The 57373-nt window shown below is 38.0% G+C and carries 62 protein-coding genes, 3 tRNA genes and 2 pseudogenes (2 of these 67 only partly in view); 46 read left to right on the top strand and 21 right to left on the bottom strand.

All coding sequences use genetic code 11. The annotated features are described in order from the left end of the window. From rplV to OQH61_RS06160, 36 genes and pseudogenes are all read left to right on the top strand, one after another. Positions 1-34 (top strand): annotated as a pseudogene (gene rplV, locus OQH61_RS09545) (50S ribosomal protein L22) (its annotated part extends 335 nt beyond the left edge of the window); the annotation flags it as partial. A 224-nt stretch (positions 35-258) separates the two neighbouring features. Then, the gene (rpsC, locus tag OQH61_RS06330) at positions 259-969 is read left to right on the top strand and encodes a 30S ribosomal protein S3 (protein WP_011116224.1); all 711 of its coding nucleotides are present in this window, start codon (positions 259-261) and stop codon (positions 967-969) included. Positions 970-971: 2 nt separating this feature from the next. Further along, complete coding sequence (gene rplP, locus OQH61_RS06325) at positions 972-1397, top strand: 50S ribosomal protein L16 (RefSeq protein ID WP_266026527.1); 426 nt, start codon at positions 972-974, stop codon at positions 1395-1397. Then, a complete protein-coding gene (gene rpmC / locus OQH61_RS06320; protein WP_011116226.1) occupies positions 1384-1572 on the top strand; it encodes a 50S ribosomal protein L29 in 189 nt (62 codons plus the stop codon). The genes rplP and rpmC overlap by 14 nt, the downstream gene beginning before the upstream one ends. A gap of 3 nt (positions 1573-1575) precedes the next feature. After that, positions 1576-1842, top strand: coding sequence for a 30S ribosomal protein S17 (gene rpsQ / locus OQH61_RS06315; protein WP_034367570.1), 267 nt, complete (start codon positions 1576-1578; stop codon positions 1840-1842). Then, complete coding sequence (rplN, locus tag OQH61_RS06310) at positions 1839-2207, top strand: 50S ribosomal protein L14 (protein WP_011116228.1); 369 nt, start codon at positions 1839-1841, stop codon at positions 2205-2207. Before rpsQ ends, rplN begins: the two co-directional genes overlap by 4 nt. Then, positions 2207-2443, top strand: a complete 237-nt coding sequence (gene rplX / locus OQH61_RS06305) for a 50S ribosomal protein L24 (protein ID WP_266026525.1) — start codon at positions 2207-2209, stop codon at positions 2441-2443. Before rplN ends, rplX begins: the two co-directional genes overlap by 1 nt. Beyond that, the gene (gene rplE / locus OQH61_RS06300; protein WP_266026523.1) at positions 2443-2988 is read left to right on the top strand and encodes a 50S ribosomal protein L5; all 546 of its coding nucleotides are present in this window, start codon (positions 2443-2445) and stop codon (positions 2986-2988) included. The genes rplX and rplE overlap by 1 nt, the downstream gene beginning before the upstream one ends. 1 nt (position 2989) lies before the next feature. Continuing rightward, positions 2990-3175 (top strand): type Z 30S ribosomal protein S14, encoded by a 186-nt coding sequence (locus tag OQH61_RS06295; protein WP_002956257.1) that lies wholly within the window; start codon positions 2990-2992, stop codon positions 3173-3175. A gap of 9 nt (positions 3176-3184) precedes the next feature. Further along, positions 3185-3580, top strand: coding sequence for a 30S ribosomal protein S8 (gene rpsH / locus OQH61_RS06290; RefSeq protein ID WP_266026522.1), 396 nt, complete (start codon positions 3185-3187; stop codon positions 3578-3580). Between the two features lie 9 nt (positions 3581-3589). Beyond that, on the top strand, positions 3590-4126 hold the full coding sequence (rplF, locus tag OQH61_RS06285; RefSeq protein ID WP_266026520.1) for a 50S ribosomal protein L6: 537 nt from the start codon (positions 3590-3592) through the stop codon (positions 4124-4126). A gap of 15 nt (positions 4127-4141) precedes the next feature. After that, positions 4142-4498 carry a 50S ribosomal protein L18 gene (rplR, locus tag OQH61_RS06280; protein ID WP_266026517.1) on the top strand — a complete coding sequence of 119 codons (357 nt, stop codon included), beginning with the start codon at positions 4142-4144 and terminating at the stop codon, positions 4496-4498. A gap of 9 nt (positions 4499-4507) precedes the next feature. Beyond that, positions 4508-4948 carry a 30S ribosomal protein S5 gene (gene rpsE / locus OQH61_RS06275; RefSeq protein ID WP_002956261.1) on the top strand — a complete coding sequence of 147 codons (441 nt, stop codon included), beginning with the start codon at positions 4508-4510 and terminating at the stop codon, positions 4946-4948. Positions 4949-4958: 10 nt separating this feature from the next. Next, positions 4959-5360, top strand: coding sequence for a 50S ribosomal protein L15 (rplO, locus tag OQH61_RS06270; protein WP_266026512.1), 402 nt, complete (start codon positions 4959-4961; stop codon positions 5358-5360). Continuing rightward, a complete protein-coding gene (gene secY / locus OQH61_RS06265) occupies positions 5357-6607 on the top strand; it encodes a preprotein translocase subunit SecY (protein ID WP_266026510.1) in 1251 nt (416 codons plus the stop codon). The genes rplO and secY overlap by 4 nt, the downstream gene beginning before the upstream one ends. Position 6608: 1 nt before the next feature. Continuing rightward, complete coding sequence (gene map / locus OQH61_RS06260) at positions 6609-7367, top strand: type I methionyl aminopeptidase (protein WP_266026508.1); 759 nt, start codon at positions 6609-6611, stop codon at positions 7365-7367. Positions 7368-7369: 2 nt separating this feature from the next. Next, the gene (gene infA, locus OQH61_RS06255; RefSeq protein ID WP_011116239.1) at positions 7370-7588 is read left to right on the top strand and encodes a translation initiation factor IF-1; all 219 of its coding nucleotides are present in this window, start codon (positions 7370-7372) and stop codon (positions 7586-7588) included. An 85-nt stretch (positions 7589-7673) separates the two neighbouring features. Next, positions 7674-7787, top strand: coding sequence for a 50S ribosomal protein L36 (rpmJ, locus tag OQH61_RS06250; protein WP_034367579.1), 114 nt, complete (start codon positions 7674-7676; stop codon positions 7785-7787). A 3-nt stretch (positions 7788-7790) separates the two neighbouring features. Beyond that, positions 7791-8153: a 30S ribosomal protein S13 gene (rpsM, locus tag OQH61_RS06245; protein WP_011116240.1), complete on the top strand. Its 363-nt coding sequence runs from the start codon at positions 7791-7793 to the stop codon at positions 8151-8153. Positions 8154-8164: 11 nt separating this feature from the next. Next, positions 8165-8557 (top strand): 30S ribosomal protein S11, encoded by a 393-nt coding sequence (gene rpsK / locus OQH61_RS06240; protein WP_011116241.1) that lies wholly within the window; start codon positions 8165-8167, stop codon positions 8555-8557. Between the two features lie 10 nt (positions 8558-8567). Next, positions 8568-9194, top strand: a complete 627-nt coding sequence (gene rpsD, locus OQH61_RS06235; RefSeq protein WP_266026504.1) for a 30S ribosomal protein S4 — start codon at positions 8568-8570, stop codon at positions 9192-9194. A 27-nt stretch (positions 9195-9221) separates the two neighbouring features. Continuing rightward, complete coding sequence (locus OQH61_RS06230) at positions 9222-10226, top strand: DNA-directed RNA polymerase subunit alpha (protein WP_266026502.1); 1005 nt, start codon at positions 9222-9224, stop codon at positions 10224-10226. Positions 10227-10240: 14 nt separating this feature from the next. Further along, a complete protein-coding gene (gene rplQ, locus OQH61_RS06225; RefSeq protein WP_266026500.1) occupies positions 10241-10591 on the top strand; it encodes a 50S ribosomal protein L17 in 351 nt (116 codons plus the stop codon). Between the two features lie 101 nt (positions 10592-10692). Further along, positions 10693-12543 carry a bifunctional chorismate-binding protein/class IV aminotransferase gene (locus tag OQH61_RS06220; protein WP_266026499.1) on the top strand — a complete coding sequence of 617 codons (1851 nt, stop codon included), beginning with the start codon at positions 10693-10695 and terminating at the stop codon, positions 12541-12543. Positions 12544-12550: 7 nt separating this feature from the next. Further along, positions 12551-13141, top strand: a complete 591-nt coding sequence (locus OQH61_RS06215; protein ID WP_266026497.1) for an anthranilate synthase component II — start codon at positions 12551-12553, stop codon at positions 13139-13141. Positions 13142-13306: 165 nt separating this feature from the next. Further along, positions 13307-14839 (top strand): 4Fe-4S dicluster domain-containing protein, encoded by a 1533-nt coding sequence (locus tag OQH61_RS06210; protein ID WP_266026496.1) that lies wholly within the window; start codon positions 13307-13309, stop codon positions 14837-14839. Continuing rightward, positions 14839-15498 carry a molecular chaperone TorD family protein gene (locus tag OQH61_RS06205; protein WP_266026495.1) on the top strand — a complete coding sequence of 220 codons (660 nt, stop codon included), beginning with the start codon at positions 14839-14841 and terminating at the stop codon, positions 15496-15498. Before OQH61_RS06210 ends, OQH61_RS06205 begins: the two co-directional genes overlap by 1 nt. Positions 15499-15589: 91 nt before the next feature. Beyond that, positions 15590-15805, top strand: coding sequence for a twin-arginine translocation signal domain-containing protein (locus OQH61_RS06200; protein WP_266026494.1), 216 nt, complete (start codon positions 15590-15592; stop codon positions 15803-15805). 20 nt (positions 15806-15825) lie between these two features. Further along, positions 15826-18648 carry a molybdopterin-dependent oxidoreductase gene (locus OQH61_RS06195; RefSeq protein WP_266026492.1) on the top strand — a complete coding sequence of 941 codons (2823 nt, stop codon included), beginning with the start codon at positions 15826-15828 and terminating at the stop codon, positions 18646-18648. A 14-nt stretch (positions 18649-18662) separates the two neighbouring features. Beyond that, positions 18663-19292 carry a formate dehydrogenase FDH3 subunit beta gene (gene fdh3B / locus OQH61_RS06190; RefSeq protein ID WP_034367629.1) on the top strand — a complete coding sequence of 210 codons (630 nt, stop codon included), beginning with the start codon at positions 18663-18665 and terminating at the stop codon, positions 19290-19292. A gap of 10 nt (positions 19293-19302) precedes the next feature. Then, the gene (locus OQH61_RS06185; RefSeq protein ID WP_266026490.1) at positions 19303-20277 is read left to right on the top strand and encodes a formate dehydrogenase subunit gamma; all 975 of its coding nucleotides are present in this window, start codon (positions 19303-19305) and stop codon (positions 20275-20277) included. An 8-nt stretch (positions 20278-20285) separates the two neighbouring features. Then, on the top strand, positions 20286-21065 hold the full coding sequence (gene fdhD / locus OQH61_RS06180; protein ID WP_266026489.1) for a formate dehydrogenase accessory sulfurtransferase FdhD: 780 nt from the start codon (positions 20286-20288) through the stop codon (positions 21063-21065). A 95-nt stretch (positions 21066-21160) separates the two neighbouring features. Then, positions 21161-22528: a TolC family protein gene (locus OQH61_RS06175; protein WP_266026488.1), complete on the top strand. Its 1368-nt coding sequence runs from the start codon at positions 21161-21163 to the stop codon at positions 22526-22528. Between the two features lie 19 nt (positions 22529-22547). Then, entirely contained in the window at positions 22548-23249 is a 702-nt protein-coding gene (locus OQH61_RS06170) for an efflux RND transporter periplasmic adaptor subunit (protein WP_266026486.1), read from the top strand. Beyond that, positions 23249-26323, top strand: coding sequence for an efflux RND transporter permease subunit (locus tag OQH61_RS06165; protein WP_266026484.1), 3075 nt, complete (start codon positions 23249-23251; stop codon positions 26321-26323). Before OQH61_RS06170 ends, OQH61_RS06165 begins: the two co-directional genes overlap by 1 nt. A gap of 47 nt (positions 26324-26370) precedes the next feature. Then, entirely contained in the window at positions 26371-27141 is a 771-nt protein-coding gene (locus tag OQH61_RS06160) for a M15 family metallopeptidase (RefSeq protein WP_266026483.1), read from the top strand. A gap of 8 nt (positions 27142-27149) precedes the next feature. Here OQH61_RS06160 and OQH61_RS09540 read toward each other — a convergent pair whose 3' ends face one another. The 5 genes and pseudogenes from OQH61_RS09540 to nrfH all read right to left on the bottom strand — a co-directional run bounded on the left by OQH61_RS09540 (position 27150) and on the right by nrfH (position 31264). After that, entirely contained in the window at positions 27150-27500 is a 351-nt protein-coding gene (locus OQH61_RS09540; protein WP_266026579.1) for a diacylglycerol kinase, read from the bottom strand. 120 nt (positions 27501-27620) lie between these two features. Beyond that, positions 27621-27764: pseudogene (locus OQH61_RS09535) on the bottom strand (translation initiation factor IF-2 N-terminal domain-containing protein); the annotation flags it as partial. A gap of 12 nt (positions 27765-27776) precedes the next feature. After that, a complete protein-coding gene (locus tag OQH61_RS06145) occupies positions 27777-28784 on the bottom strand; it encodes a hypothetical protein (protein ID WP_266026482.1) in 1008 nt (335 codons plus the stop codon). Between the two features lie 102 nt (positions 28785-28886). After that, the gene (locus OQH61_RS06140) at positions 28887-30737 is read right to left on the bottom strand and encodes an ammonia-forming cytochrome c nitrite reductase subunit c552 (RefSeq protein ID WP_266026481.1); all 1851 of its coding nucleotides are present in this window, start codon (positions 30735-30737) and stop codon (positions 28887-28889) included. 20 nt (positions 30738-30757) lie between these two features. Continuing rightward, complete coding sequence (nrfH, locus tag OQH61_RS06135) at positions 30758-31264, bottom strand: cytochrome c nitrite reductase small subunit (RefSeq protein ID WP_266026480.1); 507 nt, start codon at positions 31262-31264, stop codon at positions 30758-30760. A 116-nt stretch (positions 31265-31380) separates the two neighbouring features. Here nrfH and OQH61_RS06130 point away from each other — a divergent pair, with 116 nt between their 5' ends. After that, a complete protein-coding gene (locus OQH61_RS06130; protein ID WP_266026479.1) occupies positions 31381-32211 on the top strand; it encodes a polyphenol oxidase family protein in 831 nt (276 codons plus the stop codon). Positions 32212-32257: 46 nt separating this feature from the next. On the opposite strand, the gene OQH61_RS06125 is transcribed toward OQH61_RS06130, so the two are convergent. From OQH61_RS06125 to OQH61_RS06115, 3 genes are all read right to left on the bottom strand, one after another. Continuing rightward, positions 32258-32334: transfer RNA gene (locus OQH61_RS06125), tRNA-Arg, on the bottom strand. Between the two features lie 85 nt (positions 32335-32419). Continuing rightward, a tRNA-Met gene (locus tag OQH61_RS06120) sits at positions 32420-32496 on the bottom strand. Positions 32497-32560: 64 nt separating this feature from the next. Further along, positions 32561-32635, bottom strand: a tRNA-Gln gene (locus OQH61_RS06115). A 227-nt stretch (positions 32636-32862) separates the two neighbouring features. Here OQH61_RS06115 and OQH61_RS06110 point away from each other — a divergent pair. The 9 genes from OQH61_RS06110 (at position 32863) to glf (ending at position 41352) form a co-directional block, all read left to right on the top strand. Then, positions 32863-33300: a Dps family protein gene (locus OQH61_RS06110; protein ID WP_266026478.1), complete on the top strand. Its 438-nt coding sequence runs from the start codon at positions 32863-32865 to the stop codon at positions 33298-33300. Between the two features lie 161 nt (positions 33301-33461). Beyond that, positions 33462-34532, top strand: coding sequence for a bifunctional 3,4-dihydroxy-2-butanone 4-phosphate synthase/GTP cyclohydrolase II (locus OQH61_RS06105; RefSeq protein WP_266026477.1), 1071 nt, complete (start codon positions 33462-33464; stop codon positions 34530-34532). 64 nt (positions 34533-34596) lie between these two features. After that, on the top strand, positions 34597-34806 hold the full coding sequence (locus OQH61_RS06100) for a hypothetical protein (RefSeq protein ID WP_266026475.1): 210 nt from the start codon (positions 34597-34599) through the stop codon (positions 34804-34806). A gap of 8 nt (positions 34807-34814) precedes the next feature. Next, a complete protein-coding gene (locus tag OQH61_RS06095) occupies positions 34815-35639 on the top strand; it encodes a DUF4422 domain-containing protein (protein WP_266026578.1) in 825 nt (274 codons plus the stop codon). After that, positions 35608-36522 (top strand): DUF4422 domain-containing protein, encoded by a 915-nt coding sequence (locus OQH61_RS06090; protein WP_266026474.1) that lies wholly within the window; start codon positions 35608-35610, stop codon positions 36520-36522. Before OQH61_RS06095 ends, OQH61_RS06090 begins: the two co-directional genes overlap by 32 nt. Then, positions 36519-37976: an O-antigen ligase family protein gene (locus OQH61_RS06085; protein WP_266026473.1), complete on the top strand. Its 1458-nt coding sequence runs from the start codon at positions 36519-36521 to the stop codon at positions 37974-37976. The genes OQH61_RS06090 and OQH61_RS06085 overlap by 4 nt, the downstream gene beginning before the upstream one ends. Beyond that, a complete protein-coding gene (locus tag OQH61_RS06080) occupies positions 37976-39226 on the top strand; it encodes a glycosyltransferase family 2 protein (protein WP_266026472.1) in 1251 nt (416 codons plus the stop codon). The genes OQH61_RS06085 and OQH61_RS06080 overlap by 1 nt, the downstream gene beginning before the upstream one ends. Beyond that, positions 39216-40238 carry a glycosyltransferase family 2 protein gene (locus tag OQH61_RS06075; protein WP_266026471.1) on the top strand — a complete coding sequence of 341 codons (1023 nt, stop codon included), beginning with the start codon at positions 39216-39218 and terminating at the stop codon, positions 40236-40238. Before OQH61_RS06080 ends, OQH61_RS06075 begins: the two co-directional genes overlap by 11 nt. Before the next feature lie 13 nt (positions 40239-40251). Further along, on the top strand, positions 40252-41352 hold the full coding sequence (glf, locus tag OQH61_RS06070; RefSeq protein ID WP_266026469.1) for a UDP-galactopyranose mutase: 1101 nt from the start codon (positions 40252-40254) through the stop codon (positions 41350-41352). Between the two features lie 2 nt (positions 41353-41354). Here the strand turns inward: glf and OQH61_RS06065 are convergent, their stop codons facing one another. The 13 genes from OQH61_RS06065 to OQH61_RS06005 all read right to left on the bottom strand — a co-directional run. Beyond that, positions 41355-42320: an SLAC1 anion channel family protein gene (locus OQH61_RS06065; protein WP_266026468.1), complete on the bottom strand. Its 966-nt coding sequence runs from the start codon at positions 42318-42320 to the stop codon at positions 41355-41357. Between the two features lie 63 nt (positions 42321-42383). After that, positions 42384-43853, bottom strand: a complete 1470-nt coding sequence (locus OQH61_RS06060; RefSeq protein WP_266026467.1) for an LTA synthase family protein — start codon at positions 43851-43853, stop codon at positions 42384-42386. A 261-nt stretch (positions 43854-44114) separates the two neighbouring features. Beyond that, positions 44115-44381: a hypothetical protein gene (locus OQH61_RS06055; protein WP_266026465.1), complete on the bottom strand. Its 267-nt coding sequence runs from the start codon at positions 44379-44381 to the stop codon at positions 44115-44117. A 62-nt stretch (positions 44382-44443) separates the two neighbouring features. Further along, entirely contained in the window at positions 44444-45250 is an 807-nt protein-coding gene (locus OQH61_RS06050; protein WP_266026463.1) for a HesA/MoeB/ThiF family protein, read from the bottom strand. Next, complete coding sequence (locus OQH61_RS06045; protein WP_266026462.1) at positions 45251-47620, bottom strand: tetratricopeptide repeat protein; 2370 nt, start codon at positions 47618-47620, stop codon at positions 45251-45253. Between the two features lie 39 nt (positions 47621-47659). Further along, the gene (nuoN, locus tag OQH61_RS06040) at positions 47660-49135 is read right to left on the bottom strand and encodes an NADH-quinone oxidoreductase subunit NuoN (RefSeq protein ID WP_266026461.1); all 1476 of its coding nucleotides are present in this window, start codon (positions 49133-49135) and stop codon (positions 47660-47662) included. Between the two features lies 1 nt (position 49136). Beyond that, the gene (locus tag OQH61_RS06035) at positions 49137-50714 is read right to left on the bottom strand and encodes an NADH-quinone oxidoreductase subunit M (RefSeq protein WP_266026460.1); all 1578 of its coding nucleotides are present in this window, start codon (positions 50712-50714) and stop codon (positions 49137-49139) included. Beyond that, positions 50711-52588, bottom strand: coding sequence for an NADH-quinone oxidoreductase subunit L (nuoL, locus tag OQH61_RS06030; protein WP_266026458.1), 1878 nt, complete (start codon positions 52586-52588; stop codon positions 50711-50713). The genes OQH61_RS06035 and nuoL overlap by 4 nt, the downstream gene beginning before the upstream one ends. Before the next feature lie 2 nt (positions 52589-52590). Continuing rightward, positions 52591-52893, bottom strand: a complete 303-nt coding sequence (nuoK, locus tag OQH61_RS06025; protein WP_266026456.1) for an NADH-quinone oxidoreductase subunit NuoK — start codon at positions 52891-52893, stop codon at positions 52591-52593. Next, positions 52890-53411, bottom strand: coding sequence for an NADH-quinone oxidoreductase subunit J (locus tag OQH61_RS06020; protein ID WP_266026455.1), 522 nt, complete (start codon positions 53409-53411; stop codon positions 52890-52892). Before OQH61_RS06020 ends, nuoK begins: the two co-directional genes overlap by 4 nt. Then, complete coding sequence (gene nuoI / locus OQH61_RS06015; protein ID WP_266026453.1) at positions 53404-54036, bottom strand: NADH-quinone oxidoreductase subunit NuoI; 633 nt, start codon at positions 54034-54036, stop codon at positions 53404-53406. Before nuoI ends, OQH61_RS06020 begins: the two co-directional genes overlap by 8 nt. An 8-nt stretch (positions 54037-54044) precedes the next feature. After that, positions 54045-55043, bottom strand: coding sequence for an NADH-quinone oxidoreductase subunit NuoH (gene nuoH, locus OQH61_RS06010; RefSeq protein ID WP_266026452.1), 999 nt, complete (start codon positions 55041-55043; stop codon positions 54045-54047). Continuing rightward, positions 55040-57373: the 3' portion of an NADH-quinone oxidoreductase subunit G gene (locus OQH61_RS06005; RefSeq protein ID WP_266026451.1), read on the bottom strand. It continues 135 nt past the right edge of the window; 2334 of the gene's 2469 nt are visible here — the last part of the coding sequence; the start codon falls outside the window, past its right edge — the gene reads right to left on this strand; its stop codon occupies positions 55040-55042. Before OQH61_RS06005 ends, nuoH begins: the two co-directional genes overlap by 4 nt.

The following is a 57373-nucleotide window of genomic DNA, read 5'->3' as shown; positions in this document are numbered from 1 at the left end:
ACAATCCATAAAAGCTAAAACAAAAGAGAGAAAAGATATTAAGGAAGATAAAAAAGCGGCTTCTAAAGATTCTGTAAAAAATACACAATCTAAACCTAAAACAGATTCAAAAGCAGAGGTTGCTCAAAAACCAACAAAGGCAGCAGCAACGCAAGAAAAAGCTGAAACTAAAACAGCTAAGTCAAAAGTGGCAACTACAAAATCAACAACAAGAAAAACAACAACAAAGAAAAAAACTGAAGGTGAGGAAAAATAACAATGGGTCAAAAAGTTAATCCGATAGGTTTAAGGTTAGGTATTAATCGTAATTGGTCTTCTCGGTGGTTTTCTGTATCACAAACAACACCTTCAAATATATTAGAGGATCACAAGATTCGTAAGTTTTTGAAGCGCGAAATGTATTATGCAGGTGTGAGTGAATTTATTATTGAACGCGCGGCAAATAAGATTCGTGTAACCGTTGTGGCTTCGCGCCCGGGGTTAATTATTGGTAAAAAGGGTGTAGATATTGATAAGCATAAGGAAGCTTTGAAAAAAATTCTTCATAAGGAAGTGTTTATTAATATTAAAGAAGCAAAGCGTCCTCAAGCCAATGCTCAGCTTGCAGCAGAAAATATTGCAACTCAACTTGAAAAACGTGTAGCTTTCAGACGCGCTATGAAAAAGGTTATGCAGGCTGCAATGAAAGCAGGAGCAAAAGGGATTAAAGTAAAGGTATCAGGACGTTTGGCTGGAGCTGAAATGGCAAGAACAGAATGGTATATGGAAGGTCGCGTTCCTCTCCATACTTTGCGTGCAAAAATTGATTATGGTTTTGCAGAGGCAATGACAACTTATGGAATCATTGGTGTAAAGGTATGGATTTTTAAAGGTGAGGTGCTTCACAAGGGTATTTTACCAGAGAAAAAAGAAGAGAGTAAGAGCGGTGATAAAGAAGTGCGCTCTAAATCACGAAGAGGGAGGCAATAAATATGTTAATGCCAAAAAGAACAAAATATAGAAAGCAGATGAAAGGGCGCAATCGCGGCAAATCATTCCGCGGTGCAAATCTAGCTTTTGGTGATATTGGGATTAAAGCAATAGAGCACGGGCGCATTGATTCTCGCCAAATAGAATCTGCTCGTATTGCAATGACTCGTCATATCAAAAGAGCGGGTAAGGTTTGGATTCGTGTATTCCCTGATAAGCCATTAACTGCAAAACCTCTTGAAACAAGAATGGGTAAGGGTAAAGGTGGCGTAGAAAAGTGGGTAATGAACATTAAGCCCGGTCGTTTGATTTATGAGATGGCAGGGATTGATGAATCTTTGGCAAGAGAGGCTTTAGCTTTAGCTCAAAGCAAACTTCCTTTTAAGACGAAAATCATAACTAGCGAGAGTGAAAATGAAATTTATTGATTTAAAAGACAAGGACATTGCAGAATTGCAAAAGATGTTGAAAGAAAAAAAATCGTTGCTTTTTGAAAAAAGATTGCAACTCAAGACAATGCAGCTTACTAATCCAAGCGAAATCAAGGTTATTCGCAAGGATATTGCTAGAATCAATACAGCCTTAAGTGCAAAGAAGGATTAGAATATGAGTGAAAAACAAGCACATAAGAGAGTAATTCAAGGTAAAGTCATCAGCAAAGCAGGGAATAAAAGTATAGTGATTTTGGTAGAGCGGAAAGTTGTTCATAGCAAATATCGTAAGATTGTAAAACGTTTTAAAAAATATACTATACACGATGAGAATCAGAGTGCAAAAATTGGTGATGTGGTGAGTGCTATTGAGTGTAAGCCTATCTCTAAAACGAAAGCTTTTAGATTTAAAGAAATTATTACTGCAGGAGTAGAGCTATGATACAAAGTTTTACAAGATTGAGTGTTGCAGATAATAGCGGTGCAAAAGAGATTATGTGCATTAAGATTCTAGGCGGAAGTCATAGAAGATATGCGCGTGTAGGCGATGTCATCGTGGCATCTGTGAAAAAAGCCATTCCAAATGGTAAGGTAAAAAAAGGGCAGGTTGTTAAAGCGGTAGTTGTGCGAACAAAAAAAGAGATTCATCGTGAAAATGGCTCTTTAGTGCGCTTTGATGATAATGCAGCGGTGATTCTTGATGCCAAAAAAGAACCTATTGGCACGAGAATCTTTGGACCAGTAAGCAGAGAAGTGCGATATGCAAATTTTATGAAAATAGTATCGTTAGCTCCGGAGGTGTTATAGTGGCAAAGTTTAAGATTAAAAAAGGCGATATGGTGCAAATCATCGCAGGAGATGATAAGGGTAAGAAAGCAAAAGTATTGCAAGTATTGCCAAAGCGAGCGCAGGTTGTTGTAGAGGGTTGCAAAATTGTTAAAAAAGCAATCAAAGCAAGTGAAAAGAATCCTAAAGGTGGTTTTGTATCTAAGGAAATGCCAATGAGTATTTCAAATGTAAAAAAAGCGGAAGGAGATAATTAATGTTTGCTCTAAGAGAAAAATATAAAAATGAGATTGTCTCCCAGCTTAAAAGTGAGCTTAATATGAGCAATCCTATGTTATTGCCAAAGCTTGAAAAGATTGTCATTAGTGTAGGTGCAGGTGATTATGCAAAAGATTCAAAAATTATGCAAAATATTGCTGATACTATCTCGCTTATTGCGGGACAAAAGGCTGTTATTACTTTAGCAAAAAAATCAGTAGCAGGTTTTAAAATGCGTGAAGGTATGCCTATGGGTGTAAAAGTAACCCTTCGTGGCAAAATGATGTATAATTTTCTTGAAAAACTCATTGTCATTGCTTTGCCACGTGTAAAGGACTTTAGAGGTTTAAAACGTAATGGATTTGATGGGCGTGGGAATTATAGCTTTGGTTTAAATGAGCAGCTTATGTTTCCTGAAGTAGTATATGATGATATTATGGTAACTCATGGTATGAATATTACGATTGTAACTTCTACTCATAGTGATAAAGAGGCGTTTAAGTTGCTTGAGCTTCTTGGTATGCCTTTTGCGAAAGGACGATAAAATGGCAAAAAAATCAATTATTGCAAAGGCAAAGAGAAAAGCAAAATTTAGTGCGAGGGCATATACAAGATGTCAAGTATGTGGTCGTCCGCATTCTGTTTATCGCGATTTTGGGCTGTGTAGGGTATGTTTGCGAAAAATGGGTAATGAAGGATTGATACCCGGTCTTCGTAAGGCAAGTTGGTAAGGAGAGAGTATGGTAAATGATATTATTGCAGATTCTTTAACGAGGATTCGTAATGCTTCTATGAGGCGATTGGAAGTTACAACCTTATATTATGCAAAAATTGTTGTTTCAATCGTGGAAGTATTTAAAGTAAAGGGCTTTATCAAGGACTACAAAGTCAATGATAAAGATGGAAAACGTTCTATTATGGTGCAGCTTGCTTATGATGAGCAAGGTAGGAGTGCTATCAATGAGATTAAGCGCATTAGTAAGCCCGGGCGCCGTGTTTATAAAGCTAGAAGTGAATTAAAACGTTTTAAAAATGGCTATGGCACAATAGTAGTAAGCACAAGTAAAGGTGTGGTTGCCAATGACGAAGCTTATAAGGCAAATGTCGGTGGTGAAGCACTTTGCAGTATATGGTAGGAGAAAGATATGTCAAGAGTTGGAAAAAAACCTATTAGCATTCCAAAGGGTGTTGAAGTGTCTGTGCAAGGAAGTAAAATTCTTTTTAAAGGTGCTAAAGAACAAAAAGAGCTTGAAACTTATGGACGTGTCCAAATTCATTTGCAAGATGGAGCATTAAGTTTTGCTTGTGTGGATTCTCAAGCTCAATCTCGTGCATATTGGGGAACTTATCGCGCATTAGCAAACAATATTGTTGTGGGATTAAGTCAAGGTTTTACAAAGGTGTTAGAAATCAATGGTGTAGGCTATAAGGCTAGTATTAGTGGAAAGAATCTTGAAATGGCTTTAGGGTTTTCTCACCCTGTGATTTATCCTATCCCCGCAGGTGTAGAAATGAGTGTGGATAAAAACACAATTACCATTAAAGGTGCTGATAAACAACAAATAGGGCAAATTGCAGCCGAGATTCGGAAGTTTAGACCACCAGAGCCTTATAAGGGTAAGGGTATTAAATACAGCGATGAAATGATTGTTCGCAAAGCTGGTAAAACTTCTAAAAAATAGGGTGAGGATTATGCGATGACAGATAAAGTATTAAAACGAAAACAGCTTCTTAAGGTAAAAAGAAAACTCCGAACAAGAGGAAAGATTTTTGGTAGAGCTACTAAGCCTCGTGTGAGTGTATTTAAATCCAATAAATATTTTTATGCACAAGCTATTAATGATGAATTGGGTGTAACACTTGCGAATGTTGATGGGAAAAAGCTTGGTTTAGGAAATAACAAAGAACACGCAAAGCAAATTGCTAATGAATTTGCAGCTACACTGAAAAAGGCTAAGATTACAGAGGTGGTGTTTGATAGAAATGGATACCTTTATCACGGAGTTGTAGCGGCATTTGCTGATACTTTGCGTGAAAATGGCATAAAGTTATAAAGGAAGCTTATGGAAATCAATAGAGAAGAATTTAGCGAAGTGGTTGTGAATATCGGTAGAGTTACAAAGGTTGTCAAAGGCGGGCGTAGATTCCGTTTTAATGCACTTGTAGTTGTGGGGAATAAAAATGGACTTGTTGGTTTTGGACTTGGCAAAGCTAAAGAAGTGCCCGATGCGATTAAAAAAGCTATTGATGATGCATTTAAAAACATTATCAAGGTAAATATTAAAGGCACAACGATTGCCCACGATATTGAGCATAAGTATAATGCAAGTAAGATTCTACTAAAACCAGCAAGTGAGGGAACAGGCGTTATTGCAGGTGGTTCTACGCGTCCTGTTATTGAACTTGCGGGCATTAAAGATATTTTGACAAAATCGCTTGGTTCAAATAACCCTTATAATGTAGTGCGCGCAACGATTGATGCGCTTGCGAGAATCAAAGCTTAAGGAGAGACTTATGCTAGAAAAAATTAAACCAGCAAATGGAAGTATAAGAAAAATTAAACGTATAGGACGAGGACAAGGTAGTGGTATGGGCAAAACTTCTACTAGAGGTGGCAAGGGACAAACTGCACGAAGTGGATATAAGGCAAAAAGAGGATTTGAAGGGGGGCAACAGCCGCTTCAAAGGCGTTTGCCTAAGGTTGGCTTTACTTCGCGTGTGCAAAAACCTATTGTGATTAATGTGGATAAAATACCCATTTTTGATTCTCTAAGCGAAATCAATATGGAAGTGTTACGCACACACTTTAGTATTCCTAAGAGCGCAGTGAGTGTAAAGCTTATTGGGGCAAAAGCAAAAGCTTTGATGTCTAAAATTAAAGATGAGTGCATTAAAACGAGTGGAAACAAAGAATGACAAGGAGCATTGTAAATAAGATTCTTATCACACTTGCTTTTTTACTTGCATATAGAATCTTGGCATATGTGCCTGTACCCGGTGTAGATGTGAGTATTATTAAATCATTTATTGATGATAATGCCAACAATGCTTTGGGGCTGTTTAATATGTTTAGCGGCAATGCTGTGGAACGTTTTAGCATTATTTCTTTAGGCATTATGCCCTATATTACCGCTTCTATCATTATGGAGCTTCTTGCAGCAACTTTTCCTAATCTTGCAAAAATGAAAAAAGAACGTGATGGTATGCAAAAATATATGCAAATCGTGCGTTATGTAACTATTGGTATTACGATTGTTCAAGCTGTGAGTGTGAGTATAGGGCTCAATAGTATGAGCGTTGGTGCAATCAAGATTGATTTGAATCTTTTTATCGCTATATCTGTTTTTTCAATGCTCACAGGCACAATGCTTCTTATGTGGATTGGAGAGCAAATCACACAACGAGGCGTGGGCAATGGAATCAGTCTCATTATTTTTGGTGGTATCGTCTCTTCAATTCCTTCAAATATAGGAAAAACATTTAATCTTGTCAATACAGGGCAGATTAATGTTTTTATGTTGCTTATTCTCCTTGCGGTGATTCTTATAACCGTTGGGGTGATTATCTATATAGAACTTGCAGAGAGGCGCATACCAGTCTCTTATGCGCGTAAAGTTGTGATGCAAAATCAAAACAAACGTATTATGAATTATATTCCTGTAAAAATGAATTTAAGTGGCGTTATTCCGCCTATTTTTGCTTCTGCATTACTTGTATTTCCATCAACAATCTTGCAAGCATCATCAAACACTATGATTCAAGCTGTCGCTGATATTTTAAAGCCTGATGGCTATATTTACAATTTGCTTATGTTTTTATTTGTAATATTTTTTGCCTTTTTTTATGCTTCTATTGTATTTAATGCAAAAGACATTGCAGACAATCTAAAAAGACAAGGTGGTTTTATACCCGGTTTGCGCCCGGGAGAAGGCACAGCAAATTTTCTTAATAATGTTGCGAGTAATCTTACTTTTTGGGGTGCATTATATTTAGCCCTTGTTTCAACGCTTCCTTGGGTGCTTGTAAAACTTACAGGAGTTCCTTTTTATTTTGGCGGGACAGCAGTATTAATTGTCGTGCAAGTTGCTATTGATACGATGAGACGTATAGAGGCTCAAATCTATATGAGTAAATATCAGACCCTAAGTGCCGTAGGGCTATAATATGGCAATAGGCATTAAAAGTAAAAAAGATATAGAATCTTTGCGCATACCCAATAAGATTGTTGCTCAAACGCTTGAGTTGCTGCGTCTTGAAGCAAAAGAGGGTGTAAGTCTTCTTGAGCTTGATACAAAAGCAAAGGATTTTATCATCTCACAAGGGGGACGCCCCTCATTTTATCAGCTTTATGGTTTTCCACAATCAATTTGTATTTCTGTGAATCAAGTGATTATTCACGGAATCCCTACAGATTATGTGCTTAAAAATGGGGATATTGTAGGGATTGATATAGGTGTGGAATATAATGGTTGGTATGGCGATGCTGCGATTACTATTGGTATTGGTGATATTGAGCAGACAGATAGAATCTTAATTGAGTGTGCTAAGGATACTTTATATGAGGCTATTTCTAAGGTCAAAATAGGTATGCGTTTTAAGGAACTAAGTTTTATTTTAGAACAAGCGATTAATGAGCGTGGATTTGTCCCTCTGCGTGGCTTTTGTGGGCACGGAATTGGGCGAAGTCCGCACGAAGAGCCAGAGATTCCAAATTATTTGGAATCTCCTCATACAAATCAAGGACCAAAAATTAAAGAAGGTATGGTGTTTTGCTTAGAGCCGATGGTTGCTCAATATAATGGAGAGCCTGTTATTTTAAATGATAATTGGTCAGTAGTAGCTAAAGATGGTTTAAATGGTAGTCATTATGAACATACGATTGCTATCGTTGATGGCAAAGCAGAGATTTTAACGGAGGTATAGCAATGGCAAAAGATGATGTGATTGAAGTTGATGGTAAGGTTATTGAAGCCTTGCCAAATGCGACTTTTCGCGTGCAGCTTGAAAATGGGCATATAGTGTTGTGTCATATTGCAGGCAAAATGCGTATGCATTATATTAAGATTTTACCCGGCGATATGGTTAAAATTGAATTAACTCCATATAGTTTGGATAAGGGCAGAATCACTTATAGGCATAAATAGTGCTTTTGTAAGTAGTTTTTAATTATTTTTTTTATAGAATCGGCGGTTTTAACTCAAAAAAGTTAAAAAATACAAAGGAGTAAGTATGAAAGTTAGACCTTCAGTCAAAAAAATGTGCGACAAGTGTAAGGTTATTAAGCGTAAGGGTATAGTTCGGGTAATTTGTTCTACCCCAAAACATAAACAAAGACAAGGATAAAAAATGGCTAGAATTGCTGGTGTAGATTTGCCAAAAAAGAAAAGAGTGGAGTATGCTCTCACTTATATTTATGGCATTGGACTTAAGAGTTCTCAAGATATTCTTAAGGCTGTGAATATTTCTTTTGATAAGCGAGTTTCTGATCTCAGCGAAGATGAAGTCTCATCTATTGCAAAAAAGATTCAAGAAAGTTATATGGTAGAGGGCGACCTTAGAAAGAAAGTAACAATGGATATTAAATCCTTAATGGATTTAGGGAGTTACAGGGGCTTGAGACATAGAAAGGGTTTGCCTGTTCGGGGACAAACTACCAAAAATAATGCTCGCACGCGCAAGGGCAAAAAGAAAACAGTTGGTAGTAAGTAAGGAGTGTAGGTATGGCAAAAAAAAGTGTAACAAAGAAAAAAAATGTCAAAAAAAATATTGCACGAGGTATAGTGTGCATTTCTGCATCATTTAACAATACAAATGTAACAATCACTGATGAAATGGGCAATGTATTGTGTTGGGCTACTGCTGGTGGATTGGGATTCAAAGGAAGCAAGAAATCCACACCTTATGCTGCACAGCAAGCAGTAGAATCTGCAATGGAAAAGGCAAAAGAGCACGGCATCAAGGAAGTGGGCATTAAGGTTCAAGGACCCGGCAGCGGACGCGAAACAGCTGTAAAAAGTGTAGGAGCTGTTGAAGGTATCAAGGTGCTATGGCTTAAAGATATTACGCCATTGCCACATAATGGGTGCAGACCACCAAAAAGACGAAGAGTGTAAGGGAGTATAAATGGCACGATATAGAGGACCAGTTGAAAAATTAGAGAGACGATTTGGCATATCTCTTGCGCTCAAGGGTGAAAGGAGATTGGCAGGTAAATGCGCGCTTGATAAGCGTCCTTATGGACCCGGGCAGCACGGGCAAAAGCGAGGCAAGATTTCTGAATATGGTTTGCAGCTTCGCGAAAAACAAAAAGCCAAAATTATGTATGGCGTAAGCGAAAAGCAATTCCGCGCACTTTTTAAAGAAGCTAATCGCCAAGAAGGCAATACAGGTGAGAATCTTGTGCGTATTATTGAGCAACGACTTGATAATGTTGTGTATCGTATGGGTTTTGCGACAACACGTCGCTTTGCGCGTCAGCTTGTTACACACGGGCATATTCTTATCAATGGTAAACGTGTAGATATTCCCTCGTATATGGTAAAGCCCGGACAAAAGATTGAGGTAAAAGAAAAAAGTAAAAATAATCCTCAAGTGATTCGGGCGATTGATTTGACTTCTCAAACAGGTATTGTTCCTTGGGTGGATGTGGATAAGGAAAAGAAATTTGGCATATTCACGCGTTTTCCGCAAAGGGAAGAGGTTGTAATACCTATTGAGGAAAGACTAATCGTTGAGCTTTACTCTAAATAAGAAATAAAACATAAGGATGGTTGTAGAATGAATATGATTAAAATTGAGCCTTATATCCCTACTGATATAAGCATTGAGGAAGTTTCAACCAATAGAATCAAAATTAGCGTTTATCCTTTTGAATCAGGTTACGCTATCACTCTTGCTCACCCTATTCGCCGCTTGCTTCTTTCAAGCTCTGTGGGGTATGCTCCTATTGCATTAAGGATTCAGGGTGTAACACACGAATTTGATTCAATTAGGGGTATTGTAGAAGATGTATCGCATTTTATCACGAATCTTAAGAACATTCGTTTTCTTATCAAGGATAAAGAGAGTGATAATGTGCAGCTTCACTATGAGTTTAAGGGTCCAATGGTTTTAAGTGCAAACGAACTTGTTAATGATATGGTAGGGATTGTTAATCCGGAAGCATATTTAGCAACAATCAATGAGAATGCTTCTTTGAGCTTTTCTCTTATTGTGCAAAAGGGTATCGGATATGTGCCAAGTGAAAGCATACGTGGCAAAATTTCAGAGGATTATATCCCACTTGATGCGTATTTTACGCCTGTAAAAAAAGCAGTGTATGAAATTGAAAATGTGCTTGTTGAAGATAATCCAAATTATGAAAAGATTGTGTTTGACATTGAGACAGATGGACAGATTGAACCTATCACAGCCTTTAAGGAAGCCATAGCCATAATGCACAAGCAAATGAGCATTTTTGGTGTGGATTTAAGCGCTGCTTCTAATAGCGCAAGGAATATTTCTGAAGATTCTGGAGAGCTTAAAACTTTGATGATTAAAATAGACACGCTCAGCTTGAGTGCGCGTTGTTTTAATTGCCTTGATAGGTCTGGTTTAAAATATGTAGGTGAGCTTGTGATTATGAGTGAGAACGAGCTTAAAAATATCAAAAATATGGGTAAGAAATCTTATGATGAAATTGCTGAAAAGCTTTATGAGCTTGGATACCCTGTTGGTGGGGAGATTGCTGATGATATTTTGCTAATGCTTAATCGTAAGTTAGCAAAGATTAAGAATAATTAGTTGGGAGCAAAACAATGAGACATAGACACGGATATAGGAAATTAGGGCGGACTTCAGCCCATCGCAAGGCATTGCTTAAGAATCTTGCTATCGCACTTATTGAATATGGCAAGATTGAAACAAGCGTTTTTAAGGCAAAGGAATTGCAAAGTTATATTGAAAAGCTTATTACAACAGCGCGCAGTGGAGATTTGAATGCGCATCGCTATGTGTTTGCATATTTGCAACATAAGGGAGCTACAAAAAAGCTTGTTACAGAACTAGCGCCTAAATATGCTTCGCGCAATGGTGGATATACAAGAATCCAGCGCACACGACTGCGCCGAGGCGATGCTTCACAAATGGCATTTATTGAGTTTGTATAATCAAACTCTTGTCGCCAAATTCTATCTACTGCTTAAAATAGGGAATAATACTCTCTCCCTAAATTTTTCAAATATTTAATGCTCTAAGGTAGCATTATGCGATGATTTATGGCAATTTTAAATATAAAAATCCTACAAGAAAGCTCATTGCCTTTGATGTGCAAGGAGTTTTAAGCGCACTTGAATGTATAGAATCTACCCTCAAATCCAAGCCCAAAGGCTATTTTGTCGGCTATATGACTTATGAGGCGGGCGTGTTGCTCCAAGCCTATCAGGCAAAGGCATATATTCATCTCTCTAGGCATTTAAAGACTACAATATCTCCATACAAGCAGCCATTGCTGTATTTTGCATATTTCACTCAAAGGCACAAATGTAAAAATCTCAAAATGCCACATCATACGCCATTCTCACTCTTTGCTTTACAAGGGCTTGATAATGAGCGTTATAAGAGCGCATTTAAGCGCATTAAAGAGTATATTTTAAAAGGCGAGAGTTATCAAATTAATTATACCCAAGAGTTAAAGCTTTACTCCAAAGTGCGCTCCAAGCAGCTTTTTAAGGAGATTCTATTGCGCCAAAACACCGCATATAAGGCATATATCAAAAATACCTTTGGTGAGATTCTTTGCTTTTCGCCCGAACTTTTCTTTAAGGTAAAAAATCGCACAATTACTGCCCAACCGATGAAAGGCACGATAAAAAGGGCAAAAATCCATACGTTAGATTCTCTGCAAAAGCGCACATTGCAGCAAGATAGAAAAAATCGTAGCGAAAATATGATGATTGTAGATTTATTGCGCAATGATTTAAGCAAGATTATCAAGCCTAATTCCTTACATATAAAGAATCTCTGCGCGATAAAGAGCTATCCCACGCTTTTTCAAATGGTTTCTACTTTGCAGGGCAAAATCTCCAAGCACACTTCATTGCGCGATATTTTCTGTGCGCTTTTTCCTTGTGGTAGCATTACGGGTGCGCCAAAGCTTAAAACAATGGAGATTATTCAGAGTTTAGAATCTCGCCAAAGGGGTGTGTATTGCGGTGCATTGGGCGTGATTTCTGCTAAGAAAATGTCATTTTGTGTGCCTATTCGCACACTTTTTAAATCTACAAAAGAGGATTTTTATCGCTATGGTGTGGGAAGTGGGGTAGTGTGGGATTCTGTATGCGAGAGTGAATATGCCGAACTTGCGCTTAAAACTCATTTCTTACAAGCCATTCCTTTAGAATCTTTTGCACTCTTTGAGACAATGCTTTTTGATAATGGACGCATTTTTCTTTTAAAAGAGCATTTAGAACGACTTTTGCGCTCTGCTCGTCAATGTGGTTTTGATGTTACCCATCTTGTCTCATTTGTTACATCTTTTAGGGAATCTTATGTGCCACATCTTACATTTTCGCATCTTGTATTTCCGCACATTGAGAGCTTGGCACAACGAGATTGTGTGAAACAAGCACAGGTATTTTTTACATTTTGCAAACAACAAATGCCACAAGAGCGTGCAATATTGCGATTAAGCCTCTTGCCAAATGGCAGCTTGAATCTTGTAATCAAACCTTTTGTGCCTCATCGCTCTACTCGTGTAATTCTCTCTGCATATAGGCAAGATTCTCATAATCTCTTTTTACGCCACAAAAGCACACAAAGAGCACATTTTGCAGATTCTGTAAAACTTATAGAATCTGGCGCGGTATTTGATGTGCTCTATTGTAACCAAAAGGGTGAGCTATGCGAGGGTGCGCGAAGCAATATCGTGCTTGAGATAGAGGGGAGATTCTATACGCCAAAGCGCAAAAGTGGGTTGCTTAGTGGCACTTTGGCTCAAGTATTACTCCAAAGTGGAGCGATAGAGGCAAAAACTTTAACACATAAACATCTTGCAAAAGCGCAGACAATCTACTGCATAAATTCTGTGCGTGGCATAGTGCAGGTGCAGCTTGATAAATGAAGACACAATGAATAGACAAAAGCATAAAGCACCAAAAGTGCTAATGATTGATAATTATGATTCTTTTACTTACAATGTGCTTTATTTGCTCAAGCAATGTGGTGCAAAGGCTCTTGTCGTGCCAAATGATATATCTTTATTGGCATTAGAGCAGCTTTGTGAAAAGCATTCTATCGCTCATCTTATTATCTCTCCGGGTCCGAGCCACCCTTTAGAATCAGGTGTGTGTCTTGATGCGATTAGGCATTTTGCGCCAACGAAGAAGATTCTAGGTATTTGTTTGGGACATCAATGTATCGCTCAAGCCTTTGGGGGAGAGGTTATTTCTCTTGCAAATCCCACACACGGCAAAAATGCACATTTTTATTTTACTCCACACCCTTTGTTTAAAGGTATCAGGCAGGGGGTAAAAGTTGCTCTCTATCATTCGCTCTATGTGAGTAAATTAGGGCAGTGTGAAGCATTAGGGTATAGTGAAAGCGGAGTGCTCCTCGCACTTAAAGCGCGAGATTATCAAAGCTATGGCGTGCAATTCCACCCTGAATCTATCCTACAAGAGCAAGGAAGGTGTATAGTGCAAAACTTTCTTGCATTGTAACATTTGATGATAAAGAGATAAACTTGTGCAAGAGTGTTACAAAAACCGATATGTTGTAAATTATATAAAAGTATTTGGGTTAAAAAATGCTTTAATTTTTGCTGAAGTGAAGTATTATATTGCATAAGATTTGGGAATAATCGCAATGAAGAAAGTAAGGTAAAGATGAAAGACACAATCAATGAAATTTTAAGCAATGAAGAATTAGAAATCCTGCAAGAATGCAATGAGCTCACGCTTGATTTTACTTCTTTTAGCAAAGATATTTTAAGCATAGTTACGCCACATTGTGTGGTAATAGGCTATGGAGAGTTATGCGATGAATTTTTAGCACTTTGTGTCAATGAAAAACATACTGCACTTGAGGTGCTTCATCTTTTACCACAAGATTTTGTGCGTCTTAGCGGACATCTTGGAGATTTTAAATTATATTTCAAAAACGCTCAAGGTGAGATTGATGAAATTACTACTTCGCAAGTAGTTTCATTTGCTCCACTTGAGAATCTCCCTCATTTTAAAGGTGTGCATACACCAAATATGTATGACAGCGCAGATTCAATGTTGCAAGTTTTGCTTTCTTTATGTGGGGAGCAAGCTTATAGTCGCCATATTGTCTTTGACCCATTGCATTGCCAATATCAGGGAAGGCGGACATTGCCAAATGGCGATAATATTTGCCATAGCTGTGTTGATATATGCCCAACTATGGGTGTAAGTAGCGATGATTCTCTAAAGATATTGCAGCTCTCCCCGATTGATTGTATTGCTTGTGGTAAATGCGTGAGTGTGTGTCCCACAGGAAGTATGCAACGCGAAGGCGATGGATTGGAAGCCTTTACTTATAAAGCACGACTTTATAAAGGGCGCATACCACTTATAATAGCAAGGTCAGATTTTGAATCGCCCCATTTTACTCATAACTTTCGCGCACTTAGGAAGCATAATTCCTTACTCCTGCCTTTTGTGTTAGAAGTGCCAGATATGCTTAATAGCACTTATTTCCTTACACTTTTGCAAGAGAGTAGCTCATCTGTTGTGGTTTATACGCCTTTAGGAGAGCATATACACGATGAGGTAGAATCTATCAATACTATCTATAAGCGCATTTTTGATAAAGAGGCGATTTTTTTCTACCAAGAAGATGCTCTTTCGTGTTTAGATGAGATTGCACCACTTACGCAAAGCCACTATATTTATACACCCACAAGCAAGGAGAGCAGCAAAGATATTTTTGCTGAACGTATGCGTTTTTGGATTAAGCAAGAAGAATATGGCAAAGTGGCAATTAAGGGCTTTGGTATTGTGGGTATTGATGCACAAAACTGCACAATGTGCCTTAGTTGCGTAGAAGCGTGCAACACAAATGCCCTGATTAACAATAATTCATCATTTGAGTTGCTTTATAAATCCTCACTCTGCACGGATTGTGGGTATTGTGTGGCAAGTTGTGCCGAAAAAGTCTTAAGTATAGAATCTCACATACTCAATCTTATTCCACAAAGCTTTGAATATACTAAAATTGCAGCTGATGAACCCTTTAGATGTGTAGAATGTGATAAAATTTTTGCTACGCGTAAAAGTATTGAAAAAATTAAGGGTATTCTTGCCCCTGCTTTTGGCAGCGATACTCTTAAGCTTAAAACTTTAGAATGCTGTGCGGATTGCAAGGTAAAAGTGATGTTTGAGGGAGCGCATTAATGGCACGAGATGTTTTGGAATCCGTAGCAAATGCAAGAGCATTATATTATGATTTTTTTGCAGGATTATTTTTGTATGAATTATTAAGTGAGCGCTCAAACGTGTTGTTAAAACAAGTAAAAATTTTAAAAGAAAATATCCTTGATGAGCGAGATAGTGTGCATTTTGAGCTTTTAGAGAGTGAGTTAGAGCGTAAGGGTATAGAGCAGATTCTGCGCGAATATACGCATACTTTTATCTTGCCTTTTGCTGTGCCTCAAGACAATGTGCCATTGCCTCAAAAGAATAAAAAAGAAAAAAAAGAGATGAGCAATTCTCAAATAATGCTCTATCTCTCCCATTACCTTGAGGGACATTTGAATGGCAAGGCTTTACTTCAAGCTCGGACTCTTACTAAACAAAGCACTTTTAGGCTCAATACTCAAGAATGTAAAGAAAGTGAGGAGCACTTAGGCTTTTTGTTGCTTTTAATGCGGTATCTTTTGCTCTCTCCCAATGAGGGAGACAGAGCGTTGAGCGTCCAAGTTGTAAATGAGTTAGTGATTCCTTTAGGGGATTTTGTTGTAGATGCACTTATTCAAAGAGAGGATTTGAGTTATTATGCAAGTGTGGGCTATTTATTGCAGAGTTTTTTAAATGTGGAGCGGAGTTTAAAATGAAGATTCTTTAGTATTAGGGGGTAAGTTGATTTGAGCTCTTAACATAAAGGGTTCAAATGGGTTTATCCCAAAGTCAAAAAAAGGAGGCTATATGTCTAAAATGCAAGAAAGCAATCAAACTCGGCGTAAGTTTTTAAAAACTGCTGGAGTAGGTGGTGCTGTGGTTGCGATAGGCTCTCTTAGTTTGACTGGTTGTTCTGGAGAACACGCACAAAAAGAAGTCATCAGAGGCAAGAGCAAAAAGCAAGAAGTGTTGTATCGTGATGATACGAAATATTGGCAAACTTATTTTTCAGTTGCCAAATAAACAATAAATAAGGAGTGAAAATGAGCGAGGCAAACAATAGACGCAATGCTCGGCGTTCATTCCTCAAGCTCTCTGCATTGGCTTCTGTGGCTGGTGTAAGCAGTGCTTTGGGAAATGAGGGTGAGAAAATTGTTAGGTCAGCAAGTGAGGCAGAGCTTAAGGAAAAATATCCACAAGCTCAAAAAATTAAAACCATTTGCACACACTGCTCTGTAGGTTGTGGTGTAATTGCTGAAGTGCAAGATGGCGTATGGGTGCGTCAAGAAGTGGCACAAGACCACCCAATTTCACAAGGTGGGCATTGTTGCAAAGGTGCAGATTTAATTGATAGAGCAAGAAGCGAAACAAGATTGCGCTATCCTTTGGCAAAAGAAAATGGACAATGGACAAGACTTAAATATGATGAGGCAATGGATAAAATCGCTGCACAGCTTAAGCAAATTAGAGAAGAAAGCGGTCCTGATGCGGTGATGTTTTTAGGAAGTGCAAAATGTTCTAATGAGCAAAGCTATTACATTCGTAAGTTTGCAGCATTTTTTGGGACAAATAATATAGATCATTGCGCTAGAGTTTGACACAGCCCAACAGTCGCCGGTGTGGCGAATACATTCGGGTATGGTGGTATGACAAATCATCTTGGCGATATGATGTTCTCAAAATATATTTTAGTCATCGGAGCAAACCCAGCAGTCAATCACCCTGTATCAATGGTGCATATTTTGCGCGCTAAAGAGCAAGGTGCAAAGCTTGTGTGCATTGACCCGCGTTTTACAAAAACTGCAGCTAAATGTGATGAATTTCATAGAATCCGCAGCGGGACAGATATAGCCTTTGCTTATGGATTGCTCAATCATATTATTGCTAAAAAGCTTTATGATGAACAATTCCTCAAAGAGAGAGTATATGGCTATGAGGATATTATCAAAGAGGCACAAAAATTCTCACCAGAAGTGGCAGCAGATATTTGTGGAATCCCAGCTGATGAAATTAGACATATTGCTGAAGAAATGGCAGCGGCAAAACCTGCAAGTTTGATTTGGAATCAAGGGCTTACACAACATACCATTGGCACAAGCAATACAAGAATTATGCCTATTTTGCAAATGTTTTTGGGTAATATTGGTAAAAATGGCGGAGGCGTGAATATCTTAAGAGGGCACGATAATGTGCAGGGAGCTTCAGATATGAACAACCTTGCAGATTCTTTGCCCGGATATTATGGGTTAGGCGAGCCTGCTTGGCGACATTTTTGTAAGCATTGGGGCGTTGAGTATGAATGGATGCTTTCTCGCTTCAAAGATGCAGAAATGATGGGTAAAACCGGTTTTGCCCATTCTACTTGGAAGTTTGGTGTGCTAGATGAGGAAAATGCTGCAAATAATGGTGGCACAAAATTGCGTGCTCTTGTTGTGATTGGTTCAGGTATGACAACGGTTTCTTTGCTTGATTTGCAAAAAAAGGCAATGGATATGTTGGATTTGGTAGTATTTGTTGATCCTTATGTCAATGACTTGGCAATTTATAGTGATAGAAGCGATAATCTTTTTATGCTTCCAGCAGCTTCGCAAATGGAGACAAGCGGAAGTGTCGCAGCAACAAATCGTAGCTATCAATGGCGCTCTAAAGTAATGGAACCACTCTTTGAATGCCGACCTGATGAGGAGTTCCTTTTTGGTTTAGCCGATAGACTAGGATTCTTAAAAGAATTGCAATGGCGACTTTATGATATAGCAAAATCAAAAGGGCGAGAGCAATTTATGTGGCCAGAGGACGCAACTACTGAGCTTACCCAAAGTATTCGTAGCATTGGGTTGCAAGGTATGAGTCCAGAGAGGCTAAAAGCTCACCAAGAAAATTGGCATTTATTTGATAAAGTAACGCTGGAAGGCACAGGAGAGTTTAAGGGAGATTATTATGGGCTACCTTGGCCTTGTTGGAGTGATAAACACCCCGGCACCCCTGTAATGTATAATGATAGCATTCCTGTTATGCGTGGAGGTATGGGATTCCGCGTGAATTGGGGTGTTACAAGTCCAGATGGACAAAGTATGCTCACTTCCAGAAGTTTGCCTAATGCAAAACATAGCGGCGGACACGCTCCTGTAACTGCAGCAAATGCAGAATCTTTAGGGATTAAACTTACAGAATCTGAAAAAGCAGCGATTGAGGGAAGCACTTTTGCTTTGGGTATAGGCAATAATATTTTGGTAGAAAAAGCACTAGAAGCGGGATTATGTCCTTATGGCAATGGAAAAGCAAGAGCAAATGTATGGAATTGGTATGATAAGATTCCATTGCATCGTGAGCCTTTGCACTCTGTGCGAGGGGATTTGGTAGATAAATATCCAAGTTTTCCAGATAAGCCAAATCTTTTCCGCGCTAATGTGAAGTATGTTTCGCGCCAAAAGGAAAAAGATTGGGTAAAAGAATTTCCTATCAATATGCTTAGCGGGCGTTTAGTGGCTCATATGGGGACAGGAGCAGAAACGCGTAGTGCGAAATATTTAGCCGAAGTAGAGGGAGAAATGTTTGTGGAGATTCACCCAAATAAAGCTGGAGAGCTTAATGTAAAAAATGGCGATTTGGTGTGGATATATGGAACAAATGGTTGCAGAATCCTTGTCCCTGCGAAAATTTCCACAAGAGTAGATGAAAATAGTATTTGGTTGCCTCAAAATTTCTCTGGTATGGACCAAGGAGAATCGCGACTTGATAAATATCCAGAAGGCACAAAACCTTATGCAATAGGCGAATCGGCAAATATGATTAGCAGTTATGGATATGATTACAACTCTGCTTGTCCGGAAACAAAATGTGGTTTATGCCGCATTGAAAAAGCGTAATAAAAGGATAAAAAATGAGTAATACGATTCCAAAAAACCTTGAGCATTTCTCAAGGATAAAATTTTATTGCGATACAAATCGTTGCATTGAATGCCACGGGTGCGATGTAGCTTGCAAAGAGGCTCATCATTTGCCTGTTGGCGTTAATCGCAGACGCGTTGTTGTCCTCAATGAAGGTGTAGTAGGCAAAGAGAGTGCAGTTTCTATTGCTTGTATGCATTGTGCTGATGCACCTTGTGCAAAGGTTTGCCCTGTGGATTGTTTTTATATTCGCGCTGATGGTATTGTTTTGCACGATAAAAAAACTTGTATCGGCTGTGGCTATTGCCTTTATGCTTGTCCTTTTGGAGCTCCACAATTTCCCAAATCTGATGTATTTGGCTCACGTGGTGCTATGGACAAATGCACATTCTGTGCTGGTGGTCCCGAAGAAACTCATAGCACAGAAGAATACAAGCTCTATGGGCAAAATCGTATAGCTGAAGGCAAAGTGCCAATGTGTGCTTCTATGTGCTCTACAAAGGCATTACTAGCTGGAAGTGGTGAGCAACTCTCACATATTATTACACATCGTGCAAGCACAAAAGGCGAAAATATTCCCAATGCTGTGCCTAATGTGTGGAAAACCGCTTATGAGGATTAAGGAGGATTCTATGAAATGGTATTTTAGAATCTGCTTGATTGTAGCAAGTCTTTGTGCTTTTGTAATTGCTGCTGACCCAAGTGTCCCACAAGAGGGTGGCAAACAATATGCAGAGGTTATAAGCGGAAATAACGCACTCATTGCACCAGCAGATAGGGCTAATCCCCATCTTTATGGAGGACCAGAAATTGCTGCGATTAAGGGTTGGGGTGTGGATTCACCCAATTCTTTTGGTTGGGGTGAGCTTTTTACAATCTTGCAGGAGCAATATTTTGCTTTGATTTTCTTGTTGATTGTCATTTTTGTGCCTATGGCATTTTATGGGCATTATAAACTTGTAGGCAAGCGGCATTATTCACATAATAGCTTTTTGGTTGTTTTTACTAAATACAATATCGTTGTGCATTGGTGTGCAGCTGTGCCTTTTGTGATGTTGTGTCTTACAGGGCTTATGATGGTTTTTGGTGATAAGCTCGGCGGTGGCGCACTTATTCGCTTTGCTCGCGATGTGCATGGCTTTGCTACAATCTTCTTTGCGGTATTTGGCACATTAATGTTGCTTATGTGGGCAAAAGATTGTCTTTTTAAAGCTCACGATATTAAATGGATGATGATGCTTGGGGGTTATCTTGATAAAGTCAATCGTGAAATTCCAGCTCATAAGTTTAATGCAGGGCAAAAAATGTGGTTTTGGGTCGCTACGCTCGGCGGTGGTGTAATGGTCTTTAGTGGTGCAGTAATGTTTTTTCAATGCACAGATATTAATACCTTGCGCATTTTAGCAATTTTACACAATGTTATGGGCTTTGCCATCATTGCACTTTTGATTACTCACATTTATATGGCAGTTTTTGCTATTGAAGGAGCGATAGAATCTATCCTTAATGGTAAAATGGGCGAGGAAGAGCTTTCTATGCTCCATAGTCTTTATTATAAGGATTTAAAGGCTCAAGGCAAGTTAGATTCTATGCGCATAAAGCATTAGGAGAGTAAGTGGGCGACTTTGTGCATCAGATGCGTATGGCAAGGCTCTCGCGTGATGGTTCATTGGAAGTGTGCGAAGATGACATCATTGAGGAGCAACGCATAGCATTTTATCTCAATGGCACGAAGCTTCTTTCTGTGATGAGTTTGCCCTATCATCAAGATGCTCATTTGGTAGGATTTTTGATGAATGAGGGTGTATTAGAAAGCGTGAATGATATTATCTCGCTTGAAACTGCCTCTGATGGCTTGAGTGTGTATATGAATGCTCATATTAAAGAGGATAGGCTCAATCACCTCCATAAAGAAAAAACTCTAACAACAGGCTGTTGTGTTGGAGTAAGTGCAAATTTTGATGGAGAGATTATCCAAAAGTTTATTGCTTCAAATATGCGCGTAAATACACACACAATCTTTAAACTCCTTGATGAATTTAATCAGCCAAGTGCGCTTTTTGAGCGCACAGGTTGTGTGCATAAGGCAATGCTCGTGTGTAAAGAGATACTTGTGAGCGAAGATATTGGGCGTCATAATGCCATTGATAAAGTCATTGGCAGGGCAAGACTTGCTTCACTTGATATGAGTGAGGCAATACTTATTGTAAGCGGACGTTTGTCAATGGAAATGGTGATTAAAGCCGCAATGAGTGATATTCCCATAGTGATTTCACGTTCTGCTACAACATATTTGGGGATTCAATCTGCACAGGTTTTGGGCGTTACTCTTGTAGGTTTTGCACGTGGCGATACGCTTAATATTTACACTCACCCTTCACGTATTACAAAATAATAGAAAATATAGTTGCATATGCAACTCTATTTACAAAATTGAGTTACAATACCAGCCTTAAAATACAAATTGATAATAAACAAGGAGTATAGCTTATGAAAAGAATTATCCTTACATTGGGATTTTTCTCTCTCTTGAATGCTCAACAAGCACCACAAGATTCTGTGCCTTATCTTGTCCAAGTGCAAGATAAGGCACAAAATACAGAATCTACACAATCTAGCGGTAGAGTTTTTACGCTTGTGGAGCTTATTGAGGGGGCAAAGAAAAATTATAATCTTGAAGCCAAAGATTTGGCGATTTTACAAGCTCAAGCGACAAGTAGGGCAGCTTGGGGGGAATTTTTGCCCACTCTTGATGGAGCTTATCAATACCAAGATACGGATAATCCAAGTATGCGTATGAAAACTCATACAGGGAGCATAAAGGGAAATTGGGAAGTCTTTAGCGGGTTTAAAACTTATAACAAAGTGCGCGAAAAAGGCTCTCTCTATCGTGCAAGCATTGAGGATAGGGAAAATACAAAAGACCAGCTTTTCTTAAGTGTGATTGAGCAATATTATGGTTATTTTACTAATCGTGCCCAGCTTGTGAGCTTAGACCAAAAGCGTATTCAGCTGCAATCTAATATTAAACGCGTGGAGAGGCTTTTTAATTCAGGGCTTACGACTATTGATGATGTAGAATCTTTGCGCGCAGAAGCACTTGCTACCGAGCACGATATTGAAAATATCAAAATGGAGATTGAAAAAAACAAACTTATGCTTTCACTCCTTGCAAATACAGAGGTGCAAGAGCTTGAACGCAAAAATATTAAAGCCCCACTTTTTACACTTGATGAAAATCGCCACGATTTGAATATGCTTAACTTCCAAGCATTGAGCGCAAAATATCAGGCACGACAATTTAATTATTTGCCTATTTTAAGTATCAGTGATACCTATATAGTCAATAGTGATATTACTAAGCCCGGAGCGATTAGTTTTAAAGAAGATTTAACTCAATGGGGTGGGGGTGGTCCTACTCAAATGTTGCCTATGTTACAGCGTCAATTTCCACTCAATCAGAATCAAATTATGATTAACGCAACTATCCACCTTGACGCGCTGACGACTTATCGGCAGTATGAAGCAGCTCAACTTGGCTATCTCAAATCCCTTAAAGAGCTTGCTTATAAAAAAGAAGAGCAAAAAAAAGATGAAAAAATGTATCGCAAAAGCCTTGAGATTGCCGTAGCAAAGATTAAAGCCTCTGAAGCGGCATTGCGTTCAGCAAATATTGCATTTGAAAATGTGGCAAAAAAATATGATGCACAGATTCTCAATTTTGTAGATTATCTTCAATCTTTGACAAAAAAATTTGAAGCAGAATCAACTTATAACCAAGCACTCAATAATTATGAAATGCAAAAAGCATATTATATTTATTATAGCGGACAAGATTTGCAGCAGCATATTGAATAGTGCAAAAAGGAGGAGAGAGATGAAAAAGGTTTTAGGTATAGTAGTGGGGATTTTGTTTGCTCACTCAATGTGGGCAGAAGATGTGTATGCGATTTTTAACGCTGAAGCCATCAAAGATGCTAATTTAAATCTTGCTACAAGTGGCATTGTCTCTGATATTTTTGTTGATGTGGGCAGTGAGGTGCAAACAGGAGATTTGCTTCTTAATCTTTTTAATCAAGATATTATCGCTCAAGTGCATTCTGTTGAACAACAATATATTTTTGCCAAAAAGCAGTGGGAGAGGTATAAACGCTCTGGTGGGGCAGTAGATAAAAATACGCTTGATAGATACCTTTCAGAATACAAAAAACTTGAGGCAGATTATAGCTATCAAAAGGCGGTTTTAAGTAAAACACAGCTAAAAGCACCATTTGATGGTGTGATAGCTTCCAAAGAGGTTGAGCTTGGCGATGGTGTAAGTGCGCAAAGCACAAATCTTTTTAGAATCATCAGTAAAGATGTGAAGCTTGTTTTGGAATTTGATTTTAAATATATAAGCAAAGTCAAAGTGGGTGATAGATTTGATTTCCGCATTGATGGGCGCAAGGAAGATTTACACACAACAATAAGCAAAATCTACCCCACTGCAAGCACAAGTACGCGTAAGGTAAAGGCTGAAGCGGTGGTAAAAGACATCATTCCGGGCACATTTGGTGATGGCTACATAAGGACAAAATAATGTATAAATTTGCCATTACTCGTCCTATATCAACTTTAATGTTTGCCTTTGCTATCTTGTTTTTTGGATTCTTAGGCGTATTTAAAATGCCAACTTCGCTTTTCCCCGATATTGACTTTCCTGTGGCAGTGGTTATCACAGCTTATCCGGGTGCAAGTGCGGAGATTGTAGAGACAAAAGTAACAGATAAGATTGAAGAAGCGATTATGGGTATTGATGGACTCAAAAAAGTAACTTCAAGTTCAGCGCGTAATTCAAGTGTCGTCATTGTGCAGTTTGAGCTTGAAAAGCCTTTGAGTGATGCGGTCAATGATGTGCGAGATAAAGTGGGCACGGTGCAGCTTGATTCTGGAGTGAAAAGTCCAGCAGTTTATAAATTTGATAGCTCCTCTGCTCCTATTATCTCTCTTTTTCTCACAAGTGATAAGGTAACTCCTGCTGAAATGATGCGCCACGCTAAAGATAATGTCAAGCCTTTATTGCAAAAAATCTCGGGTGTTGGTGGCGTTGAGATGAGAGGGCATAGGGAGCGACAAATTAGAATCTTCGCTAGTCCTAGCGCTCTGAATAAATATGGCATAACTTATACAGATATTGCTAATAAAGTGGGATTAGAGAATCTAGAAATTGATGGTGGGAAGCTTATTGGGACATTGGAGGAATGGGCTATAACAACTGATGCTCAAAGTGCTGATGTGAGTGATATAGGCAATATTCGCATTAAAGAGGGCATTAGATTGGCTGATATTGCTACGATTGAAGATAGCATTGAAGAGGATAAGACTTTTGCATCATTTAATAAAACTCCGGGTGTGATTTTTGAGGTGCAAAAAATCTCGGGTGCGAATGATATTGCTATTGCCGATGCGGTGATGAAAGTGCTGCCGCAAATAGAATCTATAAGCCCTGAATATGAGATTAAGCTTTTTAAAGATACGACAAAAAATGTGCGTGCCGCAATTTCTTCGGTGGAGTTTGATGTGGTTTTAGGTGTATTTTTGGCAGTATCTGTGGTGTTTCTCTTTTTGCGAAGTGCGACTATTACGCTTGTTTCAGCCATAAGTATTCCCATTTCTATTTTTGGGACTTTTGCATTAATGAATTTTTTTGGATTTTCTTTAAATATGCTCACACTCCTTGCAGTGGCTCTTGCGATTGGGATTATCATAGATGATGCGATTGTTGTGATTGAAAATATCCACAAAAAGCTTGAGCAGGGTATGCGTAAGCGTGAAGCAGCTTATGAGGGTGTGCGTGAAATTGGCTTTGCACTCATTGCTATTTCGGCGATGCTTTTATCTGTGTTTATCCCTGTCGGGAGTATGAGCGGAATCGTAGGGAGATTCTTCCAAAGCTTTGGTATAACCGTGGCTGCAGCAATTGGTATTTCATATATTGTTGTGATTACAATTATTCCGATGATTTCATCTATTGTAGTAAATCCCCAACACTCAAAATTCTATCATCGCACAGAACCATTTTTCAAAAAGCTTGATGCGTATTATGTAAAAACTTTAGCCTTTGTGCTTGCCAATAGAATCAAAGTTATTGCGGGTATTTTTGGTATATTCTTTCTTTCTCTCACACTCATAGCAAAGCTTGGTATGGAATTTATTATCCCTGATGATAAGGGCGAATTTCAAGTGTTTATGGAAACTAAGCCGGGCACGAGTATGACAGCAATGAAAGAAAAAACAAATGAATTGCAAGATATTGTAATGGCTCATCAAGATATTGATTTTACGACTTTGCAGATTGGATACACTGACCAAAAGACGATTTTTAAGGCGCAGATTTATGCAAAACTCAAACCCAAAAAAGAGCGCGCAAATAAAGAATCGCAGTTTAAAATTATGGCTGATATAGGAGCGCAACTTAAATCAAGTGCAGTGGGGAAAGAATTTGTCATTTCAACATCTGAAGTATCAGATTTTGGTGGAGGAGATAATTCACCTTATCAAGTGGCGATTCTTGCGCCTGATGGCGCAATTCTGAATAAAACAAAGGATAATCTCATAAATCTTTTAAAAACTGACCCAAAGTTGGCTGGTAAGGTTACGAATATTCACCTTAATACTTCTGATGATTTGCCTGAATATCGTCTCAAAGTGCTTCGTGCGAATGCTGATAGATATGGAGTAAATGCGCAAGATATTGGAAATGTCGTGCGAGGGGCATTTTCTGGTGAGGCGATTGTTGGGTATTTTAAAGATAGAGGCAAGGAATATGATATTACGATTCGTGTGCCCGATAATGATAGAATCTCGCTTAATGATATTAAAAAATTGCAGGTAAGAAATAGTAAGGGTGAGTTGATGTTTGTAGAGGGACTTGTAGAAATAGAGCATACTACTGCTCCTTCGGTGATTTCGCGATTTGACAGGCAGCGAAGTGTTACGATATATGCCTACCCTCTCAAAGATTCTGATATTTCATTGGGTGATATGATGAGTGTAACTGCACAAAAACAAACTCAATGGCTTGAGCCCGGGGCAACCTTTAGGCTTCAAGGTGAGGCTGAAAATGCGCAAGAAATGATGATAGCCTTTCTTGTTGCAGTTTTAACAGCGATTGTATTAATTTATCTTATCCTTGCTGCCCTTTATGAATCTTTCCTGCAACCTGTTGTTATTATGATGACTTTGCCTTTTAGTTTTGCTGGAGCATTTATTGCACTTTTTGTTGTGCAGCAGCCTTTTAGTATGTTTTCGCTTATGGGGCTTATGATACTTATGGGCTTAGTGGGCAAAAATGCTACTTTGCTTATTGATGTGGCGAATGAAAAGCGTAAAGAAGGATATAGCACTGATGAGGCTCTTATTTTAGCTGGAGAATCGCGTTTGCGCCCGATTTTGATGACGACCATTGCTATGGTTTTTGGTATGATACCTCTTGCTATTTCTTCGGGCTCAGGTGCTGGTATGAAATCGCCTATGGGGATTTGTATTATCGGGGGCTTGCTGTTTTCAATGTTTTTGAGTTTGCTCATTGTTCCTGCAATTTATCGTTTTATCGCACCTATAGATGATTGGTTGCAGAAATTCTATAAACCTAAAGCAGAAGATAAATTCTAAAAGGGTATAATCTTAGCATTTCAAGTCATCAAACAGGCGGATAAGAAATGAAAAGAGTAATACTATGTTTGTGTATGTTATATATATATTTGAATGCAGGGCAGGTTATTGATACTCTTGCACAAGAATGCGTAAAGCGATATTATCCGCAAGTAGTAAGAATAGCTGATAATCAAGTGGTGCTTGAAAATGGAAGTAGTTTTGTATGGGACGATGGGTTGGAAAAGACTTATGATGAGAAGATTCTAAATCCTGATATGAATGATGCTTTTACCTATCCTTATCCGCTTAAAGGCTATGTGCTCAATCCCAATGAAGATACTTCACGCATACGCCATTTAGGGTTTTATAAAGCAATTTATGGACATTCAAAAGAGGAAGTAAATGCACATCTTGTAAAGTTGCCGTGGTTTAAACAACGTTTTGATAAGAGTTTCATTGTAGTAACTACTGCAAATGGTGTAGATAAGGCTTTTGAGCGTGTAATGCACCGACTTGAGAATCTCCCACAAGCATACTATCAATTTTTGAGCGACCAAGACGCATTTTATTGGCGCAATATCGCAGATTCTCCTAATCTTAGTCCTCATAGCTTTGGTATTGCCCTTGATATTAACACACAATTTTCTAAATATTGGCTATGGGATAAAAAGGAGCGCAATGAATATCAATATGAGAATCAGATTCCCCTAGAGATTGTCCAAGCTTTTGAGGAGGAGGGGTTTATATGGGGAGGGCGATGGTGGCATTATGATACGATGCATTTTGAGTATCGCCCAGAGATTATTTGCTATGCAAAAAATATACAAAAATATTAAAAGCGTAATTAGAATATAAAGCGATTGAGTAGATAGCTTCCCCACACGAAAGCAACAAAAAGACAAGCAATAAGCTGTATTGCACTGCCCATATCTTTTGCTTTTTTGGCAAGTGGGTGAATCTCAAGGCTTGTAAAGTCAATGGCATTTTCAATTGCGGAATTGATGAGTTCAACAATTATAGAAAGCACACAGGGCAAGATGAGCAATACAAGCTCTTGCCAAGTTTGTGCTATAAAAAATGCCACAATGCTTAGCACAATGCCTATGCTTAGCACTTGCCTAAAGCCCTCTTCTTCTTGCCACGCAGCCTTGATTCCATCAAGTGAGAAAAAGAAAGCATTATAAAGACGTTTTATGCCTGTTTTCCCTTTTTTATCGTTGCGTTGGTATGAAGCATCTTGTGAGGATTTCGTGACTGCCTTTTTATCTTTGCCTTTGTTTGTAGGCACATAAGAATTTACACCTGTATTGATATATTCAAAAAGTGCAGCAGCCTCCTCTTGTGTCAGAGAGCTTGAAGGTGTTTTTACACTTAATCCCATTTCCTTAGCTTTCTCATAAGCAAATTTTGCCTCTTTGCCAAATTCTTTGGCAAAATCTGATAATCTTATTTTTTTCACTATAAAGTTCCACTATTTTGAAAGGATTGTAAGAGTATAATCACCAAAGAGATGTGAAAGATTAGAATCTTGTGCAAAATCTTCAAGTGATTTAAATTCTAGCTCTTTATTTTGTTGATGGCTTAAGTGAATGCCTAGCTCGTGAGTTTGCCCTATAAGGTATGATTCTAAAGCATTGCCAAAAGTAACCATTTCCTCGTGATAAATATCGCCCAATACAAGGCTTGTGCCGATGAGTGCAAGTGTATTGATATTTTTTGCATATTGGGCAAAACCTTCTTGACTATAAGGCATTTTTTGTAGTTTGCTTTGCAATTCGTAGAGTTTATACATATCTTTACTAAACTCTCCATTATTGTGAGCTTTGAGCATAAAAGTATCAAATGCGTATTTGACATCATTATAGGCATCATTTGTATCGTTATCGGCAGCTAACATTGTTTTAAGATAAAAATTTTCCAAAATATTTGCCATATTTTGAGTGTTAAATGTGCTATGTTGGTAGATTTCCTTGCTATTAAGCTCATAGGTAGCATTAGCTGCTTTCATATTGCATTGTATGTTTTCAGATAATTTATCTTCATTTCGCTTTAGGGCAACATCACATTCAAGTTTTTTAGGCATAGATGATGACATAAGATTTGCTAATTCTAACTCTTCTTCCTGTGCTTGCTCTATTGGATTCCATTTAATATCTTTAATCTTAAAAGAAGCCTGAAGAGAGCTATTGTCTATTGAATGAATATCAAATCCCGCATTATGGAGTGTAAAGATTCCCTCTTTATCTTTTTCACCCAAAATCATTTCTTTGCTATAACAGCTAACTCTAATCAGTCCTTCACATACAAAAGGTTTCCAGCTTTTAAGCAAAGCATCATTTGCCATAATCCTTTCAAAGTTTTCATTGAGTGTTTGTTCTAAATGTGCTTTAATTTCTTTGCTTTTGAGTGAGAGAGCGATACCTAAACCTATGGCAACGAGCGCACCGACACCCAATATGATGGCAATTAACTTTTTCATCGCGATTCCTTTGAGGCAAGATAGAGTGATTATAACATAAATGTTTCAACACAAGAGGAAGAATCCTAGCCTCCATTTTAAATGGAGGCTAGGGAAGAAAGATTATTTTATGCTTTTGGCACTTGCAGAGATTTTATCAACTTCACTAAAATTATAAGGCTTTGTATTTTTGTCAAGCTCTAAAAGCTCTTGGGGTGCTTCACCATTGATTTCGTGATGTTTATAATAACGTTCTCCTGCAGTATGTCCATTAAGATCAATTTTATATACAATCTCTCCGGGATTAAACTTCTGAATCTCATCAAATCCAAGATGAGAAGATTTAAAGCCTTTAATGCCATTTGCATTTGCAATCTCAACGCATTTTGTTTGCCCCATTCGTGCCATTTCTACAGCTTGAAGGAGCATACGGCTTGCTTCACGCGGATTATGGAATCCTGTAGAGTTTTCTGCTCCAACAAAATCTCCTCTCATTTGTCCGCGGCGATGAAGTTCAAGTGGCTCTGCAAGAGCTTTTGAGATTTTAGCTTCATCAGGTTTGCCCTCACTTTGATATGTAGGGAGTTTGCCAAGCTCTTCTCGTAACTTTTTAATATCAAAAATCAGGCTCACGGTTGCATATTCTGCACTTCTTAAATCAAACGCCACTGATTTTTGAATATCGGCAATTTGCTTTTTAAGATATTCCTCTGATTGAGTATGGCAAGTTTTACACGCAGAGTTAATATCAAAGAGTGGAGAAGTAACATTGTGTTGAGTTACTTTCTTGCCACCTGCACCTTTTATATAGGGCATATGACAATCCGCACAACTTACACCATTGGCTGCATGGACACCGCCACTAAACATTTCATATTCTGGGTGTTGAATCTTAAGCATAGGTGCTTTAGTTTCCTTATGTGTCCAATCTTCTTTGAAAATCGGGCGCACTGCGTCATAATGTTCATCAAACATTTCAATTCTAAATACTTCATCTTTTTTCCACGCACTCCAAGGGAATGTGAGGTTGATACCATCAACTTCAATTTCCGTTGCCTTATTACCATCTCTCCAATGCTCAAACTCATCATAAGTTTTTTGTGTGCCATTCCACCATTTTTTGCTTGAATCAGACGCAATAGATTCTCCCATTACCTTCACTTTTTCTCCGGTAGGTTTGAAATAATATTCTACGTGGCATTGAGCGCAAACAAGAGTTCTCATTTCTTTTCTATCTGCTTTAATGCCTTGTGTTGCATCTTTTTGATAACCTCTATCAACAAGCGCATTAATAAGAGCAGGGCGAACTACTCTTAGACTCATATCATCAGGGTTATGACAATCTGCACAAGTTACACCCATTCTTTTGCCGCCGTGTGGTCCGCTGTGCTCTTCAGAACCTTCTTCAATACCATTGCGAGTGGGGACATTCTTAATCATTGTCCAATATTTTGTGCTATTAAATGCGGTAAAATCACCATTTGCTGCATTTTTGATAAGCCACGGAGTCCAACCACTATGGCAATTCATACAAGCTGCAGGTTGCCCACCAAATTTGGCAAAGCCGTGCGCATTAAGAAAGTCTTTATTGTTGCGCGCAGTGTCCATTTGATCTACCTGTATCCAAAAATGCCCTCTTTCTTCATTTGCATCAAGGCTAAATGGATACCCAGCCCATAGTATTGTTAATTGTGGATAACGAATCAACTTTGAATATGCGAGATTTCCACCAAAATTTGTATATTTTGGTGTTTCGTGTTCTACCTTGAGATACATATCAAGGTATTCAGGGAAATTTTTGCCCCAAAAGTCAAAAGTAGGATTCTCATCTGTAAGCTCTACAAGCTGTTTTGAAATCACACCTGTATTTTCTGCTTGTTTTGATGAAATGTCTTGGTTAAGCCATAAAAGTCCAACAATAATAATAACAGCTCCAACGATAAGTATGGGTAGCATTCCTTTATTTTTTTGCATCTGTTCCTCCTTAAAATAAGTTAAAAGCCTCGTTTATGTCCTGCACTCTCGTGGCAAGAGACACAATTTAGTGCATTGTTATGTCCGGGTGTAGTCGTAGGATTGACTGCATTTTGGACATATTCTATATGACAACGCACACAATTATTTTGCACCATTTGCTTACTTGTTTGATTTGCGCTCAAGTTGGTAGGTAATGTATCAAGCTTGAATGTAAAAGCATAAGCGTGCCCTACACCGCTTTGAGCTTTGGCAATCCATTTAGAAACAAAGTTGTGGGGCAAGTGGCAGTCATTACAAGTAGCTCGAGGGTGTCCTGCAATTTTCTGCGAATGAGGAGCGCTAAGATAATCACTATAAACTTCATTCATAATATGACAATTATTGCACGCTTCAGAATCATTGCTAAGATAAGAAGCTCCTTTGGCGTGCCAAAATGTATAACACGCAATAATGACGATAGCTATGAGAAGAATAGCGAAAATACTTGACATAAGAGGGGTCTGTTTCTGTCTGCCTTGTTTCATAAACCCTCCTTATTTGTGTTGTATTGAGTGAGAATCTTTAAGAAATTACTCGCTAGAATTCTATTATTATCATCAATAAAATGATTTGATTCTTATCAAAATATACAGGAGAATTTATGTTTTTATATACAAGCTTACAAAGTCATATTTTTAAGGATAAAAGTGTGTATTTTGCCTTGAGCAATCGTTTAGGCGGAGTAAGTGAAGGCATATTTGATGCACTTAATTTAAGCTATTATGTAGGCGATGAAAGACTGAATGTGGAGCGTAATCATCATATTCTTCTAAGTGAATTTTGGAAGAGAGGAACTTTTACTTTAAAGGATAAACAAAAAACTATGCCAACCCTTTATTATTGCAATCAAATACATAGCACACAAAGTATAATTTTAGATGAAAAAATTTTATCTTCTTTAGATGATTTTTATGAGGTAAGAAACGAAACAATAACTCCTCATAGTATTTGTCTTGGTGAAGCTGATGCAATTATTACACATATGCCTTATAGAGCTTGCCTTGTATTGGCGGCAGATTGCAATCCAATTTTGCTTTATGATGATACAAAAAAAGTAATGGCAGTAATACACGCGGGGCGTAGGGGTGTATTTGATGGGATTATGCCACAAACTCTTGCAAAAATGACCACTCTTTATGGCACAAAAGCAGCAGATTGTCTGGTTTATGTGGGAGCGTCCATTCGTATGTGCTGTTACGAAGTGGGTCAAGAGGTGCAAAGGGAAGCATTTGAACTCGGCTTTGATAAAAATGTAATAAAAAATAACAGACTTGATTTAATTGCGTGTATAAAAGCACAATGCGAGAATCTAGGCATTAAGCAAGAACATATTGAGATAAACCCTCATTGTAGCTGTTGTAATGACAATCTCTACTCCTATCGCAGAGAGGGCATCACCGGACGCTTTGGGCTTTTGGCAATGCTTTTATAATTTTTTGGATATTTAAAAATTGTGAAGTAGCTACTTTGATTTTATATGGTACGCCCAAGAGGATTCGAACCTCTGACCTACGGCTTAGAAGGCCGTTGCTCTATCCAGCTGAGCTATGAGCGCATTTTTTGGGATTAAAACAAAAATAAACGCGCATTTTAACATAATATTTATGTAATTTTCAAGCAGGGGCAAAATTTATGAAGTTTGGTTGCGGGAGAGGGATTTGAACCCCCGACCTTTGGGTTATGAGCCCAACGAGCTACCGGACTGCTCTATCCCGCGTTGTAAGCTATGAGTTTCAAGTGCTTCAAAAAATACAAAGAATCTTGCAAATTATTGAAGAAAGTGGCTGGGGTAAAAGGATTCGAACCTCTGAATGCCTGGACCAAAACCAGGTGCCTTACCGCTTGGCGATACCCCAATAACAAATAGAGGCGTAATTATAATGAGTTTATATATGTTTGTCAAGTAGAGATACTATGAAAAAACCAAGCAAAATGCGCATAATGGGGAAATTTGTGCAATACTTTGAAAAGATATTTACTTAGAAGTTACTTCAATATCCTAGAATATGAGTATTCCCTCACTTACCCAACATTAGGGAGCTTAATAAGGAGTGAGGGAAAATTTTAAGACTAAGGATTAAAAATGAGTAAAGTTGTAGATATTTTGAAACAAATTCAAGCTGATGCGGCAGTGTTTTATGTCAAAGTGCATAATCTCCATTGGAATGTCAAAGGTATGGATTTCTACCCCACACATAAAGCTACTGAAGAGATTTATGAAAATTACGCCGATGTGTTTGATGATGTTGCAGAGCGCGTATTGCAAATCGGTAGCAAGCCCTATGTAACACTTGCAGATATGTTAAAAGCTGCCAAAATCAAAGAGGAGAGCAAAACAAGCTTTAGCTCAAAAGAAGTTTTAAAAACAATTCTTTCTGATTATGAATATTTCCTTAAAGCGTTTGAAAATCTTTCAAGCGAGGCTGAAAAAGCCGGTGATAATGTAACGCAAGGATATGCTGATGATAAAGTAGGTGAGTTGCAAAAAGCTATTTGGATGCTTAAAGCCACACTTGCCTAAGTGTCTTTTCTCTACGCTTGCACAAATATCGCAAACAATGAGAATCTAAAAGTAGATTCTCATTATCTCCTCCTCAACTGAAATGTTTAAAATAAGAGATTCTAAAAGAAATTTATTTTGTTTTTATATAATTTGCACCAAAAGCAATGCAAAGGTTAAAAATGTATCAGCAACGCATTAAGGAAGCCATAGAGGCAATTAAGCAAGGCGAAATGATTATTATTATGGACGATGAGGATAGGGAGAATGAGGGCGATTTGGTAATGGCGGGAATCTTCTCCACCCCTCAAAAAATTAATTTTATGGCACAAGAGGCGCGGGGACTTATTTGCGTATCTATTACGCAAGAGATTGCCAAAAAGCTTGATTTGCCCCCAATGGTGCAAAAAAACGATAGCAATCACGAAACAGCCTTTACCATTTCCATTGACGCAAAAGACGCAAAAACAGGCATTTCAGCCTTTGAACGTGATATGACTATTAAACTTATGTGCGAGAGTAATGCTAAGCCGAGCGATTTTGTGCGTCCCGGGCATATTTTTCCACTCATCGCCAAAGAGGGCGGGGTGCTTGTGCGCACAGGACATACAGAGGCAAGTGTGGATATTTGCCGCCTTGCAGGAGTTGCGCCCATTAGCGTGATTTGTGAGATTATGAAAAAAGACGGCACAATGGCGGGGCGCGGGGATAAATTCTTGCTTGAGTTTGCCTCTTTACATAATCTTAAGATTCTTTATGTGTCAGATATTATTCAATATCGCCTTAATTTTGAGAATCTCCTGCGTGAGGTTATGCGTGAAAGTGTAGCGTTTATGGGTGTGGAATGCGAAAAAATTACCTTTATAGACCATTTGGAACGCGAACATATTGTCTTTAGATTTTGCCAAATCCCGCATTCTACCTCTCAAGGTGCAAAGCCGCTTATTAGATTCCATAATGTGCGCAGTGATTTAGAGCTATTGCAAAACGCACAAGAATGGAATGCACTTCTTAAGAGCATAGAGCGATTGAAGGAAAAGGGCGGTTATTTGGTGTTTTTGAATACTCAAATTGGATATGGTAGCACGTCCAAAACTTGTGGCGATATGAAAGATTTTGGCATTGGTGCGCAGATTCTTAAAAGATTGGGCATTGAGGATTTTGTGCTTTTAAGCTCTTGTGGTGGGAATAAAGGCGAATATAATGCCCTAAGCGGCTTTAATTTACACTTGGTAGAAAAGATTGAGGTATAAAATAATATTAAGACAAATTTGTTTATAATCCTACCTTTTATAAATCCATATTGTAGAGAAAGTTATGTCATTATCCCCAAGAGTGAAGATTCTAATTTGCTATCACAAACCAAGCCCAATCATTGCAAATGAAGTGTTGCAGCCAATTTTAGTAGGGGCGAAAAATGCGCCAAAGCACACACAAGAATCTTTAGAATCTGCTTGTGCCAAGCAAGGTGTAGAACTTCTTAGGGACGATTCTATCATCGGGGGGGGGGGGGCACTCATAGCTTAAAAAAAGAAATCTCCACACTCAATCCCTACTTTTGCGAACTCACCGCAATGTATTGGGCGTGGAAAAACTTAGAGGCAGATTATTATGGGTTGTTTCATTATCGGCGGGTGTTTGATTTCACGCCAAATACATTTTTTTGGCGTCTTAAGTCAGCCTTTGTCCCCAAAAGTCGCGTTATTGCTAAATACCACCTTGATTCTGCCTTTATCACTTCATATTTGCAAACACATCATATTGATATAATCATTCCCAAGCCTTTGTCTTTGCGCCCAGATAGAAATGCGTATGAAGCTTTCGCAAAAGGTGGGCATAATATAAAAGACTTAGATAAGGCAATCGCCTACATCAAAGAAACTTATCCCTATATGAGCGATTCTATCACAGCGACACTTTTTACAAATGGCGCAAAAATGTGCTATTGGAATATGGCAATTTGGCGTAAAGAGATATTTTTCGCATATTGCGAATGGCTCTTTGATGTGTTTTTTGCAGTGCAAAAGCAGATTGATTATATATCGTATGATGCTTACCAATCGCGTATTTTTGGCTTTTTAGGTGAGCGGCTCTTTAATGTATGGCTTCATTATTATACGCACACGCATAATCTCAATGTGTATGAATGCAAGGGAACACTTCTTTATAACAAACAAAGCAAATTCTTTGGCAAAGTAAGTGCGCCGGATTGTGAGCGGTATTATTTTTTATTTCTTCGCATATATAAAAAACCTATTATGCCCCCCCCCCCCCGCACATTTCACAGCCAGAAAACTTTGAGCAAAAGTCTGATAAGAGGAGTGCAGTATGAATATAAAGATTCTCGTATGTTATCATAAGATAAGCCCTATTATTGGCAATGATGTCTTGCAGCCCATTTTGCTTGGTGCTGCAAATGCGAGTGAATATACCATAGGCGGTTTGCAAACCTTGTGCGATAAGGCAGGAGTGCCACTTTTATATGATAATAATGGAGAGCATATCAGTGAGCTCAATCCCTACTTCTGCGAACTCACTGCGATGTATTGGGCGTGGAAAAACTTAGAGGCAGATTATTATGGGCTTTTTCATTATCGGCGGGTGTTTGACTTTAAAGGGAAAATGCAGTTACAAAACCCTTATGATGTCAATAAAGTCAGACTTTCTCCTCATCAGATTCAGCGCAATTTTGGGCTTTCTCCACAATACATAGAATCTGCTTGCAAAAAGGCAGATATTCTTGTTTCAAAACGCATTATCGTTTCTTATGGTTGGGAGACTTCACGATTTTTTAATCAGTATGAAATTTATGCAAGAGACCATCACCAAAAGGATTTGGATATTGTGCTTGAGATTATTAGAAATAAATATCCACATTATGAAGAGGCATTACAAAAGGTATTTTTTACAAAGGGAAAATGTTTAAGTTGGTGGAATCTTTTTGTGATGAAAAAGGAATTGTATTTTGAATATTGTGAGTTTTTATTCTCTGTGCTTTTTGAGGCACAAAAACGCATTGATATTCAATACTATACGCCCTATCAGCAAAGAATCTATGGGTTTTTAGCCGAGCGATTACTCAATGTTTTTCTTGTATATAAAGATTTAACTTCTCCTGCGCGTATTGAAAAGTATCCTGCGTGGTTTTTAAAAGACGCTCACCCTTGGCTTGGTTGGGTAGTTGAGGGCAATGTCAGACGATTTTATGTATGCAAATTACGCGTGATAAAGCAATATTTATGAACACTCTCAAACTCACATATAGCAGATTCTTTGAGCGATACAGCACTTTTGCTTTATGGCTATGCGTGGGCTTAGCGGTGCTTACTCTTGCGCTTTTGCCCCTCTCATATAGTTATTTAAGCATTAAGATTCCTATCAATCTCCTCTACGCCGCACTTGTGATTTTTCTACTCTTTTTTTGGCGAGATGTCAAATCTATCAAAGCCCTTAGGCTGCCTCTTAGCTTTATGGCTATTGTTGTGATAATGGCGTATATTTCGCTTTTTTTCGCAGTAAATGTGTCAGAGACAAAGCACCTTATACGACAATTTCTCCTAGAGCCTAGCCTTTTTATGATAATGAGCTTTTTGCTTACAATGCGGCTTAAAGAGGCGCAACTTCAAATAGTATGGTTCTTGCTTTGTTGTGCGTTTTTTTATCACCCTTTGGCTACGATGTATGATTTTTATGCCAATGGTGGAGGAAGTCTAGGCTATCGCGCTATGTTGCCTCATTATCACATTCCTCCTACTGCTTATGTGTTTTATCTACTTTTTGCCTTTAGCTTTGCCTATGTGAGCTTTTTAAAAACAAGGGGACTTATAAAATGTATTTTTGGCATATTTACCCTTTTAGGAATCTACGCTTTTATATGTAATGGCGGGAGATTCGGGGCTTTGGCACTTATCACTATGATGTGTGCGCCTTTTGTATTTTTTACCTATAAGCGCAAAAAAATAGCTCTTTTGGGATTGTTTCTTACGCTTTGTTTAGGTGGCTTTGCCCTGTATCATTTTAGCTCTTCGTGGCAGGATAGGTTTAATTTTCATAAGATAGCCAATAATTTTATGCAGGTATGGCACACGCCTCCCTCTGAAATGGGGCAGTTTGCGGGTGAGAGCTGTCAAACTTGGGTGAAATGCTCCCCTCATTCGCTCAATAAGCACTCTGATATAACAATGGAATACTCAAGCCTTGAGCGAATCTCTTTGCTTAAATCCACACTCCTTGCCATAGCAGATAATCCTTTGCGCCCAAATGGCTATTTTTTCTGGCAATTTCCCTATAATATTCAGCAGATTTTTCCATTAGATTCTCTCAATCACCCTTTCTCGCTTAGAGACTATGGGGATACTTTTATCTCAAACAATGCACATAACCACAACTATCCCTCCTCAATCTTTTTTGAGCTAGGACTTGTGGGCTTTGTGGGATTTAGCTTATTTGTGGGGTATTTTTTCTACGCATTTTATAAGGCAAACATTGATTTTAGCTCTAGTGCTTTTATGGATACTATGGGAGTGAATGTGCGCCATATATTCATAGGCAGCATAGGCTTAGCCCTTTTGGGATTAATCGTGGCAAATTTCTTTGATTGTTTCCCTGTGCGTGAGGGACAGATTTTTTTGTTTGTGCTGCTTGGCGTGTTTTTGGGCGCGAAATGGCACACAAAAAATAATCAAAAGGCGCGATAATGAGCCAAAAGATAAGCCAAATGCACGATTGCAAGTCTCAAAATAATCCTTTGGTATCAGTGATTATCCCCATTTATAATGTGCAATCTTACCTCGCGGAATGCTTAGATTCTGTGATACACCAAACTTTGCGTGAAATAGAGATTATTTGTATCAATGATGGCAGCACCGATAGAAGTGGCGAGATTTTGGAGAGGTATGCTAAGGAAGATTCGCGTATAGTGGCGATTCATAAGGCTAATGCAGGTGTAGCAAGTGCTAGAAATGAAGCTTTGTATCTTGCAAAAGGCGCATTTGTGTGCTTTATTGACGCTGATGATTTTTACCCCTCAAATCAAACACTTGCAACTCTCTATAATGCAGCGCAACAACATCAAGCATTGATATGTGGAGGTTGCTTTAGCGATTATCTCAATGGAACAATAAACACAGATTTTCCAAGCATTTTGTATGGCTATACTTTTGCGCATAATGGCTTTGTGGAGTATAAAGATTATCAATTTGATTTTGGTTGGACGCGCTTTTTATATAATAGAATCTTTTTGTTGAATGAACATATTTTGCACCCTCATTATACGCGCTATGAAGACCCTGTGTTTTTTGTCAAGGCAATGATAGCTGCACAAAGATTCTATGCGCTTTCGGAGGTTACTTACTGCTATCGCATAGGACATCAAAAGTCCTTTCTTGCTTGGAGTAAAACGCATTGGAGAGACCAAAACAAAGGTTTGCTTGATGTGCTTATTCTGGCTCAAACACATCGGCTAGATAAACTTTATAACCTCACGCTTGAGCGCGCGCATATTATTGCTACACATCTTACAGAGAGTATATGTGAGGGAAAAGGCAGTATAGAATCTTTGTATATGCTTCATATGATTTTATCGGCTAAAGATAATGAAATTTTTGCGTTGCAAAGCAAAGCTATACCTCAAGCTCTCACTTTAGAATTTGAGCGCATACACCAAAGATTAAGCTATTTGAATCACCTTTTAACCTCGCCTTTGCAACTTTTTATGTTGATTCTTAAATGTTATAAACAAAATTTCAAATGCTATTTTCGTGTGCGCCTTTTCAAAAAATATAGTGTGATTAGAATCTTTGGTATCACGCTCTATGAGAGGTTTGTAGATACCAAAATCACTCGCGGGGGGGGGGGGTATAATGTAGTCCCTTATTTGCTCTATTCCCTCTATATTTTTCTCAATGGTGGCTCATTTGGGAGGATAGGGGGCGTAAATGCAAGATAACCCCTTAGTATCAGTGATTATCCCAATTTATAATGTGGAGGCGTATGTGGCGCAGTGTTTAGATTCTATCATCAATCAAAGTTATACACACTTAGAAATTATTTGTGTGAATGATGGTAGCACAGATTCTAGTGGAGTAATCGTGCAAGAGTATGCGCAAAGAGATTGTAGAATCTGCTACCTTGAGCAGGAAAATAAGGGGCAATCTGCAGCACGAAATACAGGATTAGACATCGCAAAAGGCGAGTGGATTTGCTTTATTGATTCTGATGATTATGTGGATTTAACTTGGATAGAGGAGTTAGTGAAACATAGCGCGCAGGAAAGTGTAGTGATAAATTTTAATGTGCTTTTTGAATTTGATGATAAAGCACAAAGGTTTAATACCCATAAAACGCTCAAAGGCTCTGTTCTTTTATCGCCTAAAAATATTACATTGTTTGATTTTTTTGTGGCTAATTGTTTGCTCCCAAAATCGCTTATTGATTTATACCAAGTGCGATTTATTGAGGGCAAAATTTGTGAGGACGCGGGATTTTTGTATCAAATTCTGCCATTTGCTAAGACTATTGAGTGTATAGATTTAAGCGCATATCATTACAGACAGAGAATAGATTCTACCACAGGCAAACTTGCTCTATGTAATGAAGTAACTTTTGATAGAATCTTTATGTTTATATTTCTCACACATTGGTATGTTGCGCATTCATTGGTTTATAAATGTGGGCTGCCTTTTCACCTTTTATATGAAATTTATACCTTTCATCATAATGCCCAAGATTTTTACAAAAAAGCTAAAGAAGTCATAGGGGAATTATCTATTAAAAAAGAAGTATGGCAAAGAGATAAGTTAATGACTTTATTTATGAGGACAAAGTGTGCCTTGAGATTTATCCGCATAAGAGATGTTATGCAAAATACGCAAGAGCGAAACTTTAGAATCCGACTTTTTAAAGAATATAGTGTGATAAGGCTTTTTGGCAGAACACTATATGAGCATTTTAAAGTTTAAAAGGAGTAAAGCAATGAAAGCAAAAAATTGTATCGTAGGAGCGGGATTAGCGGGGCTGACACTTGCGGAGCGTCTAGCAAATGTGAGAGGAGAATCTGTGCTGCTTATAGATAGGCGCAATCATATCGGTGGAAATGTCTATGATTACGATGATGAGGGCATTTTGGTGCATCAATATGGCACGCATATTTTTCATAGTAATGAGCAAAAAGTGTGGCAGTATGTCAATATTTTTAGCCGATTTTATCCTTATATGCACGAAGTCAAAGCCCTTGTTGATGGGAGCTTTGTGCCTGTGCCTTTTAATCTCAATTCGCTTTTCACACTTTTTCCCGCCGCAATGGCACAAGAAATAGAATCTATGCTTTTGCAAAGCTTTGAGTATGGGAGTAAAGTGTCTATTTTGGAGCTACAAAAGCACCCAAAACTAGCATTTTTAAGCCAATTTATTTATGAAAAAATCTTTTTGCATTATACTTTGAAACAATGGCAATGCACGCCACAAGAGCTAGATTCTAGCGTGTTTGAGCGCGTGCCTGTAAGCATTAGCCGCGATAATAGGTATTTTCAAGATAGATTTCAGGGAATCCCAATGCAGGGCTATACCAAAATGTGTGAAAAAATGATTGCAAATCCGCTTATTACGCTCAAGCTTGAATGCGATTATAAGGATATAGCAGATTGTATTGAGTGCGAGAGGATTTTTTATAGTGGGGCGATTGATGAGTTTTTTGATTATGAATTAGGCGAGTTGCCTTATAGGAGTTTGCATTTTGATTTTATGCGCTTTGAGAGAGAGTATTTTCAAAGTGGGGCAGTTATCAATTATCCAAATAATTACGATTTCACGCGCATTGGGGAGTATAAGTATTTTTTGGATTCTAAAACGCCTCATAGTATTGTAAGCTTTGAATACCCTAAGGCGTGGCATAGAGGAGAGGAGCGATATTATCCTGTGCCAAATGAGCAAAGCGCGGCAATATATCAAGCGTATGCAAGGAAAGCAAATGAGCTTAAAAATGTGCATTTTATCGGCAGACTAGGGGAGTATCGCTACTATGATATGGATAAAGTCATCGCTCGTGCATTGAGCGTGTTTGAGAATCTAGCTTAAGCTTATTCTTCTTTGCAAATCTCTCCACGCATTATCGCACCAATGGTTTTAAGCCCTACAAATGCAATGGTAATGCTTGTAAGCACAAGGCAGGCAAGGCTAAGGAACTTGAAAGGGGTATATTGGGTTTTTTCGTATGCAGTGAGAAGTGCCATAGTGAGCGCGGCAAAAGGAAAGGTAAATGCCCACCACGAGATAAAAAATGTGATTTTGTAAAAATTTTTAGCAAGCACAAAGAGTAGCAGCGCAAAAGCGAGTGCGATATTTAAGAGAAACTTCGCAAATATATCAAACTCACCACCATTGATATTAAGATAGCCCAACATCGCCACAGGAGGAGGTGCGATAAAAATCGCAAGTGTGGGCAAAAATTTTTGAGCAAGCATTCCGTGAAAGATAATGCGATTAAATAAAATCGCGGTGAGGATAATCCAAAAAAACATTCCTAAAGAAAAGAAAAACATTAATAGATATTCATTAACAAAGCCAATGCCCGAAGCAGATACAAGCAGATTACCAGCCACAGGGATAAACCAAGCGGGATTAGAATGCGCTATTTGAATGTCTTTATTCAACCAATAAGCGATAACATAGAATGCGACAAAGGTTTGCAATCCCATACCAACGCTAAAAAGAGACAAAGAAAAATGAGGCATTTCGCGGAAAATGTTTGAAAGCAGCAGCATAGACATTGAGATTGTCGCAAAAAAATTGATTTTAATCGGGTGATTAAACTCTTGTAAAACCATTTTGGGGTATTTGATGAGTTTTAAGCAATACAAACAAAAGATGATAAGCGCAAGGATGGCAATGATAAAAGTGAGGGTTTGGTAGAAAAAGGGTGGGATAAGGAGTACCTCCGCTGCTTTTTTATACGCAAGTGTAAGCCCTCCAAAGCCCATTGTAATGGCAAATAGCATTATGGGGAGATGTTGTAATTTTGAGCTTTTAGATTCTCTGCTTTCCATCTGTGTCCTTTGAATACTCTATGCTTTGTTATATAAGTATAATTTTACCATAATTTTAAGAATCTAATCTTGTTTATGTTGGTGCATATTGATGAGTCTAAAACGAAGCTGTTGTTCGTTGAGCTCATCATAGAGTTTTGGAAAATGCAAATGATATTCATCAAGTGCGAAATGCTCCCCATTGCTTAATAAACTCTGTGGATTCTCATACGCATAGCCTCTATCAGAATGAAGTGGATAGATACCCTTTTCATCAAGCCAAAGTGCTTGATTGTAGGCAAATTCATATTTGTCATTTTCTTTTGTGCCAAGCATATTTCTCCCGCCAAGATTGAGATATTCTACTTCGCTTAAAGACAGGGCATAAAGTGTGGGGAAAATATCCTTATGTGAGCCCACTCTAAAAGCATCATACACGATATTGTGCTGATAACTACTAGGCACATAGAGATAGAGCGGCACACTATAAGCCAAAGCACTTTCTTTGATAGAATCTATTGTAAAATCCCTCATTCTATGGTCTCCTGTGGCAGCAATGATGGTTTTATCTTTTACCCAGCTATTCTTAAATGCACTTAAAAACTTGCCAAATTCATTGTTGGCATATATATAAGTATTCAGGGCTTTGTATGGCTTCCTTGTGATGTGTTTCAAAAGATTGGGAGGAATGGACTCTGTGGAGATACTTTCATAAACATTGGGATAGGGTGAATGATTTGCAGCAGTGAGGGCGAGGATTAAAAGAGGTTGTTGCGCATTTTCTAAAAGCTCCAAAGCCTTTTTATACATAAATTCATCGCCTATGCCATATGCGAAGCGACTTTTTTCAACTCCTTTGTATTCCTTGCTCAAAATGATTTCATCAATAATCTCATCAACGCCCTGAATCTCCATAAATTCTCCCACATCAAACCAAGTTCTATTGCCAGAGGTTAAGAAAATCACCTTATAGCCCTGTGCTTTATAAAGCTCTATGGGCGTATGTGCAAGATAATGTTTTTTATATTGCGACTTTAAAAGGACTTTGGGCGAGTAGGTAAAAAGCATAGATAGGCTTGGTCCTGTATTGTTCCCAAAGGAGAGAAATCTCCTAAAGATAAAATCTTCTTCAAAATGCTTTTCAAGCTCACCTAAGAGATTTATATCATTAGAATGCTCTAGCATTTGCAAACCAAAGCTTTCCATTAGATTGAGCATAATATGAGGTTTGTTTGCAAGGGCAAACTCATTTTTGGGACTTTTGGCAAAAAGAGGGAAGAGTTGATTTTGCAAAAGCTGCATTTTGTGTTCATCTGCTGCTATGAATGTGTCTAGCATATCTCTTTTGTAATTTTTGTGAGCCCAGATAAAAGACATTATGGGATTAAGCGCGAGAGCATTAAATATCTCTATGTGTGAGAATCTATAAGTGGCGTCATTCATCGCTACATATTTAAAAGGTCCCCTTAAAGCCAAAACATAAAGCACCATAAAGAGAAGAAATAAGCATATAAGAGTAAGAGGCTTAAGCGCAAAGGCGGTAGATTCAAACAAAGAATCTTCGTATTAAACCACCCGCAAAATCCGCTAAAAATAAGCGCAATGAAAGTTAAAAAAATGACAGGATAGTCTCTCAAAATAATGCCCAAAATCGCACTTGTTTCATCATCTTTTAAACCAAAGATAAAAATATCAATATTGGTTTTATACATTTGGTAATAATAAAAATTAATAAAACAAAAAAAGATAAACACAAAGCCCAAAAGAGCAAAGTAGGCACTTGAGCAATACAGATAGATGTTCTTTATAAGTTTTTTATAGCCCCCCCCCCTGTTTAAAAGCTAAAGAAAAAAGTGGAGATAACAGACATAAGAAAGCACAAAGCAAAAGTGGAAGCAGTGCGGCAGAAATAACCCTTATGTCGCTGTATGCCCCAAAACTTAGCATTTTAAAACCCTCACCTAAATGGGAGAGGGCAAGATTATTTGAGAGAAAGGCAAAACCCATAATGATTCTAGCTAGAGAAAAAAGCAGAGCAAAAATCAACGCAAAACTTAGAATCTGTATCATTACAAATCTCATATTATTCCTTGTATAGAAGCAAAATAGGCTATGATTTTATCAAAAATAATAGATGTGTTGGCTTAAGGTTTGATTTTACACGCGGGATTTGTATATTCTTGCAGTTGTGTTATGCCATTTTCTCCACATACACGACATTTTGGGTTTTTTTTGAGTTTGATTTTGCGAAAGTTCATTGTGAGTGAATCAAAACTTAGGAGCTGATTATAAAGAGGTTGTCCTATGCCTGTGATGATTTTGAGCACTTCAGCGGCTTGGATTGTGCCAAGCATTCCTGCGATTGCCCCAAATACCCCTGCGCTTGCACAATTTGGCACACTCCCCTCCGGTGGTGGGCTATCAAATATACAAGCATAGCACGCACTCTCCTTTGGTTTAATGCTCATACTTTGCCCACTAAAGCGTAAAATACCCCCGTGCGAATAAGGCTTGTTGAGCAGCACACACGCATCGTTGATAAGGAATTTTGTCGCAAAATTATCAGTGCCATCAACAATCACATCATAGCGTGATAGAATCTCAAGGGCATTATGGGATTCAAGCATAGTAAAATGTGGCGTGAGTGTGATTTCTGGGTTGAGTGCAGAGAGTTTAGCAAAAGCAGATTCTAACTTGGGCGTGCCTACTTCTGCGGTGGTATGAAGAATCTGTCTTTGCAAATTGCTTAAATCTACGCTATCTCCATCAATGATACCTATCTCACCCACTCCAGCAGCTGCAAGATAGAATGCCACAGGCGAACCAAGCCCTCCTGCACCTACAATGAGCACTTTAGATTCTAAAATTTTCTCTTGCCCTTTGAATCCACATTCTTTCAGGCTAAAATGTCGTGCATATCTCCTTAGTTGCTCTTGGCTAAAATCATACATTTAAGGATTGCCTTTGAGAATATCAAGTGCTTGAACACACAGATTTTTCCAAGCACCCTCATAAGCGATAGCAGTGCATTGCTCAAATGTGCTTTGTGCGTCTTTTTGCAAGGTTTTAAGCAGTGAGCCTTTAAGATATAAAGCTTTTTGTTTATTGTCATTATTTATATCTTTTTTGAGCAGATTATCAAGCACGGCAATAGCTTCATCTGCTCGCTGTGTGCGTATATAGCTTTGTGCTAGGGCAAAATCCACATAAGGAGAATCAGCAGTATTTTGAGTGAGGGTCTGCAGGCGCAAAATATCTTTGGCATAAATTTCAATGCCTAGTTCATCTTTTTCGTTTTCGGCATTTTTGAGCAGATTTAGATTGACAGCAAACATTTGTGGATTGTCTTTTTGATATTCTTTTAAAAACGCATAAGTCTCAAGCGCACCCTCTTTGTTATTAAGAGTTGTAAGTGCATCAAAAAGTATAAATGCCACATCATAATATTTTGTATTTTTGAGATTCTTTGCAAGTTCTAGTGCATCTCTTCCTGCACGCGCTGTGCTTTTAGAATCGCCAAGTTTAGCGAAGTTGAGCGTATCACGATAGAGCCATTCAAGTTTGAGGGGCAGTTCATTGCTCTCCTGTGCCATATTTTCAGATATTTGAGCCGCTTCTTTATTGAGTGCGAGAGAATAAAGACAATCAAAGAGTGGCATCTTTTCCTGCGGCTCTAAAGAGGCTTGTGGATACTTGAGATAATAACCTGTGGCTTGTTTGCAATCATTGTCTTTGAGGCTTTTGTGAAGCAATGCGGTATAAGTTTGTGCAATGAGTGTATTATCTTTAAGTATATCTTTGAGCGCTAGGACTTCTTGATATTTTCCCTCATCAAAGAGTGTTTGAGCTTTTAATGCAAGTGCTTTTTCTTGCTCGGGTGTATTTGCATAGTTTTCAATAATATAGTCGTATTTTTCAATTTTAGATTCCGCATTTTCATCTTCTGCAAGGGCGAAGAGAAGCTTATCGTCTCTTTCTTTAATTTCTTCTGTTTTGGGGCGATGTTCAAACTCTTGGAGAAAAATTTTATTGATTCTATGGGCATCTTGGGTTGCATTGGCAGCTTGATACCAAAGACTTACATTATCAAGCAAATCTTCTTTAGATATATCATCATTTAAAAGATTCTCATAGAGGTATTCGCCAAGCTCGGCAGCAATGAGATAAAGTTGCTCTTCGGCGAGGAATCTTAAAAATTCATAGTTTTTGATAGGGTATCTGACAATATAGCTTGGATTGACTTTTACCATTGTCTCAAGGAGTTTTTGGGCTTGTTCTTTATCGTGATTATGCAAGCGAAACTTACTCCATTCAATGGCTATTGCACTTGCGCTATCAAGGTCTTTTGCCTCTTGATAGGCTTGGGCAAAAAGCTTGGAGGCAACATTTGCATCAGCCCCTGTATTAAAATTTTTAGCAAGCGCCATTTTAGCAAGAGGCATATAACGCGAATCCGGATACTCGCTAATAGTTCTATCAAAATAATATTTTGCCTCTTCGGGGATACGCATATCTGCGTAGGCATTACCAAGATAATAAAGCACTTCGGGGACATTGGCATCTGTGGGATATTTTTTAATCCATTTTGTCCCCATATCCGCAATCATATCGCTATTTTCAGCAGAATCAAATGATTCTAAAGCCCTTAGTCTAAAGAGTAGTAAATCTTTTGCAAAAATAGTTTTTGGATACCCAATAAGCGTTTCATCAATAAGTTTCACAGCTTCAATATAATTTTGATTATTCATCAATGTTTTAATTTGGCTATAAGTTACAAAATCTTCACCCTCATCATAATGTAAAGGTCCTCTATTAATATCAATATCATTAAAAAATAACTCTTTATTTTTGATAATTTTAATAGGAAAATTTAGCCCACGTGGCTTATCTTGGTCAGTGTAATCATTCAGAAAAGGTATTTCATTTTTATAGCCAATAATTTGCCACGATAAACTTTTACTTGGCTGCTCTTTTGTAATAAGATTATTTTTTTTTAAATCACTTGGTGTCGCAAAAAGCTTGATTTTATGCTTTGGCTCAACATAGAGATAGAATCTGCCATCAATAATCCGACTCCAAAAACGAAAAAAAAGTGTTTCTGTGGGGGAGAAGCTTGCAACAGGTGTGCGCTCTAATGTGCAAACGATATAAGTAACTTCATCTTGCGTGTTTTTATTTTCAGAGCAACTAAGAGGCTCTTTGTGGATAATATTAAGCACAGAGAAATGCTCTTTTGCTTCTTTTCCATAATTAATGGTAACATCAAGCCCAAGTGCATAAAAGGGCAAAAAAAATGCCAAAGCCACCATAAACCTTCGCACACACACTCCTAAAGTGGCTTAAAGCGAGGGGCTAAACCACTATTTCAAAATATATTTTTCAGTAATCTCAAGCAAATTTTGGACCATAAATAAACAAGCTACACTCATAAGGGCGGTAATGCCTAGAGCAAATTTGCTTGAGAGTTCAAAAGAGTGAGAATCTTTTATCTCATTTGGCTCTTTGGCAAAGATATACACAACAAGTTTAAGATAATAAAATCCTGCAATAATGCTATTTATTGCCATAATAAGTGCGAGAATAGTGTAATTTGCACTAATAGCACTTTCCATAAGATACATTTTTCCCCAAAAAACGCAAAAAGGAGGAATACCAGCAAGGGCAAACATAAACAAAGTAAGCAAAATAGCAAGTGTAGGATTAGTTTTTATCATACCGCTAAATCTCTCAAAAGGGTGGCTTATTTGTGTTTGATAATTTTTTTTGCAGTCTATGCTTAACCACAAAATCCCAAATGCCCCAATATTAGCAAAGAGAAATAAAAACCAATAAAAAAATATGACACTATGAGATTGTGGAGTGTTAATCAAAATAGCTGCAAGCACAAAGCCAGAATGAGAGATTGAACTATACGCCAGCATACGTTTGACATCTTTTTGGGTGAGGGCTGTGAGGTTGGGTATAGTCATTGTAAGGACTACAAGCGCATAAAGAGTGTATTCAACAAAGGCACTATGAGAATCTATGAATACACTAAAGATTCGTATTATGACTGCAAAAGTTACAATTTTTGGCACAATGGCAATAAATCCTGCCAAAAGTGCGTTTGAGCCTTCATATACATCTGGTCCCCACGAATGGAAAGGCACAAGAGTAACCTTAAAGCCCAATGCACACAGCAAAAAGATAAAACCTGCAAATACAAGGATTGAGGGTTGATAGGATTGTTGTTGAAGAAAGGTTGCAATGCTTATTATATCCACACTTCCTGTGGCAGCATAAAGAAGCATCGCTCCAAAGGCATAAAATGTAGTAGCTAATGCGCCCATTATGAAATACTTGATTGAAGCTTCAAAGGCATTTTTTTGGTTATGGAGTGCGATAAGTGCATATAGACACAAAGAAGCAGTTTCTAGCCCGAGGAGGATAAGAATGAGGTTTTGACTTGATACCATAAAGGCAAATCCTGCAATACTAAATAAAAGAAGTGCGTAAAATTCAGCTCCTTGCGTTTCGGGTAAGTTATTTTGATTCATAAAAAAGAGCAAGAGGATAAAGGTAGCAAGAAGCATAATAATCTGTGTTAAAAGCGAAATGCCATCAACAAGCAAGAGGTTAAAGAAGCCAAACTGATGTATGGGGTTACCCTCAAGGAATAAGAAGCCGAGATTTAAGATTACAAAGAGCATACTGATAGCAACATACAAGTCGCGTGATTTTATTTTGTTAAACGCGCCAACACCAAGCAAAATGATTCCACCAAAGAGCGAAATACACATAGGTATAAGGAGCTGCAAGTTAAGTTGATTTAATGAAAAACTCATAGATTCTGGCATATTAATCTCCTACTTTTGGGATAATAAGCACCCCTTCATCATCAAAATCTTGGGGCAATTCAAGGGGAGGGTAAGCAAAATCTTCTAGGGTATTAACAGGAGTATTAGGGTTAGATTCTGAAATTTTAAGCCCAATGGCTTGAGAGAGTATTTCTGTGCTTGTGCTAATAGGGTTAAGCAGTGGTTTTGGATACACACCAAGCCATACAATAAGTATCACCACAGGTATGAAAACAACCTTTTCTCTTGAATCTAAATCTTTCAAGCTCATAAATTTGGGTAGAGCAACACCAAAAAAAACTTTTTTGAAGCAGACTAACATATAAATAGCACCGACAAAAAAGCTGCTTCCTGCAAGAAAAGCCATAATAGGATTGACTTGGAAGAAACCATAGAGACAAAGCACTTCGCCTACAAAGCCCATTGTAAGGGGTAGTCCTAAGGAACACATCATTACAATACCAAAGATAGTGCTAAATTGGGGCATTGAATGAGCTAAGCCTTGCACCTGTTCCATTTGTCTTGTTTGTACGCGTTCGTAAAACACGCCTATGAGCAAGAAGAGTGTAGCTACAACTACGCCGTGAGATACCATAAAAAATACTGCTCCACTTAATCCCTCTGTGTTGAGTGAAAAAATACCAAGCACGATAACTCCCATATGCGAAATAGAACCATAAGCAAGGAGAGTTTTAATATCTTTTTGTGCATAAGCGAGCATTGCTCCATAAATGACCATAAAAACACATATAATACTTATAAAAATGCCAATATTACTGCTTATATCGGGGAAAAGAGGTAATACAAAACGCAAAAGTGCGTAAGTTCCCATTTTGCTCAATACGCCAGAAAGCAGTGCAGAGCCGATAATAGGTGCTTGAGTATAAGCGTATGGTTGCCAAGAATGAAGCGGAAAAAGTGGAATTTTCACTGCTGTGCCGATGAAAAAAGCTGCAAAAAGCCATTTTTGTATATCTGTATCAAGTGAGAGCTGATACCAATCAGTGAGGCTAAAGCTCCATACACCCATAATAAGTGCGTATTGGTAAGCATAATATAGGATTCCCACAAGCATAATGAGCGAAGCTCCAAAAGTGTAGAGAAAATATTTGATTGAAGCATAGATTTTATTTTCACTGCCCCATACGCCAAGTATGTAAAGCACAGGCAAAAGTGAAAGCTCCCAAAAAATGTAAAATAGTATTACATCAAGCGCACTAAACACTCCCATTACGATGCTTTCAAGGAATAATACTGCAATAACAAGAGAGGTTTTGATATGTTTAAAAAAGTAAAGTGCGAGCAGTGTAATAAGGGCATTAAGTGCAAGGAGAAAGAGTGAGATACCATCAATGCCGATATAATAGCTTATGCCATAGGAAGCAATAAGTTCATAGCGGGTAAAAAATTGAAGTCCTCCGTAATTGACATTAAATTCACTCCAAAGCAAAATAACAAAAAGCAATTCAAGGGCAGAAGCAATAATGGCAAAAATGCGACTATTTTCACCTTTGAGCACAAATAAAAGGAGTGCGGCAAATGCTGGAAAAAATATAACAATACTTAAGAGATAATTCATAACTGCCTCCACATAAAATAAACAGCGCATACAAGTAGCAAAATGCAAAGTCCTAAAGTCATAAGGCGCATCATACGCGTAAGCGAACCATTTTGGAATGATGAAAATGTAGCACCTAGCATTTTTATATAGTGCATTAGAGAATCTACGAACATATCAATGCAGCCAAGTTCAATTTTTTGCCACAAGAAATGAGCACATTTTTCATAGGGTTTGATAAGTATTGTTTCATAGAGTTTGGGGATATAATAGTGGTTGCTTAAGATTTTGTATATAAAGGTGCTTTCCCAAAAAGGCGAGAATCCTCCCCTAGCATATTTGATAATGCTAAAGAGAGCTACAAGGCAAACAAATCCTAGTGTTGCACCAATAAGGAGGATATGTGTTTGATGAGGGATAGAGAGTGTTACAGGGGGCAAAAAGCTACTTAAGAAATGTTCAAGCACTCCACCCATTCCAGCAACAATAGCTAAGATGGCTAAAGGAAGCATAGAAAGGAGCATATAAGGATAAGCTTCGTGGGGATTGTCGTGATGTCTTTTTTTGACAAAAAATACGAGCATAAGAAGCCTAAAACTATAAAATGCCGTAAATAAAGCACTTATAAAGAGTGTAGCCCATATAAAGAGATGATTATTGAAGGCAACTTCTAAAATTAAATCTTTAGAGAAAAAGCCTGCAAAGGGATAGATTCCTGCAAGAGCCACTGAAGCAATACTCATCATAACCATTGTCCATCGCAGAGGTTTGTATAAAGCACCCATTTTGCTAATATCAAGTTTATCGTCCATAGCGTGCATTACATTACCTGCCCCAAGGAAGAGTAAGGCTTTGAAAAATGCGTGTGTAATAAGGTGAAAAAGTGCTATCCAATATGCTCCAAGCCCTGCAGCCACAAACATATATCCAAGTTGCGAGAGTGTGGAGTAAGCAATGACGCGTTTTAAGTCTTTATTTACAAGTGCCATACTTGCGCCGAAAAATGCTACAAATGCTCCAAGTGAAGCAATAAAGAATCCTACATCAGGTATCATTTGGTAAAGTGGGTGCGCACGCACAACTAAATATACGCCAGCAGTTACCATAGTTGCTGCGTGTATGAGAGCAGATACGGGTGTTGGTCCTTCCATTGCATCAGCAAGCCAAGTGTGAAAGGGGAATTGTGCGGATTTGCCCATAGCACCTACAAAAAGCAATGCGCCAATCCAGAGCAATATGCTTATATCAAAATTATTTGATTCTAAGGATAGGAATACTTCCTCATATTTCAAACTTTCGCAATGATAGGCAATAAGGAATATGCCAATAATTAAAGCAAGGTCAGCGATTCTATTTGCTACAAATGCTTCAATGGAGGCAAAATTTGCCTTAGGGCGTTCATACCAAAATCCTACAAGTAAGTAAGAACATAATCCTACTCCCTCCCAGCCAGCAAAAAGTCCAAGAAAATTATCACTCATCACAAGGAGCATCATTGAGAATACAAAGGCACTTAAATAGCTAAAATAGCGGTTAAATCCTGCATCGTGTTTCATATAACCAATAGAATAAATATGCACCATTGCAGATACAAGACTTACAACAAGCATCATACTCACACTTATCGTATCAATCATAAAGCCAAATGAACTATAAAAACTACCTGCTTCAATCCAATCTAACAAGTCAATGTGAATCACTACACCAGAGCTATATATCTCTAAAAAGAGAATACAAGAAGCCAATAGGGAGAAAAAAAGCAATATTGTGGGAACAAGACCTGCAAATAAACACTTTTTTTTATGTCCAAATAAAGCGGCAAAAAATGCCCCAATAAGTGGCGCAAATAGCGCAATATATACCATTTGAATAAGCATTTCACTTGAGAATCTCATATTTATCCTTTAAGATTTTGAAGTGTGGTAATATCAAGCGTACGATGCTTTTTATACCAAATAACAACAAGCCCTAATCCAACAGCAATTTCTGATGCTGCAATAGCAATGATAAAAAGTGCAAAAATCTCACCATTTAAATCATTGAGATATGAACCTATGGCAACAAAGCCAATATTAATGGCATTGAGCAAAATTTCGGTTGAGAAAAATAGCATTAAGATATTGCTTCGTCTTAAAATACCAAACAGCCCTATGCAAAAAAGTATTGCGCATAGCAATAAATAATGATTGAGGCTAATCATTGCTCACTCCTTTTAATGCTTAATATAATCCCAACAACCATTGCCACAAGCAGCATAAATGCCGCTATTTCAAAGGGAATGAGATATTTAGTAAAGATGACATAACCAATCATTTGGATATTATTCATCTCTGTGATGTTGAGTAGATTTTGAGAATCTGCAACTACTTCAAGATTACTTCCAAGCAATGGCATACCAAATATACATACAAGCACCAATGCTATGCCAAAGCATAATATGCAAACTATCCATTCATTTTTATGAGATTCTATAATATCCTTAGAAGTGTCAAAAAACATCATTGCAAATGCGTAAAGTGCTACAACAGAGCCACTATACACAATAATTTGCACCACACCCAAAAATTCTGCATCAAGCACAAAGAATATCCCAGAGATAAAAATCATACCACTTGCAAGAGCTGTCATTGCATAAAGAATACGCTTTGAGGTAACTACAATAAGAAAACTTACAATGCATAATGTGCTAAAAAGATAAAATGTAATAGCTTCAAACATTTGTATTCTCCTGTGGTGCAGATTCTAAAGGTATTTGAGAATCTTTGCAATAACTCAAAGGCACTTTTTTTACGCGTTCATCAGCATTCATAGAGATAGAGCCAAATCCACCAAATTCAAGGAGTGAAGATTTGTGTTCAAGGAGTTGAGGTTTAAAGCCAAAAAAAGCTCTTTGTGTGCTTGCGTTTTCAACCAAATCTCCATGCACAATAGCAAGTTCGGGGCAAACTTCAGCGCAAAGCCCACAATAAATGCAGCGTCCAAAATTAATACTATAATTGAGAATCTTTTTGCGTCCATCATCTCCTTTGTCGGTAATAATACGAATGCAGTTGCTTGTGCAGATTTTTTCGCATAACCCACAACCAATGCAACGTTCATTTTCAGATTCTAAAAGGCGTTGAAGCTTATGGATAGCCCTATATCTTGGGCTTAAAGGAGCGCTTTCAAGAGGATAGTGTATAGTAACTTTTGATGAAAAAAATGCTCCAAGTGCAGTTTTTAAACCGCTGAATAAATCAAGACTAAAAGTTGTTTTGAGTGTAATTATTACACGTGCAAGAAAAGATTGTTTGTCGCGGTTAATGCGAGGAGTTAAAAGACGATAATCATTGTGCAATTTCATTTGCTCTCCTAGAATAGTAAAATACAGCCCGTGATAAGCACATTAAGCAATGCAAGAGGCAACATAATTTTCCAGCACATACGCATAAGTTGGTCGGGTCGCACGTGGGGGAAAGTAGCCCTTACCCACATAAATAAGAAAATAAAGAAGCATACTTTAAGCAAAATAGCAATTCCACCCGGGATAAAGCCCCAATCATTGAATCCGCCACAAAAAACAAGGCTTAAGATAAAGGCAGTGGCAAACATATTAGCATATTCGCCAATGAAGAACATACCCCATTTTAAACCGCTATATTCTGTCGCAAATCCTGCTGTAAGCTCGGCTTCGTGCTCTAGCAAATCAAAAGGTGTGCGGTTAAGCTCTACATAGGCTGCAATGATAAATAGCACAAATGCAAGAGGTTGCTTAAAAATAAGCCAATCAAGCATACTGCCTTGTTGATAATTGTTAATATCTACAAGCGAGAGAGATTCTATAATCATAAGGGGTGCGAGGAGAGAGAGTATAGTAATAACCTCAAAGCTTAAAAATTGTATAGCAGCTCTAGCCCCACCAATGAGAGACCATTTATTCCCTGAACTCAATCCTGCAAGAAGCGGTGCATAAATCCCACAAGAGCCTACGGCAAGCACAAAGAGAATCCCCACATTAATATCAGCAATAATTGGGCGCACGACATAGCCAAAAATCTCAAATTCAGGTAAAAAAGGTATAGGTGCCATAGCAATAAATGCTGTAATAGCAGCGATTGATGGCGCAAGAATAAAAATAGGTTTAATAGCATTTTGAGGGATAATATCTTCTTTTGTAAAGAGCTTGATTCCATCAGCAACCACTTGTAACAATCCATAAGGTCCTACATAGTTTGGTCCAATACGTCTTTGGAAGAATCCAAGCACTTTGCGTTCTAAATAAGTGCCAAAACCTGCAAGCGCGGAGAATATGAGCAAGACAATAATAATTTTTAATACACATTCAATAATGCCACCTGTTAATTCACTCATACTTGCTCCTTATGTGAAATATGCACATTAGTCCATTGATTTGAGGAAAAAATCTTATCTGCACCGCTAAGCATAGGATTGATAAGGAAGTAAGGCTCATTGAGATGATAGTCAATAAATACAGCCCCACTTATATTGTGTTGAGAATCTGAAAGCGTGATATATTCCCCCTCATTTAATCCAAGCTCTTCTAAGAAAGTAGGACTGACATAAATACCTATTTTATTTTGTAAATGCTTGCTCATAGCGGTATAGGTGTTAAATTGTGATGGAGAGTGCAGCATATAGGCGTTATAAGTTTTATATGTAGGAAGTGTGAGTGCGTGAGAATCTTCAGGTGCAAGAGGCGTGAGGGCAAGATTCTTGAAGCGGTAGCCACGCATATTTGTGCCATCATTTAAAAATTTATTTTCAAAATCATCAAACTCGCACCCACAAATAAGGCTTGTATAGTCAATGAGATAATCACCTTTCATATCAAAGGCTTTGGCAATATCACTTAAGTCATAGCCAACAAAGGGTAGGGCAGGTTTGAGAGGTAAGATTCTACAATCAATATTTGTATAAGTGCCCTCCATTTGATTGAGTGCAGGAAGGATAAAATGAGGTGTGCTATCTGAAGTTTTGTGAAGTTCATCATCTGCAATAAAGTTAGATTCACAAATAAAATCACCCTTATCGCGGAATCCAATAGTGAAGCCTGCGTTTTGGACAGGACTTAAATCACAAATCATTGCCAAACCTAGTGCATTGGCAAATGGCGGAATAAGGAGCACTTTAAGTATGTTTTCGCGCTCCAAGATACCAAGTATTTGTGCGAGAATCCTAGATTCGGTATGTTGATATATGTCAGAGCCAAGTATGAGGAGCGGTGGAGTTTTAAGCATATCTTTTAAAACAATGAAATGTTCTGCACTTATATGGGCATCAAGAAGAGCTTGATATACGCTTTCTTCTTGTATTTCCTCAATGGTTTGTGTGATTTCTTGGCTCACTTCCTCGCCAGCGTCATTGGTGGTTGTGATAGTCTTTTTTACTTCTTTATTGATAGATTTTTTAATTGTATGCTTGCTTTGTAAGAGGGGTTTTAACATATCGGTAAGTTCTGTATTTTCAGTTTGTATTTTTTTTTCCTCTAGTGCCGCAAGAGCAATGCTTCCAACAGCTATCCCTAATGCATCAGGGTGATAAGCAATAGTTGTTAGGTTTTTGCTTAAAGATTGCATAAGGCTATCATTGAGCGGATGCATATAAACTGCTTGCGAACCTTTAACAAGCTTTAATTTATTATTCAACATATATCGTAGCGTTGGCACTTGATAATTGATTGCACTTCCTAATACAATAACAGATTGGGATTGTTTAAAATCATCAAGATGATTGAGTGTAGTTTTTTGAGCGTATGTGAGAAAAGCATTGATAAAGTTTTTAAAATATAAGGCTTCTTGATTGTGAAGTCGGAGATTGAGAGATTTAGCAAGATGATTAAGCACAAACGCCTCTTCATTGCTTGTTTGATTCCCTACATTAATGGCTTGAGCTTTTTTGAATGCTTCAATAGCAGATTGTAGATTTTGTGTAGGTTTGGTGCTAGAAGTAATATCATAAGCATATCGTCCAGCCCCACAGATAGGATTAAAATAAAAATCATTTTTTACACGATAAATATGAGGTGTGCCAAGTGTATCATTATGGCGGACTTCATAGGTAATCTTGCACCCCATAGCGCAGTGGATACAAGTAGATTCTATTTTTTTAAGTTCCCACGCATTCGCTTTATATTTAAAATCATTTGTGCTTAAAGCACCAACAGGGCATACGCTGATACATTCTCCACAATCAAAACAAGGCGTATTACCCACAAATTCAATAAGTGCTTTTTGTTTTCTTGACCATACGCTTAGAGCATCTTTTGGCATTTTTTCTTTCCATAATGCTGCATCAAGTGGCTCTAAATCTGCTTTTTGCGCTTTAAGATTCGCTTCGCCTAGATTGTCCTTACAAGTTGTTGCACAGCGCTCACACATAATACATAAATTAGGGTCATATACAGCTTTTGCCCACGATTTGTGTGGTTTATCACTTTCTTTTATGCTGTATTGTTGGTTTGTAACATTCATTTTAAGTGTGTAGTTTTGTAATTCGCATTCGCCACTTTTATCGCATACGCCACATTGAAGTGGGTGATTGACATCATAGCTTTGCATAATAGCATTGCGTTCTTCATTGATTTCGGGTGTATGTGTCAGTATATTCATACCCTCTTTAGCTTTGGTATTACAAGAATAATTGCGTTTGCCATCAACATCTATCATACAGAGTTTGCAAGC

The organism is Helicobacter sp. MIT 21-1697 (assembly GCF_026241255.1).
Lineage (GTDB): Bacteria > Campylobacterota > Campylobacteria > Campylobacterales > Helicobacteraceae > Helicobacter_C.
This window is presented reverse-complemented; position numbering and strand designations above follow the sequence as displayed.

Bases quoted from the DNA above. Each gene is read 5' to 3' on its own strand.
- rpsC (WP_011116224.1), top strand. From the start codon at position 259: ATGGGTCAAAAAGTTAATCCGATAGGTTTAAGGTTAGGTATTAATCGT.
- rplP (WP_266026527.1), top strand. From the start codon at position 972: ATGTTAATGCCAAAAAGAACAAAATATAGAAAGCAGATGAAAGGGCGC.
- rpmC (WP_011116226.1), top strand. From the start codon at position 1,384: ATGAAATTTATTGATTTAAAAGACAAGGACATTGCAGAATTGCAAAAG.
- rpsQ (WP_034367570.1), top strand. From the start codon at position 1,576: ATGAGTGAAAAACAAGCACATAAGAGAGTAATTCAAGGTAAAGTCATC.
- rplN (WP_011116228.1), top strand. From the start codon at position 1,839: ATGATACAAAGTTTTACAAGATTGAGTGTTGCAGATAATAGCGGTGCA.
- rplE (WP_266026523.1), top strand. From the start codon at position 2,443: ATGTTTGCTCTAAGAGAAAAATATAAAAATGAGATTGTCTCCCAGCTT.
- OQH61_RS06295 (WP_002956257.1), top strand. From the start codon at position 2,990: ATGGCAAAAAAATCAATTATTGCAAAGGCAAAGAGAAAAGCAAAATTT.
- rpsH (WP_266026522.1), top strand. From the start codon at position 3,185: ATGGTAAATGATATTATTGCAGATTCTTTAACGAGGATTCGTAATGCT.
- rplF (WP_266026520.1), top strand. From the start codon at position 3,590: ATGTCAAGAGTTGGAAAAAAACCTATTAGCATTCCAAAGGGTGTTGAA.
- rplR (WP_266026517.1), top strand. From the start codon at position 4,142: ATGACAGATAAAGTATTAAAACGAAAACAGCTTCTTAAGGTAAAAAGA.
- rpsE (WP_002956261.1), top strand. From the start codon at position 4,508: ATGGAAATCAATAGAGAAGAATTTAGCGAAGTGGTTGTGAATATCGGT.
- rplO (WP_266026512.1), top strand. From the start codon at position 4,959: ATGCTAGAAAAAATTAAACCAGCAAATGGAAGTATAAGAAAAATTAAA.
- secY (WP_266026510.1), top strand. From the start codon at position 5,357: ATGACAAGGAGCATTGTAAATAAGATTCTTATCACACTTGCTTTTTTA.
- map (WP_266026508.1), top strand. From the start codon at position 6,609: ATGGCAATAGGCATTAAAAGTAAAAAAGATATAGAATCTTTGCGCATA.
- infA (WP_011116239.1), top strand. From the start codon at position 7,370: ATGGCAAAAGATGATGTGATTGAAGTTGATGGTAAGGTTATTGAAGCC.
- rpmJ (WP_034367579.1), top strand. From the start codon at position 7,674: ATGAAAGTTAGACCTTCAGTCAAAAAAATGTGCGACAAGTGTAAGGTT.
- rpsM (WP_011116240.1), top strand. From the start codon at position 7,791: ATGGCTAGAATTGCTGGTGTAGATTTGCCAAAAAAGAAAAGAGTGGAG.
- rpsK (WP_011116241.1), top strand. From the start codon at position 8,165: ATGGCAAAAAAAAGTGTAACAAAGAAAAAAAATGTCAAAAAAAATATT.
- rpsD (WP_266026504.1), top strand. From the start codon at position 8,568: ATGGCACGATATAGAGGACCAGTTGAAAAATTAGAGAGACGATTTGGC.
- OQH61_RS06230 (WP_266026502.1), top strand. From the start codon at position 9,222: ATGAATATGATTAAAATTGAGCCTTATATCCCTACTGATATAAGCATT.
- rplQ (WP_266026500.1), top strand. From the start codon at position 10,241: ATGAGACATAGACACGGATATAGGAAATTAGGGCGGACTTCAGCCCAT.
- OQH61_RS06220 (WP_266026499.1), top strand. From the start codon at position 10,693: ATGATTTATGGCAATTTTAAATATAAAAATCCTACAAGAAAGCTCATT.
- OQH61_RS06215 (WP_266026497.1), top strand. From the start codon at position 12,551: ATGAATAGACAAAAGCATAAAGCACCAAAAGTGCTAATGATTGATAAT.
- OQH61_RS06210 (WP_266026496.1), top strand. From the start codon at position 13,307: ATGAAAGACACAATCAATGAAATTTTAAGCAATGAAGAATTAGAAATC.
- OQH61_RS06205 (WP_266026495.1), top strand. From the start codon at position 14,839: ATGGCACGAGATGTTTTGGAATCCGTAGCAAATGCAAGAGCATTATAT.
- OQH61_RS06200 (WP_266026494.1), top strand. From the start codon at position 15,590: ATGTCTAAAATGCAAGAAAGCAATCAAACTCGGCGTAAGTTTTTAAAA.
- fdh3B (WP_034367629.1), top strand. From the start codon at position 18,663: ATGAGTAATACGATTCCAAAAAACCTTGAGCATTTCTCAAGGATAAAA.
- OQH61_RS06185 (WP_266026490.1), top strand. From the start codon at position 19,303: ATGAAATGGTATTTTAGAATCTGCTTGATTGTAGCAAGTCTTTGTGCT.
- OQH61_RS06175 (WP_266026488.1), top strand. From the start codon at position 21,161: ATGAAAAGAATTATCCTTACATTGGGATTTTTCTCTCTCTTGAATGCT.
- OQH61_RS06170 (WP_266026486.1), top strand. From the start codon at position 22,548: ATGAAAAAGGTTTTAGGTATAGTAGTGGGGATTTTGTTTGCTCACTCA.
- OQH61_RS06165 (WP_266026484.1), top strand. From the start codon at position 23,249: ATGTATAAATTTGCCATTACTCGTCCTATATCAACTTTAATGTTTGCC.
- OQH61_RS06160 (WP_266026483.1), top strand. From the start codon at position 26,371: ATGAAAAGAGTAATACTATGTTTGTGTATGTTATATATATATTTGAAT.
- OQH61_RS06145 (WP_266026482.1), bottom strand. From the start codon at position 28,784: ATGAAAAAGTTAATTGCCATCATATTGGGTGTCGGTGCGCTCGTTGCC.
- OQH61_RS06140 (WP_266026481.1), bottom strand. From the start codon at position 30,737: ATGCAAAAAAATAAAGGAATGCTACCCATACTTATCGTTGGAGCTGTT.
- nrfH (WP_266026480.1), bottom strand. From the start codon at position 31,264: ATGAAACAAGGCAGACAGAAACAGACCCCTCTTATGTCAAGTATTTTC.
- OQH61_RS06130 (WP_266026479.1), top strand. From the start codon at position 31,381: ATGTTTTTATATACAAGCTTACAAAGTCATATTTTTAAGGATAAAAGT.
- OQH61_RS06110 (WP_266026478.1), top strand. From the start codon at position 32,863: ATGAGTAAAGTTGTAGATATTTTGAAACAAATTCAAGCTGATGCGGCA.
- OQH61_RS06105 (WP_266026477.1), top strand. From the start codon at position 33,462: ATGTATCAGCAACGCATTAAGGAAGCCATAGAGGCAATTAAGCAAGGC.
- OQH61_RS06100 (WP_266026475.1), top strand. From the start codon at position 34,597: ATGTCATTATCCCCAAGAGTGAAGATTCTAATTTGCTATCACAAACCA.
- OQH61_RS06090 (WP_266026474.1), top strand. From the start codon at position 35,608: ATGAATATAAAGATTCTCGTATGTTATCATAAGATAAGCCCTATTATT.
- OQH61_RS06085 (WP_266026473.1), top strand. From the start codon at position 36,519: ATGAACACTCTCAAACTCACATATAGCAGATTCTTTGAGCGATACAGC.
- OQH61_RS06080 (WP_266026472.1), top strand. From the start codon at position 37,976: ATGAGCCAAAAGATAAGCCAAATGCACGATTGCAAGTCTCAAAATAAT.
- OQH61_RS06075 (WP_266026471.1), top strand. From the start codon at position 39,216: ATGCAAGATAACCCCTTAGTATCAGTGATTATCCCAATTTATAATGTG.
- glf (WP_266026469.1), top strand. From the start codon at position 40,252: ATGAAAGCAAAAAATTGTATCGTAGGAGCGGGATTAGCGGGGCTGACA.
- OQH61_RS06065 (WP_266026468.1), bottom strand. From the start codon at position 42,320: ATGGAAAGCAGAGAATCTAAAAGCTCAAAATTACAACATCTCCCCATA.
- OQH61_RS06055 (WP_266026465.1), bottom strand. From the start codon at position 44,381: ATGAGATTTGTAATGATACAGATTCTAAGTTTTGCGTTGATTTTTGCT.
- OQH61_RS06050 (WP_266026463.1), bottom strand. From the start codon at position 45,250: ATGTATGATTTTAGCCAAGAGCAACTAAGGAGATATGCACGACATTTT.
- nuoN (WP_266026461.1), bottom strand. From the start codon at position 49,135: ATGCCAGAATCTATGAGTTTTTCATTAAATCAACTTAACTTGCAGCTC.
- OQH61_RS06035 (WP_266026460.1), bottom strand. From the start codon at position 50,714: ATGAATTATCTCTTAAGTATTGTTATATTTTTTCCAGCATTTGCCGCA.
- nuoL (WP_266026458.1), bottom strand. From the start codon at position 52,588: ATGAGATTCTCAAGTGAAATGCTTATTCAAATGGTATATATTGCGCTA.
- nuoK (WP_266026456.1), bottom strand. From the start codon at position 52,893: ATGATTAGCCTCAATCATTATTTATTGCTATGCGCAATACTTTTTTGC.
- OQH61_RS06020 (WP_266026455.1), bottom strand. From the start codon at position 53,411: ATGTTTGAAGCTATTACATTTTATCTTTTTAGCACATTATGCATTGTA.
- nuoI (WP_266026453.1), bottom strand. From the start codon at position 54,036: ATGAAATTGCACAATGATTATCGTCTTTTAACTCCTCGCATTAACCGC.
- nuoH (WP_266026452.1), bottom strand. From the start codon at position 55,043: ATGAGTGAATTAACAGGTGGCATTATTGAATGTGTATTAAAAATTATT.